The 57,263-nt window shown below is 72.1% G+C and carries 51 protein-coding genes (1 of these 51 only partly in view); 27 read left to right on the top strand and 24 right to left on the bottom strand.

All coding sequences use genetic code 11. The features are described 5' to 3' along the window. Positions 1-107: 107 nt before the first annotated feature. Positions 108-1,220, bottom strand: a complete 1,113-nt coding sequence (locus tag AB0412_RS09265; RefSeq protein ID WP_366401888.1) for a HAMP domain-containing sensor histidine kinase — start codon at positions 1,218-1,220, stop codon at positions 108-110. Between the two features lie 2 nt (positions 1,221-1,222). Then, a complete protein-coding gene (locus AB0412_RS09270; RefSeq protein WP_366401889.1) occupies positions 1,223-1,957 on the bottom strand; it encodes a response regulator transcription factor in 735 nt (244 codons plus the stop codon). 112 nt (positions 1,958-2,069) lie between these two features. Here AB0412_RS09270 and AB0412_RS09275 point away from each other — a divergent pair, with 112 nt between their 5' ends. Genes AB0412_RS09275 through AB0412_RS09285 form a run of 3 tightly spaced genes read left to right on the top strand, consistent with a single transcriptional unit; the run spans position 2,070 to position 4,137 of the window. Continuing rightward, positions 2,070-2,795: a glycosyltransferase family 2 protein gene (locus tag AB0412_RS09275; RefSeq protein WP_366401890.1), complete on the top strand. Its 726-nt coding sequence runs from the start codon at positions 2,070-2,072 to the stop codon at positions 2,793-2,795. Further along, entirely contained in the window at positions 2,792-3,409 is a 618-nt protein-coding gene (locus tag AB0412_RS09280) for a DUF2064 domain-containing protein (RefSeq protein WP_366401891.1), read from the top strand. The genes AB0412_RS09275 and AB0412_RS09280 overlap by 4 nt, the downstream gene beginning before the upstream one ends. Next, on the top strand, positions 3,406-4,137 hold the full coding sequence (locus AB0412_RS09285) for a class I SAM-dependent methyltransferase (protein WP_366401892.1): 732 nt from the start codon (positions 3,406-3,408) through the stop codon (positions 4,135-4,137). Before AB0412_RS09280 ends, AB0412_RS09285 begins: the two co-directional genes overlap by 4 nt. Here the strand turns inward: AB0412_RS09285 and AB0412_RS09290 are convergent, their stop codons facing one another. Both AB0412_RS09290 and AB0412_RS09295 read right to left on the bottom strand, forming a co-directional pair. After that, complete coding sequence (locus tag AB0412_RS09290) at positions 4,138-4,584, bottom strand: hypothetical protein (RefSeq protein ID WP_366401893.1); 447 nt, start codon at positions 4,582-4,584, stop codon at positions 4,138-4,140. 8 nt (positions 4,585-4,592) lie between these two features. Next, a complete protein-coding gene (locus AB0412_RS09295) occupies positions 4,593-5,873 on the bottom strand; it encodes a molybdopterin-dependent oxidoreductase (protein WP_366401894.1) in 1,281 nt (426 codons plus the stop codon). A gap of 113 nt (positions 5,874-5,986) precedes the next feature. Between AB0412_RS09295 and AB0412_RS09300 the strand changes: the two genes are divergently transcribed. Further along, positions 5,987-7,315 carry a hypothetical protein gene (locus AB0412_RS09300; RefSeq protein ID WP_366401895.1) on the top strand — a complete coding sequence of 443 codons (1,329 nt, stop codon included), beginning with the start codon at positions 5,987-5,989 and terminating at the stop codon, positions 7,313-7,315. Between the two features lie 9 nt (positions 7,316-7,324). Here the strand turns inward: AB0412_RS09300 and msrB are convergent, their stop codons facing one another. From msrB to AB0412_RS09320, 4 genes are all read right to left on the bottom strand, one after another. Beyond that, positions 7,325-7,732 carry a peptide-methionine (R)-S-oxide reductase MsrB gene (msrB, locus tag AB0412_RS09305; RefSeq protein ID WP_366401896.1) on the bottom strand — a complete coding sequence of 136 codons (408 nt, stop codon included), beginning with the start codon at positions 7,730-7,732 and terminating at the stop codon, positions 7,325-7,327. A gap of 15 nt (positions 7,733-7,747) precedes the next feature. Then, complete coding sequence (murC, locus tag AB0412_RS09310) at positions 7,748-9,136, bottom strand: UDP-N-acetylmuramate--L-alanine ligase (RefSeq protein WP_366401897.1); 1,389 nt, start codon at positions 9,134-9,136, stop codon at positions 7,748-7,750. Between the two features lie 71 nt (positions 9,137-9,207). Further along, on the bottom strand, positions 9,208-9,681 hold the full coding sequence (locus tag AB0412_RS09315) for an indole-3-glycerol phosphate synthase (protein ID WP_366401898.1): 474 nt from the start codon (positions 9,679-9,681) through the stop codon (positions 9,208-9,210). 443 nt (positions 9,682-10,124) lie between these two features. Beyond that, positions 10,125-11,009: a pyrimidine reductase family protein gene (locus AB0412_RS09320; RefSeq protein ID WP_366401899.1), complete on the bottom strand. Its 885-nt coding sequence runs from the start codon at positions 11,007-11,009 to the stop codon at positions 10,125-10,127. Here AB0412_RS09320 and zapE point away from each other — a divergent pair. The 5 genes from zapE (at position 11,008) to AB0412_RS09345 (ending at position 17,485) form a co-directional block, all read left to right on the top strand. Then, on the top strand, positions 11,008-12,156 hold the full coding sequence (gene zapE, locus AB0412_RS09325) for a cell division protein ZapE (RefSeq protein ID WP_366401900.1): 1,149 nt from the start codon (positions 11,008-11,010) through the stop codon (positions 12,154-12,156). The two genes, AB0412_RS09320 and zapE, sit on opposite strands and share 2 nt — an antisense overlap. A gap of 442 nt (positions 12,157-12,598) precedes the next feature. Beyond that, the gene (locus AB0412_RS09330; protein ID WP_366401901.1) at positions 12,599-13,180 is read left to right on the top strand and encodes a carbonic anhydrase; all 582 of its coding nucleotides are present in this window, start codon (positions 12,599-12,601) and stop codon (positions 13,178-13,180) included. Between the two features lie 8 nt (positions 13,181-13,188). Then, on the top strand, positions 13,189-14,682 hold the full coding sequence (locus AB0412_RS09335; RefSeq protein ID WP_366401902.1) for a SulP family inorganic anion transporter: 1,494 nt from the start codon (positions 13,189-13,191) through the stop codon (positions 14,680-14,682). A 154-nt stretch (positions 14,683-14,836) separates the two neighbouring features. Next, positions 14,837-15,961 carry an SPFH domain-containing protein gene (locus tag AB0412_RS09340; protein WP_366401903.1) on the top strand — a complete coding sequence of 375 codons (1,125 nt, stop codon included), beginning with the start codon at positions 14,837-14,839 and terminating at the stop codon, positions 15,959-15,961. Between the two features lie 174 nt (positions 15,962-16,135). Beyond that, entirely contained in the window at positions 16,136-17,485 is a 1,350-nt protein-coding gene (locus AB0412_RS09345) for a PhoX family protein (protein WP_366401904.1), read from the top strand. A 63-nt stretch (positions 17,486-17,548) separates the two neighbouring features. On the opposite strand, the gene AB0412_RS09350 is transcribed toward AB0412_RS09345, so the two are convergent. Together AB0412_RS09350 and AB0412_RS09355 are read right to left on the bottom strand one after the other, a co-directional pair. Beyond that, entirely contained in the window at positions 17,549-18,034 is a 486-nt protein-coding gene (locus AB0412_RS09350; RefSeq protein WP_366401905.1) for an SRPBCC domain-containing protein, read from the bottom strand. Continuing rightward, positions 18,031-18,420, bottom strand: coding sequence for a metalloregulator ArsR/SmtB family transcription factor (locus AB0412_RS09355; RefSeq protein ID WP_366401906.1), 390 nt, complete (start codon positions 18,418-18,420; stop codon positions 18,031-18,033). The genes AB0412_RS09350 and AB0412_RS09355 overlap by 4 nt, the downstream gene beginning before the upstream one ends. A gap of 98 nt (positions 18,421-18,518) precedes the next feature. Here AB0412_RS09355 and AB0412_RS09360 point away from each other — a divergent pair, with 98 nt between their 5' ends. The 7 genes from AB0412_RS09360 to AB0412_RS09390 all read left to right on the top strand — a co-directional run bounded on the left by AB0412_RS09360 (position 18,519) and on the right by AB0412_RS09390 (position 26,256). Further along, positions 18,519-20,042, top strand: a complete 1,524-nt coding sequence (locus AB0412_RS09360) for an FAD-dependent oxidoreductase (protein ID WP_366401907.1) — start codon at positions 18,519-18,521, stop codon at positions 20,040-20,042. Between the two features lie 91 nt (positions 20,043-20,133). Further along, positions 20,134-20,979: a polysaccharide deacetylase family protein gene (locus AB0412_RS09365; protein WP_366401908.1), complete on the top strand. Its 846-nt coding sequence runs from the start codon at positions 20,134-20,136 to the stop codon at positions 20,977-20,979. A gap of 34 nt (positions 20,980-21,013) precedes the next feature. Beyond that, positions 21,014-21,193 carry a hypothetical protein gene (locus AB0412_RS09370; protein WP_344005903.1) on the top strand — a complete coding sequence of 60 codons (180 nt, stop codon included), beginning with the start codon at positions 21,014-21,016 and terminating at the stop codon, positions 21,191-21,193. A 43-nt stretch (positions 21,194-21,236) separates the two neighbouring features. Continuing rightward, positions 21,237-21,959 (top strand): peptidyl-tRNA hydrolase, encoded by a 723-nt coding sequence (locus AB0412_RS09375; protein ID WP_366401909.1) that lies wholly within the window; start codon positions 21,237-21,239, stop codon positions 21,957-21,959. A 218-nt stretch (positions 21,960-22,177) separates the two neighbouring features. Next, positions 22,178-23,551: a DUF692 domain-containing protein gene (locus AB0412_RS09380; RefSeq protein WP_366401910.1), complete on the top strand. Its 1,374-nt coding sequence runs from the start codon at positions 22,178-22,180 to the stop codon at positions 23,549-23,551. A 109-nt stretch (positions 23,552-23,660) separates the two neighbouring features. Next, positions 23,661-24,458: a TIGR04222 domain-containing membrane protein gene (locus AB0412_RS09385; protein ID WP_366401911.1), complete on the top strand. Its 798-nt coding sequence runs from the start codon at positions 23,661-23,663 to the stop codon at positions 24,456-24,458. Positions 24,459-24,570: 112 nt separating this feature from the next. Continuing rightward, positions 24,571-26,256, top strand: coding sequence for an alpha/beta hydrolase (locus AB0412_RS09390; protein ID WP_366401912.1), 1,686 nt, complete (start codon positions 24,571-24,573; stop codon positions 26,254-26,256). Between the two features lie 98 nt (positions 26,257-26,354). Here the strand turns inward: AB0412_RS09390 and hemQ are convergent, their stop codons facing one another. Both hemQ and hemG read right to left on the bottom strand, forming a co-directional pair. Then, the gene (gene hemQ / locus AB0412_RS09395) at positions 26,355-27,086 is read right to left on the bottom strand and encodes a hydrogen peroxide-dependent heme synthase (protein ID WP_366401913.1); all 732 of its coding nucleotides are present in this window, start codon (positions 27,084-27,086) and stop codon (positions 26,355-26,357) included. A gap of 5 nt (positions 27,087-27,091) precedes the next feature. Further along, positions 27,092-28,603: a protoporphyrinogen oxidase gene (gene hemG / locus AB0412_RS09400; RefSeq protein WP_366401914.1), complete on the bottom strand. Its 1,512-nt coding sequence runs from the start codon at positions 28,601-28,603 to the stop codon at positions 27,092-27,094. Positions 28,604-28,762: 159 nt separating this feature from the next. Between hemG and AB0412_RS09405 the strand changes: the two genes are divergently transcribed. Together AB0412_RS09405 and AB0412_RS09410 are read left to right on the top strand one after the other, a co-directional pair. Beyond that, positions 28,763-29,761 (top strand): DUF4349 domain-containing protein, encoded by a 999-nt coding sequence (locus AB0412_RS09405; RefSeq protein ID WP_366401915.1) that lies wholly within the window; start codon positions 28,763-28,765, stop codon positions 29,759-29,761. Between the two features lie 38 nt (positions 29,762-29,799). Further along, entirely contained in the window at positions 29,800-31,203 is a 1,404-nt protein-coding gene (locus tag AB0412_RS09410) for an FAD-dependent oxidoreductase (protein WP_366401916.1), read from the top strand. Positions 31,204-31,260: 57 nt separating this feature from the next. On the opposite strand, the gene AB0412_RS09415 is transcribed toward AB0412_RS09410, so the two are convergent. After that, the gene (locus tag AB0412_RS09415) at positions 31,261-31,590 is read right to left on the bottom strand and encodes a hypothetical protein (RefSeq protein ID WP_366401917.1); all 330 of its coding nucleotides are present in this window, start codon (positions 31,588-31,590) and stop codon (positions 31,261-31,263) included. A gap of 116 nt (positions 31,591-31,706) precedes the next feature. On the opposite strand from AB0412_RS09415, the gene AB0412_RS09420 reads away from it, so the two are divergent. Beyond that, positions 31,707-32,534: a rhomboid family intramembrane serine protease gene (locus AB0412_RS09420; RefSeq protein ID WP_366401918.1), complete on the top strand. Its 828-nt coding sequence runs from the start codon at positions 31,707-31,709 to the stop codon at positions 32,532-32,534. A 15-nt stretch (positions 32,535-32,549) separates the two neighbouring features. Here the strand turns inward: AB0412_RS09420 and hemE are convergent, their stop codons facing one another. Further along, positions 32,550-33,617 (bottom strand): uroporphyrinogen decarboxylase, encoded by a 1,068-nt coding sequence (hemE, locus tag AB0412_RS09425; RefSeq protein ID WP_366401919.1) that lies wholly within the window; start codon positions 33,615-33,617, stop codon positions 32,550-32,552. 145 nt (positions 33,618-33,762) lie between these two features. Here hemE and AB0412_RS09430 point away from each other — a divergent pair, with 145 nt between their 5' ends. The 3 genes from AB0412_RS09430 to AB0412_RS09440 all read left to right on the top strand — a co-directional run bounded on the left by AB0412_RS09430 (position 33,763) and on the right by AB0412_RS09440 (position 36,791). Further along, the gene (locus AB0412_RS09430; RefSeq protein WP_366401920.1) at positions 33,763-34,437 is read left to right on the top strand and encodes a DUF3000 domain-containing protein; all 675 of its coding nucleotides are present in this window, start codon (positions 33,763-33,765) and stop codon (positions 34,435-34,437) included. 269 nt (positions 34,438-34,706) lie between these two features. Next, entirely contained in the window at positions 34,707-35,369 is a 663-nt protein-coding gene (locus tag AB0412_RS09435; protein ID WP_004923664.1) for a response regulator transcription factor, read from the top strand. A 132-nt stretch (positions 35,370-35,501) separates the two neighbouring features. Continuing rightward, complete coding sequence (locus AB0412_RS09440) at positions 35,502-36,791, top strand: ribonuclease D (protein WP_366401921.1); 1,290 nt, start codon at positions 35,502-35,504, stop codon at positions 36,789-36,791. Between the two features lie 78 nt (positions 36,792-36,869). Here AB0412_RS09440 and AB0412_RS09445 read toward each other — a convergent pair whose 3' ends face one another. Further along, a complete protein-coding gene (locus AB0412_RS09445; RefSeq protein WP_366401922.1) occupies positions 36,870-38,615 on the bottom strand; it encodes an acyl-CoA dehydrogenase family protein in 1,746 nt (581 codons plus the stop codon). A 58-nt stretch (positions 38,616-38,673) separates the two neighbouring features. Further along, entirely contained in the window at positions 38,674-39,231 is a 558-nt protein-coding gene (locus tag AB0412_RS09450; protein WP_366401923.1) for a PadR family transcriptional regulator, read from the bottom strand. A gap of 174 nt (positions 39,232-39,405) precedes the next feature. Here AB0412_RS09450 and AB0412_RS09455 point away from each other — a divergent pair, with 174 nt between their 5' ends. From AB0412_RS09455 to AB0412_RS09470, 4 genes are all read left to right on the top strand, one after another. Continuing rightward, on the top strand, positions 39,406-40,626 hold the full coding sequence (locus tag AB0412_RS09455; protein ID WP_366401924.1) for an acetyl-CoA C-acyltransferase: 1,221 nt from the start codon (positions 39,406-39,408) through the stop codon (positions 40,624-40,626). Next, positions 40,623-42,752 (top strand): 3-hydroxyacyl-CoA dehydrogenase NAD-binding domain-containing protein, encoded by a 2,130-nt coding sequence (locus AB0412_RS09460; protein WP_366401925.1) that lies wholly within the window; start codon positions 40,623-40,625, stop codon positions 42,750-42,752. Before AB0412_RS09455 ends, AB0412_RS09460 begins: the two co-directional genes overlap by 4 nt. Positions 42,753-42,896: 144 nt before the next feature. After that, positions 42,897-44,348 carry a cellulose binding domain-containing protein gene (locus tag AB0412_RS09465; protein WP_366401926.1) on the top strand — a complete coding sequence of 484 codons (1,452 nt, stop codon included), beginning with the start codon at positions 42,897-42,899 and terminating at the stop codon, positions 44,346-44,348. 57 nt (positions 44,349-44,405) lie between these two features. After that, positions 44,406-45,833 (top strand): polysaccharide deacetylase family protein, encoded by a 1,428-nt coding sequence (locus AB0412_RS09470; protein ID WP_366401927.1) that lies wholly within the window; start codon positions 44,406-44,408, stop codon positions 45,831-45,833. A 63-nt stretch (positions 45,834-45,896) separates the two neighbouring features. On the opposite strand, the gene AB0412_RS09475 is transcribed toward AB0412_RS09470, so the two are convergent. The 3 genes from AB0412_RS09475 to AB0412_RS09485 all read right to left on the bottom strand — a co-directional run bounded on the left by AB0412_RS09475 (position 45,897) and on the right by AB0412_RS09485 (position 50,209). Further along, positions 45,897-47,696: a glycosyltransferase gene (locus tag AB0412_RS09475; RefSeq protein ID WP_366401928.1), complete on the bottom strand. Its 1,800-nt coding sequence runs from the start codon at positions 47,694-47,696 to the stop codon at positions 45,897-45,899. Continuing rightward, positions 47,693-48,964, bottom strand: a complete 1,272-nt coding sequence (locus tag AB0412_RS09480) for a nucleotide sugar dehydrogenase (protein WP_366401929.1) — start codon at positions 48,962-48,964, stop codon at positions 47,693-47,695. The genes AB0412_RS09475 and AB0412_RS09480 overlap by 4 nt, the downstream gene beginning before the upstream one ends. Before the next feature lie 228 nt (positions 48,965-49,192). Beyond that, positions 49,193-50,209: a hypothetical protein gene (locus AB0412_RS09485; RefSeq protein ID WP_366401930.1), complete on the bottom strand. Its 1,017-nt coding sequence runs from the start codon at positions 50,207-50,209 to the stop codon at positions 49,193-49,195. Between the two features lie 79 nt (positions 50,210-50,288). Between AB0412_RS09485 and AB0412_RS09490 the strand changes: the two genes are divergently transcribed. Beyond that, positions 50,289-50,663: an NTP pyrophosphohydrolase gene (locus tag AB0412_RS09490; protein WP_366401931.1), complete on the top strand. Its 375-nt coding sequence runs from the start codon at positions 50,289-50,291 to the stop codon at positions 50,661-50,663. Positions 50,664-50,826: 163 nt separating this feature from the next. Here AB0412_RS09490 and AB0412_RS09495 read toward each other — a convergent pair whose 3' ends face one another. The 5 genes from AB0412_RS09495 to AB0412_RS09515 form a co-directional block, all read right to left on the bottom strand. Further along, on the bottom strand, positions 50,827-52,347 hold the full coding sequence (locus AB0412_RS09495; protein WP_366401932.1) for an amino acid permease: 1,521 nt from the start codon (positions 52,345-52,347) through the stop codon (positions 50,827-50,829). A gap of 159 nt (positions 52,348-52,506) precedes the next feature. After that, complete coding sequence (gene dxs / locus AB0412_RS09500; protein ID WP_366401933.1) at positions 52,507-54,438, bottom strand: 1-deoxy-D-xylulose-5-phosphate synthase; 1,932 nt, start codon at positions 54,436-54,438, stop codon at positions 52,507-52,509. A gap of 196 nt (positions 54,439-54,634) precedes the next feature. After that, on the bottom strand, positions 54,635-55,927 hold the full coding sequence (locus tag AB0412_RS09505) for a sugar ABC transporter permease (protein ID WP_366401934.1): 1,293 nt from the start codon (positions 55,925-55,927) through the stop codon (positions 54,635-54,637). Next, positions 55,924-56,715, bottom strand: coding sequence for an ATP-binding cassette domain-containing protein (locus tag AB0412_RS09510; protein WP_260826137.1), 792 nt, complete (start codon positions 56,713-56,715; stop codon positions 55,924-55,926). Before AB0412_RS09510 ends, AB0412_RS09505 begins: the two co-directional genes overlap by 4 nt. Positions 56,716-56,906: 191 nt before the next feature. Then, on the bottom strand, positions 56,907-57,263 hold the final stretch of the coding sequence (locus AB0412_RS09515) for a substrate-binding domain-containing protein (RefSeq protein ID WP_366401967.1). Its footprint extends 744 nt past the window's final position; only the last 357 of its 1,101 coding nucleotides appear in the window; its start codon lies off the right edge, out of view — the gene reads right to left on this strand; it ends in the stop codon at positions 56,907-56,909.

Consider the following 57,263-nt stretch of genomic DNA (forward strand, 5'->3'; position numbering starts at 1 on the left):
GACCGAGCAGCGACTCACCCCGAACGGGCCTCGTGCGGGAGTTCCCGGCGGGGCTCAGCGGCGACCACCTCGACGGGCGTCCTCGACGGGTGTACTCGACGGGGTGCTCAGCCCTCCGGTGCCGGCAGGCGGACCTCGAAGCGGCAGCCGCCGGTGACGTTCTGGACGGTGGCGGTGCCCCGGTGGGCCTCGACGATGCCGCGGACGATGGCGAGGCCGAGGCCCGCGCCGGCCGGCGGGGTGCGGGCGTGGGTGCCGCGCCAGCCGGTATCGAAGACGCGGGGCAGGTCCTCCTCCGGGATGCCGCCGCAGCTGTCCGTCACCGACAGCACCACCCCCTCGGCCGAGCGTTCGGCGGCGACGGCGACGGTGCCGTCGGCGGGCGTCCGGCGGATGGCGTTGACCAGGAGGTTGCCCAGCACCCTGCTCATCTCCCGCCCGTCCACCTCCACGGGCACCGGCTCCACCCGGTCCCCCACGAGCCGTACGCCGTGCTCCCGCGCGAGCGGGTCCGCTCCGGCGAGGGCGTCGCCGACCAGGTCGTACAGCGACATGCGGGAGAGCGAGAGCGTGAGGGTGCCCGCGTGGATGCGGGAGAGCTCGAACAGGTCGCCGACCATGTCGTTGAGGCGTTCCACCTCGGTGCGGATCTGCTTGAGGTAGCGATCGGGCTCGGCGGCGACGCCGTCCTCCAGCGCCTCGGCCATCGCGCGCAGTCCCGCGAGGGGCGTGCGCAGGTCGTGGGAGATCCAGGCGACCAGTTCGCGCCGGGAGGTCTCCAGGGCGCGCTCACGGTTGCGGGACTCGGCGAGTTTCCGGCTGGTGGTCTGCAACTCCCGGCTGAGGGCGGCGAGTTCCGCGGTCGCCGGGCCGTCCGGCGCGGCGAAGTCGCCGCCGTCGCCGAAGGAGCGGGCGGCGCGCGCGAGGTCCCTGCTGCGTGCGACGACCCAGCGGCCCAGCAGCAGCGCCGTCGCCAGGGACACCACGGCGGCCATGGCGACGACCGTCGTGACGACCCTCAGGTCGTGCGCCGACAGGAACATCGCCTGCGCGACGGCCAGCGTGCCCGCGAGCATCGCCGTCACGGCGACGGCGGCGACCACCGCGAGGTGCACGGTCAGGGACCGGCGGCGGACGAGCAGCAGCACGCAGGCGCCGAGCGCACCGGCCGCGGCGGCGCCGAGGAAGGCGAACAGGGCGATGAGGAGGGCGTCGCGCATGCTCACTCCTGTCCGGCGGGAGGTGCGGCGGCGGAGGCGTCGAAGCGGTAGCCGACGCCCCACACCGTCTGGATCAGCCGGGGCCGCGCGGGGTCGTCCTCGATCTTGCCGCGCAGCCGCCGCACATGGACGGTGACCGTGGACAGGTCACCGAAGTCCCAGCCCCACACCTCGCGCATCAGGTCCTCGCGTGCGAAGGCCCGCCCGGGGCTGCGCAGGAAGAACGCGAGGAGGTCGAACTCGCGGACGGTGAGGGCGAGTTCCGCGCCGTTCTTGTGGGCGCGGCGGGCGGCGGGGTCGACCGACAGGCCGGCCGCCCGCAGGACGCCGGCCGGTGACGGCGCCGGACGGGTGCGGCGCAGCACGGACTCCACGCGCAGGACCAGCTCGCGGGGGCTGAACGGCTTGGTGACGTAGTCGTCGGCGCCGACCTCCAGGCCGAGGATGCGGTCGTCCTCGTCACCGCGTGCGGTGAGCATGATCACCGGCACGGGTCCCTGGCCGCGCATCCTGCGGCACACCTCCAGGCCGTCCATGCCGGGCAGCATCAGGTCCAGGACGACGAGGTCGGGCCGGTGCTCGGCGGCCCGCGCGAGCGCGCCGGGGCCGTCACCGGCCCGGTCGACGACGTAGCCCGCACGGTCCAGATAGCCCGAGACGATCTCCGCGACGGTGGGGTCGTCGTCGACGACGAGAACCCGTGCCCCGGCCCGCGCGGCCGGCTGTTGCTGCTCCATGCGGCCAGCCTCGCACCACGCGCGCGAAAACGCCGCAGCCGGTCGCCGACGTCCGTGTTTCGTAAGGAGCCGAAGTCCGGTATGCCCGATTCGTCTTCGTAGGGTGAGAGCCGTGACCACCTCCTTCACCGGCCCCGAGGCGCCCGGCACGGGCGGCGCGGCCTCCGTGGACGTCGTTCTTCCCTGCCTCGACGAGGCCGCGGCGCTGCCGTGGGTGCTCGGACGCATCCCGCCCGGCTGGCGCGCGATCGTCGTGGACAACGGCTCCCTCGACGGCTCGGACCGCATCGCCCGCGCGCTCGGCGCGACGGTCGTCCACGAGGAGCGGCGCGGCTTCGGCGCCGCCTGCCACGCGGGCCTGCTGGCGGCCACGGCCGGCATCGTGTGCTTCTGCGACTGCGACGCCTCGCTGGACCCGGCCGACCTGGTGCCGTTCGTGCGGGAGGTCCGGTCCGGGCGGGCCGACCTGGTGCTCGGCCGGCGCCGGCCGCGGGCGCGCGGTGCCTGGCCGCTGCACGCCCGGGCGGGCAATCTCGCCCTCACCCGGCTGTTGCGCCGCCGTACCGGCCTGCGGCTGCACGACCTCGGTCCGCTGCGCGCCGCACGGCGTGCGGACCTGCTGGGCCTGCGCCTCAGCGACCGGCGCAGCGGCTATCCGCTGCAGATGGTGGTGCGGGCCGCCGACGCCGGCTGGCGTGTCACCGAACACGACGTGCCCTATCTGCCGCGCACCGGTGCGTCGAAGGTGACCGGCACATGGCGCGGCACCGTGCAGGCGGTACGGGACATGAGCCGCGTCCTGCGGGAGGCGCCCGGGCGAGAGGAAGCGGCCCTGTGACGCACGACGTGACGCTGCTCGTCATCGCGAAGGAGCCGCGGCCGGGCCGGGTGAAGACCAGGCTGACCCCGCCCTTCACGCCCGCGGAGGCGGCGGACCTGGCCGAGGCCGCGCTCGCGGACACCCTGGAGACGGTGGCCCGCACGCCCGCCGCACGCCGGGTCCTGGTGCTCGACGGATCGCCGGGCCCCTGGCTGCCGGCCGGCATCGAGGTCGTACCGCAGGGCGCGGGCGGCCTCGACGAACGGCTGGCCGCCGCCTTCGCCGGGTGCGACGGCCCCGCCCTGCTGATCGGCATGGACACGCCGCAGGTCACACCGGAGCTGCTCACCGTCGACTTCGCGGGCTGCGACGCGTACTTCGGCCCGGCCGCGGACGGCGGCTTCTGGGCCCTGGGCCTGGCCGCCCCCGACCCGGCCCTCCTCCGCGGCGTCCCCATGTCGACCCCGCGCACCGGCACCGCCCAGCGCCTGCGGCTGGCCCACCTGCGCGTGCACGAGCTGCCCCGGCTGCGGGACGTGGACACGGCACACGACGCGGCGCTGGTCGCCGCCACCGCCCCCGGCAGCCGCTTCGCCACCCGCCTGACCCGGCTCACGGCGTCCCACCGGTGAGCGGCACACGCGCGGCGGCCACCCCCCGCGTCGGACCGCAGCGGGCGAGTGGTGCGCGAGCGGACGAGACCGTGCGGGCCTGGTCCGCCGACCCGTACGCCGATGCCCTGCGCACCGGCCGGGGGCCGCTGTTCCTGCGGCGGGCGGACGGATGGCTGCTGCCGTTGGACGTCGAGCGCTGGTGTGCGGAGGCCGACGCCGCCGATCTGGAGGTGCTCCGGCGGTGCGAGGGCGCGGTGCTGGATGTGGGCTGCGGGCCGGGGCGGCTGCTCACGGCCCTCGCCGCGCAGGGCCGGCGTGCCCTCGGCATCGACGTCAGCGAAGCGGCCGTCGCCCGCACCGTGCACCGGGGCGGACAGGCCCTGCGCCGCTCCGTGTTCGACCCGCTGCCCGGCACCGGCCGCTGGGGCACCGCCCTGCTCCTGGACGGCAACATCGGCATCGGCGGCGACCCGCGTGCCCTGCTCGAACGGCTGGCCCGGCTCCTGGTGCGGGGCGGTCTGGCGCTCGTCGAGACGGTCGCCTGCCCGGACGTCGACGAGCGTGCCCTGGTCCAGGTCACCGATGCCCGCGGCGCCGCGGGCGCCCCCTTCCCGTGGGCCCGCCTCGGCACCCCCGCCCTGCTGCGGCACGCCCAGGAGGCGGGCTGGCGGGCCGCAGCCCAGTGGTCGAGCGGCGGGCGCTGCTTCGTGGCCCTGCGCACCAGCGGTCCGTCCGGCCCGCGTTGATCAGCCCGAGGCGGACGGTCCGCGACCTCGCGCCCTGCGCACCCGTACGACGAGCAGCAGCGCGGAGCCGCCGAACAGGGCGGCCGTGACGAGCAGCCAGCGGGCGGTGTAGCCGTCCGCCGACAGGGCGGTGACCCCGGCGTATCGCTCCGACACCATGCCGGTGATCAGCGGGAACCACACGAGCAGCAGCAGCCCGGACAGCGCGGCCGGCACCCGCACGTGGTTGACCCATCGGCCTGTGCTCCTCACCAGCGCACGGTCGGCCGCCGCGTACAGCGGCAGCAGCACCAGGTCGTGCAGCACCGCGGCGCCCACGAACCACAGCGCGATCATGAACCAGTCGCCGTCCAGCAGCCGTACGCCCGCATACCCGCACAGGGCGAACGAGCACAGCAGGAGCAGCAGGTGAAGCGGGCTGCCGAGCACGGGCCGCGGAAGGGTCATCGGTGTCCTCACAGGTCCTGGAAGGTCAGCCGGGCCACCCACTTGGTGTTGAGCACACCGGGAGCCGCGGGGACGATGATCCGGGCCGGGTGGCCGTGATCGGGGCTGAGCTCCTCGCCGTTGACGAACAGGGCGAGCAGCGAACGCGGGTCGGCGACCTGGTTGGCGCGCAGCGCCGCCTTGCGGAAGGCGCCCCGGCGTTGCAGCGACTCCACGAACAGGTCGGGCGGCTCCTGCGCGCCGGCCAGGGCCGCGAGGTCGCGCAGCCGCACGCCCCGCCACCACTGGTCGGACGTCGACCAGCCCTCCACGCAGGCGATGGGCAGCGCCGCGCTGTGCAGCGGCAGGGCCAGGAGGTCGGCGCGGGTGAGCCGGAGCGTGCCGGAAGGCCCGGTGACGATCAGCCGCCACGCCTCGTCGCTCGTCTCGGCCGGACGGATCCCGGCGTAGGCGGCCGTCTTGTTGACCTGGAAGCCGTTCGGTCCCGTACCGGGCTCGGGACCGCCGTGCGGGGTGAGGACGGCGGTCTGCCGCAGCGGCCCGTCGAAGCTGCGCCCGGCGGAGGTGACGAACATCAGCAGCGAGCCGGCTCCGACCAGCCCGAGCGCCCCGCGCCGCGAGACGGTCGGCGGGTCCGGATCCGCCGCCACGAGATCACTCGGCTCCACCGTCGCGCCCTGCTCCTTCTCGTCCCCCTCCCGCACGGCCTCTTCCTTCCCCTCGCGCATGGCCCGCAGGTTGCGCAGCACCACCGGCGTCTTCAGCGCCACGTGGGCGACGAACGCGCCGAAGAACACCCAGGCGCCGTAGAAGTGCAGGGCATAGAAGGAGCCGGGGAAGACGTACTCGAGCTGGACGTTGAGGATGCCGGTGGCGAACTGGAACAGCGCGCCGCCGACCAGGAGCAGGAGCGAGAGACGTTCCAGGGCGTGGGTGAGCGAGCGGGCCGGCGGCCACGTGAACAACCGGGGCAGCACGGACCACAGCTTGGCCAGCAGAACCGGGACGAGCGTGAGCCCGAGGGTGACATGGACGCCCTGGGTGAGCCGGTACAGCCACGGCGGGTCGGTCGGCCAGGAGAACAGGTAGAAGCCGAGGAGCCCCTTGTCGGGCGTCTTGTCGTTCACCGGCGCCAGGTCGGGGTTGTACGCGGCGTACGACAGCAGCCCCGTCACGAACAGGACGGTGATGCCGACGAGGAGGACCACGCCCAGCACCGAGGTGAAGCGCGGGCCGCGCAGCGGGCTGCGCCAGCGCAGGGACGGCCGGGGAGGGACGGACCGGGTCATGTACCGACCGTAGGTCCGCACCACGTCGCCGCAGGGCCTGTGGCCCATGACGAAACGCTGACATCCCCGCTCGCCGGCCGCTTCCGCGCCCCCACCCGGCCTAGCGTGACGGCGTGAACCGTGATCTCCGCCGGGACCTGTACGCCGTCGCCGCCGCCGCGTTGCTCGTGGTGGCCGCCGCACTGGTCGGCTGGTCGGTGCAGCGCCGGGACGGCACCCTGCGGGTGAACTGGCCGCCGCTGCTCGCCGACTGGGATCCTCACGTCGGCGTGGGCACACCTGCGGCCGTCCTGGTCGCGGCGGCCGTCGTGATCCACGGCCCCGCCCTCGCGGACCGGTCGGCCTGGCGCACGCTCCTGGCGGGCGTCTGGGCCGCCGCCCTGGCATGGACCTGGTCCCTCGCGCTGATCGACGGCTGGCACCGGGGCATCGCCGAGCAGCTGACCACGCGTCAGGAGTACCTGCGGGTCATCGACCGCTTCGACGACATCCCCGCCGCCCTGCGGGACTTCACCGGGCACATCCTGATCGACACGCCCGACAACTGGCCCGCCCATGTCGCCGGGCACCCTCCCGGCGCGACCGTCACGTTCGTCCTGCTGGACCGGATCGGGCTGGGCGGTGGAGGCTGGGCGGGCGCCTTCTGCATCACGGTCGGCACCACCGCGGCCGTGGCGGTGCTGGTCGCCCTGCGCGTCCTCACCGACGAGTCACTGGCCCGCCGTGCCGCCCCGTTCCTGGTTCTGTCGCCGGCGGCGGTGTGGACGGGCACGTCCGCCGACGGCTACTTCACTGCGGTCGCCGCGTGGGCCGTCGCACTGCTCGCCCTCGCGGTGAGCGGACGCCGCCCGGCGTACACGGGCCTCGGTTCGGGACTGCTGTTCGGGCTGACCGTGTACCTGTCCTACGGGCTGACGCTGTTCGCGGTGATCGGCGCGGCGGTGCTGCTGCTGGGGACGGAGCGGCTGAGGCCCCTGCCGTATCTGGTGGCGGGTTTCCTGGTGGTGCCCGCGGTGTTCGCCGCGCTGGGCTTCGACTGGTGGGAGGCGTACCGCCTGCTGGTCACCCGCTACCACCAGGGGGCGGGCGGGGTGCGCCCGTACGCGTACTGGGTGTGGGCGAACTTCGCCTGCACGGTGCTGATCGCGGGCCCTGCGACGGTGGCGGGACTGCGCAGGTGCGGCGGCCTGCTGACCGGACGACGCGGCCGGCTCACCACCGGCGCGGCGCCCCGCCTCGCCCTCCTCGCGCTCAGCGCCCTTCTCGCCCTGCTGGTCGCGGACCTGTCCGGCATGAGCAAGGCGGAGACGGAACGCATCTGGCTGCCGTTCGTGATCTGGCTGCTGCCCGCGGCCGCGCTGCTGCCCGGCCCGCGCGTCTGGCCGGCCGGGCAGGCGGTGCTCGCCCTGCTCCTCAACCATCTGCTGCGGACCGGGTGGTGAGCGGCCGGTTCAGTCCTTCGCGGGCTGCAGACGCAGGGAGATGCTGTTGATGCAGTACCGCTGGTCGGTGGGCGTCGGATATCCCTCGCCCTCGAAGACATGGCCGAGGTGCGACCCGCACCGGGCGCAGCGGACCTCGGTGCGGACCATGCCGTGGGAGCGGTCCTCCACGAGCTCCACGGCTTCGGAGTCCTTCGGGTCGTAGAAGGACGGCCAGCCGCAGTGCGACTCGAACTTGGTCCGCGAGGTGAACAGCTCGGCGCCGCAGGCGCGGCAGGAGTAGACGCCCTCGGTCTTGGTGTCGGTGTACTCACCGGTGAAGGCGGGCTCCGTGGCCGCCTGGCGCAGTACGGCGTACTCGGCGGGGGACAGCTCCGCGCGCCACTGCTCGTCCGGCTTCTCCACGTCGTACGGCATGAGCCTCAACGCCCCTTACTTCGACAGACGGTCCAGGATCCGCGGGCCGAGGTCGGTGACGTCGCCCGCTCCCATGGTGAGAACGAGATCGCCGGGCCGCGCCATTCCCGCGATCACCGCGGGGACCTCCGCCTTGTCGTGCACGGCGGTGACGTCCGCGCCGGCCGCCCGCGCCGCCTCGATGATCAGCTCGCTGGTGACGCCCGGGATCGGGTCCTCGCGGGCCGGGTAGATGTCGAGCACGACCGAGGCGTCGGCCATCGCCAGCGCCTGACCCATCTCCTGGCCGAGCTCCCGGGTGCGGGAGAACAGGTGCGGCTGGAACACGACGAGGATGCGCGCGTCACCGGCGGCGGCGCGCATGGCCTCCAGGTCGGCGGTCATCTCGGTCGGGTGGTGGGCGTAGGAGTCGACGACCTGGACGCCGGCCGCCTCGCCCTTGAGCTGCAGGCGCCGCTTCACGCCGGTGTAGGCGGCGAGCGCCGGGGCGAGTTCGGCGGCGGGGATGCCGAGCGCGACGCCGGCGGCGAGCGCGGCGACCGCGTTGTGCGCGTAGTGGCGGCCGGGGACGGACACGGTGAAGGTGAGCGGGGCGCCGTCCAGCTCGACGGTCACCTCGCTCCTGAGCCCCTGCGGGACGACCGACAGCACGCGGACATCGGCGTCGGCCGACTCGCCGTACCTCACCGTGCGCACCGAGCCGTCCAGCCGGGCGGTCAGCTCGCGCGCCCCCTCGTGGTCGGCGGAGATCACCAGGGTGCCGCCGGGCACGATCCGCCCGACGAACGTCTCGAAGGACTGGTGGATCTCCTCCATCGAGGCGTAGTTGGCGTGGTGGTCCAGCTCCACGTTGAGGATGATCGCGACCTCGGGCGCGTACTTGTGGAAGCTGCGGTCCGATTCGTCCGCCTCGGCGACGAAGATCTCGCCCTCGCCGTGCTGGGCGTTGGAGCCGGGGGCGTCCAGGTCGCCGCCGATCGCGTAGGACGGCCCGAGCCCCAGCGCCGACAGGGACACCGCCAGCATGGAGGTGGTGGTGGTCTTGCCGTGGGTGCCGGCCACCGCGATCGGGCGCAGGCCGTCCATCAGCGCGGCGAGGGCGTCGGAGCGGTGCACCACCGGGACGCCCAGCTCGGCCGCGCGCACCAGCTCGGGGTTGTCCTCGCGGATCGCCGACGACACCACCACACAGCTGGCGTCGTCGGCGAGGTGCTCGGCGGCGTGCCCGATGTGGACGGTGGCGCCCAGCGCGCGCAGCGCCTCGGCGGTGGCGGAGTCCCTGGCGTCGCTGCCGGCCACCTTGGCGCCGCGCTGGGTGAGGATCTTCGCGATGCCCGACATTCCGGCGCCGCCGATGCCGATGAAGTGCGGTCGGTCCAGGGCGGTGGGAAGGCCGGGTGCCATGCGTGTTCTCCCAGAGGTGCGACGAGCGGGACGACGGTCTTCGCGCCCTCGCGAAAGAGCGCGGCCCCAGCCTATGCCTTGCTGTGCGAGAACAGTTTCAGCACCGGTACCCCCACCTTGTGCCGGGCCCGGGAGGCCCAGTCCCGGTGGAAGAACTCCTCCACGTAGTGCGGATCGGTCAGGACGATCACCTCGTCGGCGTCGACCTCCTCGACGAGGGCCTTCAGCGCGTCCAGGGGGTGGTCCTCGATCAGCCGGCCCTCCGCCTCGTCCCCGGTGGCGCGCAGGGCCTGCAGGGACACCTCCAGGGCCCGCTGTCCCATGCTCTTGGCCTCCTCGCCCTCGGGGGTCTCGCCCTCCCGGACGGCCTCGTCGAGCTCGCCGAGGGCCACGTCGTCGATGGCCCGCAGCAGCCGGTCCGCCTGCTCGCCGCGCGGCTGGAGCAGCACGTGGAAGGAGACCGGCTCGTCGCCGTGCAAGGTCGTGACGAACTCCACGTCGGCCGACGTCAGGGCCTTCTCGATCATCAGTACGCTTGTGAACACCAGGGCGCCCCTTCTCCTTCGAGGGCCGAGGACGGCCCTGCGGAAACCATCCTTCCCCGCATTCGCACGGGTACGGCCGGATCCAGTGTGCCCGCCGCGGGACTAAGCGGAACGAAAGATTCCGCTGATTACCGGACCAGCGGTAACCATCGAACCCGTTTCCGGACACTCCCAGCGGACGCGGCCCGCGTGTAGGGCGTGACCAAGTGCGGGAGCGTTGTGTAGCGCGCGGAGGCGCCACACGTGCCGGGCGGGGGGCGCGGCGACAGGACGGCGCGCCCGGCGCGCGAGGAGCGAGGCCGGTCGGGGTCCCGAGGGCGAGCCGAGGGCGAGCCCGGCCTTGTGCAGCGGCGTCGGCACGGAGGCACGGGGCCGTGAGGCGCGCGCCGCCGCGGTGACACGGGGCCGTGGTGACAGGGCTCGCCGTCCTGGGCGAGCGGACGTCAGCGGCGGGTGTAGCGGGTGAAGAGGAAGCCGTCCTCCTCAAGGATCGACGTCAGGGTGAAGCGCTGCGGCACCGGTACCGAGGGGCCGCCGGCGATGCGCTGGGCGTCACCGGCGGTGAGCATCGGGGAGACGGTCAGGCACAGCTCGTCCAGCACTCCGGCCGCCACGAACTGCCCCAGCAGCCGCGGCCCGCCCTCGGTCAGCAGCCGCGTATGCCCCAGTTCCGCCAGCTCCCGCACCGCCCGCGTGGGATCCACTCCCCCGCCCTCCCCGGCGATCACGACCCGCGCGCCCGCCTTCTCGGCGGCGGCGACCCGGTCCGGCGGGGCGTCCGCACCGGTGAGGACCAGCGTGGGCACCAGCGGGGCGGTGAACAGGGGCAGGGAGAAGTCCAGGTCGAGGCTCGCGCTGACCACCGCGATCGCGGGAGCGGGCCCCTGCCCGGCGGCTTCCCGCGCCGCCGCGAACTCGGCACGCGCACGTGCCGGGCGGTATCCCTCCTGGCGTACGGTCTGGGCGCCCACGACCACGACGTCGGCGAGTGCGCGCAGGGTGCCGAAGATCCGCATGTCGGCCGCGCAGGAGATGGGCTGCGAGCGCCCCTCGTGCTGAGCGGCCCCGTCGAGCGTGGAGACCATGTTGGCCCGCAGCCACGGCACCCGCGCGCCACCCGCCGGCGCGGGATAGGCGTACGCGGCGGCCAGCTCGGCCAGACTCCACTCCCGCCCGTCCACCCCGGAGCCGCCGGCCGAGACGCTGCCCACCCCGGCCCCCGAGCCCTCACCGGGACCGCCCGCTGCACCGCCGCCGGTGCCGCGCGGTCCGTGGGTGTCCTCGGCAGGAGCTGCTGTCTCGTCGGTCACAGGGAAGAGGCGTCGCATGTCGTGCAGTGTTCCACGCCCCGTAGCATGGGGAACCGTGTCGTCCTCCTCCCCGTCCTCCGCCTCCTCCCCCGGTCCCATAGCGGACGCGGCCCCGCTGTCGCTGTGCGCACGCGAGCCGCACGTTCCCGCCGACCGGCTCGTCGCCGAGATGGTGCCGCCGCCGCGGTTCGACGCGGTCCGGTTCGGCACGTACATCCCGGACCCGAACCAGCCGAGCCAGACCGAGGCCGTCCAGGTCCTCGAGGGCTTCGCGGCGGGACTGGACGGTGCACCGGCGGGCGGCTCGGGCAAGCGGCGGCTGTTCGGTTTCGGCAAGGCCCCGAAGAAGGCCCCGGCCGGCCCCCGCGGCGTCTACCTCGACGGCGGGTACGGCGTCGGCAAGACCCACCTGCTCGCCTCCCTGTGGCACGCCACCCCGGCCGAGCCCGCCCTGAAGGCGTTCGGCACCTTCGTGGAGCTGACCAACCTCGTCGGCGCCCTCGGCTTCCAGCAGACGGTGCGGACCCTCTCCGGCCACCGCCTGCTGTGCATCGACGAGTTCGAGCTGGACGACCCCGGCGACACCGTGCTGGTGTCCACCCTGCTCGGCAAGCTCGTCGAGGCCGGTGTCGCGCTCGCCGCCACCTCGAACACCCTGCCGGGCAAGCTGGGAGAGGGCCGCTTCGCCGCGGCCGACTTCCTGCGGGAGATCCAGGGCCTGTCCGCCCACTTCCGCACCCTGCGCATCGACGGCGAGGACTACCGCCACCGCGGCCTGCCCGAGGCGCCGCCGCCGTACTCCGACGAGCTGGTGACCAAGACGGCGCACACCACCGAGGGCGCCACCCTCGACGCCTTCCCGGACCTGCTGGAGCACCTCGCGAGGGTCCACCCCAGCCGCTACGGCGCGCTCACCGACGGCATCCGCGCGGTGTGCCTCACCGGCGTGCGCCCGGTGCCCGACCAGTCGACGGCGCTACGGCTCGTCGTGCTCGCCGACCGGCTCTACGACCGGGAGGTCCCGGTGCTGGCCTCGGGCCTGCCGTTCGACCAGCTCTTCAGCGAGGAGATGCTGAAGGGCGGATACCGCAAGAAGTACTTCCGGGCGATCTCGCGGCTCACCGCCCTGGCCCGCGACGCCGGTCGGCTCGCCGGGAGCGAGTGACCCCGGTCCCCTTACCCGGCCCAACCCCCTGCGCTCAAGGGCCGGTTCACGCCAATCCTCCTTTGGTTTTCAGGCGCTCTGCGCCATGAAACGCGAAGTTAACCCTGCAAAGCGCTTTGCAGGGTTAACGTGTTTCTTGACCAACCGTTTGCCAAGCGTTGGCACGCGCTAGAGGTGTGAACTGCCCTGAGGGGGACGCATGTTCCAAGGTCCGGGGGCCACGGCCGCCCCCTCGGCCCTTACCGCCGCTTTACCTGTGCTTCACCGCCTCTCCTTCCGCGCGCCTTCGCATCCGCGTATACGGCCGGTCAGGTAAAGGCCAAGGATCGTCCCGGAGTCAATGAGTCCCCACGTCCCGGATCCCCGGGTGGCGGGCTCCGCGTTCCCCCCACCTGCCATGCCCGTCCGACGCGCCCCCACGCGCGCCAGGAGGAAACACCAGATGCAGCCCCTCATCGACAACGCCCGCATGTTCGGCCGGCGCCCTGAGGAGTTCGCCCGCCTCGCCGAGGGCCAGTCCCCCGACGTCCTGTTCATCACCTGCTCCGACTCCAGGGTCGTACCGGCCCTGATCACGGGCGCCCGGCCCGGCCAGCTGTTCGAGCTGCGCACCGCGGGCAACATCGTCCCGCCGTACGCCGCCGAGCGCCCCACCGCCGAGGCGGCCACCGTCGAGTACGCCGTGGAGGTGCTCGGCGTCAGCGACATCGTGGTCTGCGGCCACTCCCACTGCGGCGCCATCGGCGCCCTGGTGCGCGGCGAGGACCTGAACGCCGTACCCGCCGTGCGCGACTGGCTGGCGCACGCCGCCGACGAACCGGCGTCGGCCGACGCGGAGGACCCGGCCTGCGCCGACGCCGTACAGCACCACGTCCTGGCGCAGCTGCTGCGGCTGCGCTCCTACCCGTGCGTCGAACGGCGCCTCGCCTCCGGTGAGCTGCGGCTGCACGGCTGGTACTACGAGGTGCACACCGGAGCCGTACGCGAACACCGCGCCGAGACCGACGCGTTCGAGGCGCTGTGAGCGGCGCCGTGAGCACCAGGTTCCCCCACATCCGGCAGGACTTCGCCGCCTCCCTCGTCGTGTTCCTGGTCGCCGTCCCGCTGTGCGTGGGCGTCGCCGTCGCCTCCGGTGTCCCGGCCGAGCTCGGTCTCGTCACCGGCATCGTCGGCGGGATCGTCACCGGCCTCATGCCGGGCAGCAGCCTTCAGGTGTCCGGACCGGCCGCCGGGATGACCGTGCTGGTCTTCGAGGCGGTCGACACCTACGGGCTGCCCGCGCTCGGCGTGATCGTGCTGGCCGCCGGGCTGCTCCAGCTGGCCATGGGCGCGCTCAGGCTCGGACGCTGGTTCCGCGCCATATCGATCTCGGTCGTCGAGGGCATGCTGGCCGGCATCGGTCTGGTGATCATCGCCGGCCAGCTGTACGCGGCGGCCGGGCTCGAGGCGCCCTCCTCCGGCCTCGACAAGATCCTCGGGCTGCCCGGCGCGGTCGTGGACATGCTCGGCGACACCGAGGCGCTGGTCTCGTTCGCCGTCGGCGCGGGCACCGTCGCGGTGATGGTGCTGTGGCGGCGGATGCCGGGCCCCGCCCGGGCGGTGCCCGGTGCGCTCGCCGCGGTCCTGCTGGCGACGGCGGTGACGCTCGCGTTCGCCCTGCCCGTCGCCACGGTCGAGGTGCACGGCCTGCTGGACGCCGTCCAGCCGCCGGGCGCGGACGCCTTCGGTCAGCTGGCGAGCATCGGTCTGATCGGCACGATCGTCGCCTTCGCGCTGATCGCCTCCGCCGAGAGCCTGTTCAGCGCCGCCGCGGTGGACCGGCTGCACGACGGTCCGCGCACCCGCTACAACCAGGAGCTGATGGCGCAGGGCGCGGGCAACACGGTCTGCGGGCTCCTCGGCGCGCTGCCGATGACCGCGGTGATCGTGCGTAGTTCGGCCAATGTCCAGGCGGGCGCCCGGACCAAGGCGTCCCGGGTGCTGCACGGGGTGTGGCTGCTGCTGTTCGCGGCGCTGCTGCCGTGGGCGCTGGCGCTGATCCCGCTGCCCGCGCTGGCGGGCATCCTGGTCCACGCGGGCTGGAAGCTGATCCCGTTCCGGCAGGTCACCGCGCTGTGGCGGGCGCATCGCGGCGAGGCGCTGATCCTCGTGGTCACCGCCGTGTCGATCGTCGTGGTGAACATGTTCGAGGGCGTGCTCATCGGCCTGGCCCTGGCGGTGGTCAAGACCGCCTGGGAGGCCTCGCACGCGAAACTGGAGGTCATAGACAAGGGCGCGGGACCGATCCAGGTGTACCTGTCGGGCAACGCCACCTTCCTGCGGCTGCCGAGAATCCTCGACGCCCTGGAGTCGCTGCCCGAGGACCGCCCGGTCGAGCTGGACCTGTCCGGCGTGCACCACCTCGACCACGCCTGCCGTACGGCGCTGCAGACCTGGGCCGAGCGGCACGGGACGCCCGTGAAGGTGACGGGCGGCGGCGTACGGGCCGTCGCGGCGGACCCCGAGCAGCCGGTGACACCGGCCTGATCCGGCGGTGCTGCCTCCGGTCCGGGGCGGGCGGCATGGCCCCGGACCGGAGGTCGGGCATATCGTTGCAGGAGCGGAGGACGCACAGGACAACGGCATCCGCCGCGGAATCGCCCGAAACGCACGAAGCAGGCCTCTGAACCGGGAGGTCGTCATGCTGGAGGAGCTGCTCACGGCGGCCGTGGCGACCGGGGCCGCGGGAGCCACCTATCTCGCCGCGGCGGCGCGGGTCGTCAAACAGTACGAGCGCGGGGTGGTCTTCCGGCTCGGCCGGCTGCACGGTCCCGCACGCCTGCCCGGATTCACCATGATCGTCCCGTTCGTGGACCGGCTGCACAAGGTCAATCTGCAGATCGTCACGATGCCCGTGCCGGCCCAGGAGGGCATCACGCGCGACAACGTGACGGTGCGGGTCGACGCGGTGGTGTACTTCAAGGTCGTCGACGCGGCGGCGGCGCTGGTCAACGTCGAGGACTACCGCTTCGCGGTGTCGCAGATGGCGCAGACCTCGCTGCGGTCGATCATCGGCAAGAGCGATCTGGACGATCTGCTGTCCGACCGGGAGAAGCTCAACCAGGGTCTGGAGCTGATGATCGACAGCCCGGCGATCGGCTGGGGCGTGCAGATCGACCGCGTGGAGATCAAGGACGTATCCCTGCCGGACACGATGAAGCGGTCGATGGCGCGGCAGGCGGAGGCGGACCGGGAGCGCCGGGCGCGGGTCATCAACGCCGACGCCGAGCTCCAGGCGTCGAAGAAGCTCGCCGAGGCGGCCCAGCAGATGGCGGACACCCCCTCCGCCCTCCAACTGCGGCTGCTGCAGACGGTGGTGGCGGTCGCCGCGGAGAAGAACTCCACGCTGGTGCTGCCCTTCCCGGTCGAGCTGCTGCGCTTCCTGGAACGCGCCGCCCAGCCGGCACCGACCGGGGTCGCGCAGACCGCCGACCGGGGGACGGACGGCCACGCCGGGGAGGGCCGCACCCCGGAAACCGGCGACCGCGCGCCGGAGCCGCAGCTCACGGCCGGCGACCGCACGCCGGAGACCCGGCTCGCCACCGGTGACCGTGCGTCGCAGGCCCAGCGCGCCACCGGTGACCACGCGCCGGAGCCGCGGCCCGCCACCGGCGCTCGCGCGCCGGAGTTCCGCCCCGCGCCCGACGACCGTGCCGTGGAGGCTCTCGACACCGCCGAGAGGCACACCGTGGAAGACCTCCTCGGCCCCGACCACCACCCGGTCGAGAGCAGCCGGGAGAACGACGGCCGCACGCCGCCGCCGTGACACGTGCTACGCGCGTGGTTCCCGCGGCTGACGACAGGTGATAGACACGGCGGGGTCACGGTTCCTGTCCGCCAGCAGGAAGGTTTCCCCATGTCCGAAACCACGTCCACCGGCTCCCCCTCGGCACGACCGACACCACCGACACCACCGTCGGCCGCACCCACACGCCGTCAGATGCTCGCCCGTTCCGGCGCGCTCGGCATCGGCATCGCCTTCACCGGTGCGCTCTCCGAGCTGTTCACCGGCACCGCCGCGGCGCAGGACCTCGGCCACGGCGGCGGCTACGGCCCCCTCGTCCCCGACCCCGACGGGCTGCTCGATCTGCCAAAAGGTTTCCGCTACAGGGTGCTGTCCCGCGAGGGCGACGCACTGCGCTCCGGCGAGGGACCGGTGCCCTCCAACCATGACGGCATGGCCGCCTTCGCGGGCCGTCACGGCCGTGTCCATCTCGTCCGCAACCACGAGAACCGCCACAACGGCGCGGTGCCCGTCCCGGCGATCGAGGGACTGACCTACGACCCGGCGGGCAAGGGCGGCTGCACCGCGCTGACCCTGGACGCCCGCGGCCGGGTGCAGTCCGAGCGGGTCGCGATCGCCGGTACGGCCGTCAACTGCGCGGGCGGGCCCACCCCTTGGGGCACCTGGCTGACCTGCGAGGAGACCGAGGACAAGGCGGGCACCAACGGCTACACCAAGGACCACGGCTTCATCTTCGAGGTCGACGGCGCCGATCCGCGCCGCACGGGTGCCGTACCGCTGACCGCGATGGGCCGCTTCCAGCACGAGGCGATCGCCGTGGACCCCGAGCGGGGTGTCGTCTACGAGACGGAGGACGCCTTCCAGCGGCCGTTCGGCCTGTTCTACCGCTTCCTGCCGAACAAGCCGCTGGGCGGCACCGGTTCGCTGCGCGCGGGCGGGCGGCTGCAGGCGATGCGCGTGCCGGGGGTGCCGGACCTGTCGTCGATCCAGGAGACGGGTGCCCGGTTCGACGGCATCGAGTGGGTGGACGTACCGGACCCGCTGGCCACCGGAACCCCCATCCGGCTCCAGGACTTCGGGCCTAAGGGCATCACCCACGCGCAGAAGCTGGAGGGCTGCTACTGGGGCGGGCGCTCGGTGTACTTCGTGTCGTCCTTCGCCCGCAGCGCGGAGGGCTCGGCGGGCGACCACTACGGGCAGATCTGGCGCTACGACCCCGACCGGCGCCGCCTCACCCTGGTGATCGTCTTCGGCCCGGACACCGACGTCCAGCTGCCCGGCGAGTCACCGGACAACATCTGCCTCGCCCCCAGCGGCGGCCTGATGGTCTGCGAGGACGGCGGGGGCGCGCAGCACGTCTACGGCGTCACCCGGCGCGGCGAGGTCTACGCCCTGGCCCGCAACCGCCAGAACATCGGCACGCCGGAGGAACCGGAGTGGGGCGAGTTCGCCGGCGTCGCCTTCTCCCCCGACGGCCGGACGATGTACGTCAACTGCTACGCCCCGGGGACGACGTTCGCGGTGACGGGCCCCTGGCGCAGCTGAGACCGGCGGGGGCGACGGGACTCCCGTCGCCCCCGGCCGTCCGGCCTCCCGGTCGTGTCCGGTTCAGCCCGCCAGCAGGTCGTCCATCTGCCCGACCGACTGCCGCAGCCCCTCGATCATGCCCATCTCGGCCAGCTGGTCCATCTGCTCCCGGGTGTCGAAGACCGAGCGCAGTTCCATCCGGGTGCCGCCGCCGTGCTCGGTGAGCGTCATCCGTACCGCCGTGGTCGGCATCTCGGGGTTCGGCTTGCCCTCGCTGTCGGAGAAGCCGTCGGTGAACTCCAGGGAGGTCGGCGGCGCCACCGTGGTGATCCGCCACCAGCCGCCGTACTTCTCGCCCTCCGGGCTGGTCATGTAGTACCTGACCTCGCCGCCCGGGGTGAGGTCGTGCTCCTCGAAGGTCGCCGGGTAGCTCGGCGGGCCCCACCAGCGCTCCAGCAGCCGCGGGTCGGCCCACAGCTGCCACACCTTCTCCACCGGGGCGGTGAAGTCGGCGGTCAGGGTGAGGGTCAGGTGGTCGACGTCCTTGTCCACACTGGTGACCGTCATCGGTCCTGTCCTTTCCTCGTGTTGCCGGAGTCCCGGCCGTCCTCCTCGGGCCCGCCCTCGTCCGCGAGCAGACCGGACATCCGGTCCACCCGGGCCCGCCAGGCGTTCTCGAGTTCGTCGAGGGCCTGGCGCGCGCGGCCCACCGCGTCGGGATCGGTACGCACCAACTGCTCCCGTCCGCGTCGCTGTTTGGTGACCAGACCGGCCCGCTCCAGCACCGTGACGTGTTTCTGCACCGCGGCGAAGCTCATCGGGTACGCCTCGGCCAGACGTGACACGGACAGCTCACCCCGCACACAGCGGCGGAGTATGTCGCGACGCGTCGCGTCGGCCAGCGCGTGGAACAGACGGTCCACGCTCTCGTCGGTCAACCCATCTACAACCATTTGGTTGTACGTTAGCCCCGCTCGCCTCCGCACGCAAGGGGAAAGGCGCGGCACGACGCCCGGCCACTGAACTCGGCGGACCGGGGTACTCGGCCTCCATGACGGAGAATCAGCAGGTCAGCGGCTCGTACTGGCTCGAGACGGCACCGGACGGACACCATGGCGCCCTCACCGCGGACACCGACGTCGACGTGGCCGTCATCGGCGCCGGAATCGCCGGGCTGTGCACCGCACGGGAGCTCGCGCGGGCCGGGAGGAGCGTGGCCGTCCTGGAAGCCGGACGGATCGCGGCCGGCGTCACCGGCCACACCACCGCCAAGGTCACCGCGCTGCACACGCTGATCTACGACAAGCTGCGCCGCACCCGCGGCAGCGAGGGCGCACGCCTGTACGCCCGCTCGCAGTCCGAGGCGATCGAGCACACCGCCGGCGTCGTCGAGGAACTCGGCATCGACTGCGAGTGGGAGCGCCGCAGCGCCTGCACCTACGTGCGCGACCCCGCCCGGGCCGATGAACTGCGCGCCGAGGCGGAGGCCGCGCGGGAGGCGGGACTGCCGGCCTCGTTCGTGACGGACACCGGGCTGCCGTTCCCGGTGGCGGGCGCGGTCGAGGTGACCGGTCAGGCGCAGTTCCACCCGCGCAAGTACCTGCTCGCCCTCGCCGGGGACCTGCTGGCCCACGGCGGCAGCATCTTCGAGGACACGACGGTCCTCGGCCTGGAGGAGGGCTCCCCCTGCCGCGTGTCGACGGCGACGGGAGCCACCGTCACCGCCCGGGACGTCGTGGTCGCCACGCACTACCCCGTCTTCGACCGCGCCCTGCTCTTCACCCGGCTCTCCCCGCGCCGCGAACTGGTCGTCGCCGGCCCGATCCCGGCCGACCAGGACCCGGGCGGCATGTTCATCACCCCCGAGGAGAACACCCGCTCGGTGCGGACGGCACCGTACGGCGACGACCCCGCCCGCCGCCTCCTCGTCGTCACCGGGGAACACTTCACGCCGGGGACGGCCGACACCCGCGCCGGCTTCGACCGCCTCGCCGCCTGGGCCCGCGCGCACTTCCCCGACGTGGAGCTCACCCACTACTGGGCCACTCAGGACAACGACCCGACCGACACCGTGCCGCTGGTCGGCCCGCTGCACCAGGGCGCGCGGCACGTCTACGTGGCCACGGGGTTCGCCGGCTGGGGCATGAGCGGCGGCATGATGGCGGGCCTGCTGCTCACCGCGCAGATCACCGGCGAGCGGTGCGAGTGGAGCGAGCTGTACGACCCGCGCCGGCTGCTGCCCGCGGTCCGCGAGGCGCCGTCCTTCCTCAAGCACCAGGCGCAGGTCGCCAAGCACTTCGTCGGCGACCGGCTGCACCCGTCACCGCCCGTGGAGGCGCTGCCCCCGGGCGAGGGGGCCGTGGTGCGCGCCGAGGGCGGCCGGCTCGCCGTCTACCGGGACGACGACGGCACCCTGCACGCGGTCTCGGCCCGCTGCACCCACATGGGCTGCCTGGTCGCCTTCAACGCGGCCGAACGCGCCTGGGAGTGCCCCTGCCACGGCTCCCGCTTCGACACCGACGGCAAGGTGATCCAGGGCCCGGCGACCCGTCCGCTGGAGCGCCGGAAGATCTGAGGGCGGGCCGTGACACCCGGCCGGGTGACATGAGGGGCGGGCACCGGACCAGCTAGGACGCTCCGGACATATCTCCTCATATCTTCATACGGTGATCACACAAGTACGCCGAGCGGTCGCCGTGTGCGCCCTGGCCGCCGCGCTCACCGCCTGCGCCACGGCCGGCCGGCAGCCGGCCCGCCCGGGACCGTCGGCCCCCTCCGCCACCGCACCCTCCCGGCCGCCCACCCTGGCCCCCGGCCCCGCGGGGCTGACCCCGGTCTTCGAGAGCGCCCCCCGCGGCACGGCCAGGACGGTCGCCCTGACCTTCGACGCCGACATGACCGCCGACCAGGGCCCGCGCGCCGCGGCGGGCGAGCGCTTCGACCATCCGCGGCTGATCGCGACGCTGCGGGCGCTGAAGGTTCCGGCCACGGTGTTCATGACGGGCCGCTGGGCCGAGGAGTACCCCGACCAGGCACGCTCCATCGGCCGGGACCCGCTCTTCGAGGTCGCCAACCACTCCTACAGCCACTACGCGTTCACCCCCGACTGCTACGGCCTGCCGACCCTCCCCGAGGACCGGATGCGGGCGGACGTGGAGCGGGCGTACGCCGCGTTCCGCAAGGTCGGGGTGCCGGATCCGATGCCGTACTTCCGCTTCCCCGGCGGCTGTTACGACCGGGAGGCGCTCAAGGCGCTCACCCCGGCCGGGGTGACGGCCGTGCAGTGGGACGTGGTCGGCGGCGACGCGTTCGCCACGGACCCGGACGCGGTAGCGCGGCAGGTGCTGGACGGGGTGCGGCCGGGTTCCGTGGTGGTCCTGCACTGCACCCGCAGCGCGGCCCCCGCGACCGAGCGCGCCGTCCGGCGCATCGTGCCGGAGCTGCGCCGCGAGGGCTACCGGTTCGTGAAGGTCTCCGAACTGATCGCGGCGGCGGGCACAGCGCGAGGCTGATCCGCCCGCGCACGGGCGGACCTACGCTGGACGCATGACCGACAACGACTACTGCCTGATCGACGCGGCCAGGCCCCCGAAGGCCGACGGGCCGCCGTACGCGGAGTGCGTGGTGTGCCGGGAGCCGACGGAGTACCCGGAGTCGTACAAGGGCATCACCTTGTGCCCGGCCTGCGAGTGGGAGGAGGCCCAGCGCACGTCCTGCGGCTGCTGACCGCCCCGCCGTGCGCCGCGGCACGGGTTGGCAGACTGGACGCGTGAGCACTGATCAGACGCCTGCCGCCGACAGCCCCTTCCGCTCCGGGTACGGCGACCGCGACACGGCACCCCAGTACGTCCTGCCCCTGGTCGTCCGCATCGAACGGGCGGCGCCGCCGCCCCGCACGGACGCGCTGGAGACCGCGGCCCGCGCGGTCCTGGTCATGCTGAGCGACGAGCGGTCGGTGGGCGAGGGCGAGTGGGCGCGGGTGATGCGCGACTGGCAGGACGCCCGGATCCGCAAGGTGGTGCGCAGGGCCCGCGGCGCGGAGTGGCGCCGCGCGGAGGCCCTCCCCGGCATCACGGTCACGGGCGGGGCGGCGGAGGTCCGTGTCTTCCCGCCCGTCCCCCTCGACGGGTGGCCCAAGGACCTGGCCCGCCTCCAGGTCTCCGGTACCGACCTCGACGACCCGGAGCCCCCGGCTCCCGCGGCCCCGACCGCTCCGGTCCTCTGGCTCAACCCCTCCCTCGACATGTCCGCGGGCAAGGCCATGGCCCAGGCGGGCCATGCGGCCCAGCTGGCCTGGTGGGACCTGACGGACGCCCACCGCACCGCGTGGCGCGAGGCGGGCTTTCCCCTGGCCGTCCGCACAGCGCCCCCGGACCGCTGGGCCGCCCTGGTCGGCAGCGGCCTCCCCCTGGTCCGCGACGCCGGCTTCACGGAGATCGCCCCGGGCTCCTGCACGGTGGTGGCGGACCATCCGGGGCTGCGCTCCTCCTGAACGCTCCTGCGTGTACGCCATGAGCAGCCGCCGCACGACCGCGCGGGCGACCTGAACGGTCCGGGGGCCGGGCACGTACACCCTGGCACCGGCCGAACCTCAAATGTTGCTCTGAAGGTGTGGGCCGCGGGGTTCGGGCGATGGTCCCGGGGCCATACCTCCGTCACGTCCAAGGGAACGTTCCGGCGGGGGCCGGGGGGCCGGTGGAGGAGGGGACGATGGAGCGACTGGGAACCGGGATCGGATGGCGGCCGGAGATCGCGGACGCCGTGGAGGGCATGCCGGGGATCGACTGGGTCGAGGTCGTGGCCGAGAACGTGTGCCCCGGGCACCTCCCCGAGTCACTGCTGCGGCTGCGCGAGCGCGGGGTGACCGTCGTGCCGCACGGCGTCTCGCTGGGGCTCGGGGGAGCCGAGCGGCCGGACGAGGGGCGGCTCACCGCGCTCGCCGAGCGGGCCGAGGCCCTGGGGGCGCCGCTGGTCACCGAGCACATCGCCTTCGTACGGGCCGGCGGGACGCTCACCGCCTCCCCGCGTCTGGAGGCCGGGCATCTGCTGCCGGTGCCGCGCACCCGCGACGCCCTCGACGTGCTGTGCGAGAACGTCCGCATCGCCCAGGACGCCCTGCCCGTGCCGCTCGCCGTGGAGAACATCGCCGCGCTGATCTCCTGGCCCGGCGAGGAGATGACCGAGGGTCAGTTCCTGTACGAGCTCGCCGACCGCACCGGCGTACGGCTCCTGATCGACGTGGCGAATCTGCACACCAACCACGTCAACCGCGGCGAGGACCCGGCCAAGGCGCTCGCCGAACTCCCCCTGGAGGCCATCGCGTACGTCCATGTCGCGGGCGGCTTCGAGCGCGACGGCGTGTGGCACGACAGCCACGCCCACCCGGTCCCCGGGCCGGTGCTCGACATCCTCACCGACCTCGCCTCCCGCGTGTCGCCTCCGGGTGTGCTTCTGGAGCGGGACGAGAACTTCCCCGAAGCCGCCGAGCTCGAGGCCGAGTTGGAGGCCATCCGGGGCGCGCTGGAGAAGGGCGGGCTGGAGAAGGGCGCACGGGAGACGGACGCACGGGAGACGGACGAGAGGGGCGCGCGGGACGGGACGGTCGTCCAGGGCGGCGCGGCGGGCGCTCGCGAGACGCGCCCGGGGGACGCCGAGGCCGGCTCGCTCGAACCGGCCCGGCAGCGGCTCGCCCTCGCGCAGACCGCGATGCTCTCCGCCCTCGTCGCCGGGACGCCCGTGCCGGAGGGCTTCGACCGGGCGCGGATGGCCGTTCAGGCGCGGGCGCTCGCCGCGAAGCGGGCGGACGTCGTCGCGAAGGTCGCGCCCGAGCTGCCGCGGATCCTCGGCGACGGGTACCGGGCCGCGTTCCTCACGTACGCCCAGGCGCAGCCGATGACCGGGGGCTACCGCCAGGACGCGCTGGACTTCGTCGAGCGGCTGCTGCCGGCCGGGTGGCCACAGGACGCGGACGTGCGGCGGGAACTGCGGGAGTGGTGGCTGGAGCGCTCGGGATCGAAGCCCCGGTCGCGGCGGCCGGCGGTGCGGCTGGCCCGCGCGACGCGGCGGGTGCTGCTGCGGCGTTGAGCGACTCGGCAGCCCCACGGCCAAACGGAACGTCACATACCGACAACGCTCGGTCCGGAATGTGAACAGGGCATGGTGTTCCCGCGACCGTGTCGCTTACAAACAACTCATGTTCTGGGTCCTCCTCCTGCTGCTGGCCTGGGCCGTCGCCGGTGCGGCGTGCACACGGCTGTGCCTGGCCGCGGTCCGCGCCGCGGCCGTCGGTGACACGGGTGCGGGCATCGGCTCCGGCCGTGATCTGACGCTGTACGAGGCCGCGTTCCTGTCCGGCGGCCCCCGCCGGGTCGCCGACGTCACCCTCGTGGCCATGGCGCGACAGCGCCGGCTGCTGCTGGCCCACACCGGGTGGGCGACCGTCGTCGATCCGCGCGGGCGGGACGAGATGGAGCGGTCCGTCATAGGGGCCATCGGGCCCGAGGGGCAGTCCCCCATCGCTCCCGTGCGGGCCGCCGCGGCGACCGCGGACGCGGTGCGCGGGATCGCCGACCGGCTGGTCAGGGCGGGACTCGCGGTGCCGGACGGCGCCGGTACGACGATCGCCGACGCGGTACGGCAGGTGCGGCTCGCCGTGCCGGTGGTGGCCGGGCTCGGGGCGGTGGCGCTGCTGATGCCGGCCCCCGCGGAGATGCCGCGCCATCTGATCGCGATGTGGTTCGCGCTGCCGCTCACATTGACGCTGAGCTGTCTGGCCATGGCGCGGTTCGAGGTCCACCCGTACTCGCGCTGGGCCTCCCCCGCCGGGCAGCGGCTGCTGGGGGCGCTGCCCCGGCACACCGACGGCGCCGCCGACGACCGTACGTATCTCACCTGCGTGGCCGTCCGCGGCATCCGCGCGGTGGGCGAACCGGATCTGCGGGCGGCCTTCGCCCACCGCGAGCGGTATCTCGGCCAGGACGACGGGCGGTAGCGCCGGGGCGTACGGCAGTTCGGGCGGCGACACCCGCGAGCGGTGCTTGCCTTGCCCGATCATCGAACGAAACATCCCTTTTGTCGCCGCTGTGCTCCGAAGGGATACGTCGATGAGAACTGCCGCCGTCCACGCGGCCGCCGGGACCCTGCTGCTCACCACCCTGGCCGCCGCGCCGGCCGGCAGTACCGCCGGCGCTCCCCCGGTGTCCGCCGTTGCTTCGGCGTCCGGCGCTGCTTCGGCCTCCGGCGGGGCCGAGGCGCGGGGCACGGCGGTCGCCGCGGCGCGGGCCGCGTCCGAGGGCATCGAGTTCGGCCGGTGCCCCGACGCCCAGGACCTGCCGGGCAGCATCCGGTGCGGCACCGTCCGGGTCCCGCTGGACTACGCCCGCCCGGACGGCGCGCAGATCCGGCTCACCGTCAGCCGCGTCCGCGCCACCGGCAAGGACCCGGCCAACAGCAAGCGCAAGGTGCCCCGCCAGGGCGCCCTGGTCCACAACCCGGGCGGGCCGGGCGCGAGCGGCATGCACTTCCCGCTGATCGGCCTGCTCCCCCAGTGGAAGCGCATCGCCGCGGCCTACGACCTCGTCGGCTACGCCCCGCGCGGGGTGGGCCGTTCGGCGCCCCTGTCCTGCCAGGACCCCGGAACGTTCCTCGACGGGCCCACGCAGGCGCCCGTCCATCCCTCGGAGGCGTACAAGAAGAAGCGCATCGCGCAGGCCAAGGCGTACGCGCGGGGGTGCGCCGAGCGGGCCGGCGACCGGCTGCGCCACTACACCTCGCTGAACAACGCACGCGACCTGGACGTGCTGCGCGCGGCGCTCGGCGAGCGGCGGCTGACGTTCGTGGGGGCGTCGTACGGCACGTACTTCGGCGCGCTGTACGCCACCCTGTTCCCCGGTCATGTGCGGCGGATGGTGTTCGACTCGGCGGTCGATCCCGACCCGGCGCAGATCTGGTACCGCAACAACCTCGAGCAGTCGGCGGCGTTCGAGGGCCGCTGGGCGGACTTCCGGGAGTGGGCCGCCCGGCACCACGGCGTCTACGGGCTCGGCGACACACCGCTGAAGGTGCAGCGCAGCTACGAGAAGGTGCGCGCCCGGCTCGCCGAGAAGCCGGCGGGCGGGAAGGTGGGGCCGGGCCAGTTGCAGGCGGCGTTGCTGCAGGCCGGTTACTACGACGACTTCTGGCCGCATCGCGCGCACGCCCTGTCGGCGTATCTGAAGGGCGACCCGCAGCCGCTGATCGACCAGGCCGAGCAGCATCCGGAGGCGGCCGTGGAGGAGGAGAACGCGCGCGCGGTCTATCTGGCCGTGGAGTGCAACGACGCGCCCTGGCCGACGGACTGGGCGGTGTGGGACCGGGACAACACGCGGCTGGCGCGCCGGGCACCCTTCGAGACCTGGGACAACGTGTGGACCAATCTGCCCTGCGCCTACTGGAAGGCGCCGCGGCAGCGGCCGCTGGACGTGCGCACCGGCGCCGGTGAGCTGCCGCCGACGCTGATCCTGGCGGCCGAGCGGGACGCGGCGACCCCGTACGGCGGTGCCCTGGAACTGCACCGCCGGCTCGCGGGCTCGGTGCTGGTGACCGAACGGGACGCCGGCACCCACGGCATCGCGGGCGGTCCGAACGCCTGCGTGAACGGGCACATGGAGGCGTACCTGCTCGAGGGCAGGGTCCCGGGCCGCAGCGCGTCCTGCGCGGCACACCCGGAGCCGAGGCCGAGGACCGCGGCCGGGCCGCCCGAGAGGACCTCGCCCGCCGGGAAGGCCGTCCCGGTCCGGCCCGCGCCCTGACCCACGGCCTCATGCGCCCACGCCGGCCGCCTCTCGTCGCACGCGCGCACGCCGGCCGCCCGGATCCGTCAGCGGTCCGCGCGGCCGGCGCCCGCGTGTCAGGCCAGGTCCGCGACCAGCTCGGTGATGTTCTTGCGGCGGCCGGTGAAGAAGGGGATCTCCTCGCGGACGTGCATCCGGGCCTCCGAGCCGCGCAGGTGGCGCATCAGGTCGACGATGCGGTGGAGCTCGTCGGCCTCGAAGGCGAGGATCCACTCGTAGTCGCCGAGGGAGAAGGAGGCGACCGTGTTGGCGCGCACGTCGGGGTAACCGCGGGCCATCTTGCCGTGGTCGGCGAGCATGCGGCGGCGGTCCTCGTCGGGCAGCAGGTACCAGTCGTAGGAGCGCACGAAGGGGTAGACGCTGACGTAGTCGCGGGGCGTCTCGTCGGCGAGGAACGCCGGGATGTGCGAGCGGTTGAACTCGGCCGGCCGGTGCAGCGCCATGTTCGACCAGACCGGCTCCAGCGCGCGGCCCAGCTTCGTGCGGCGGAAGAGGTTGTACGCCTCCTGGAGCTGGTCGGCGGTCTCCGCGTGCCACCAGATCATGAGGTCGGCGTCCGCGCGCAGGCCCGACAGGTCGTAGGTGCCGCGGATCGTGACGTCCTTGGCGGCGAGCTGGTCGAACAGCTCCTGGACCTCTTCGGCGTACCCGCCGCGGTCCTCGGGCAGCACGTCCTTCAGCTTGAAGACGGACCAGAGGGTGTAGCGGATGACCTCGTTGAGGTCCTTGGCCAGCTTGCCCTTGTTGGGGATCCGGTCGGGGGCGGGGGTGGTGGCGTCGTCACTCATGTCCCTTATTCTCCCGCTCCTCCGTGCAGGCTCTGCACCGGGTGGGCGGTGAGCTCCCGCACGGCGCCGAGATCGCCGTGGATCTGGTCGACGGCGGCGTACGCGCTCGCGATGCAGGCGGGGATGCCGACGCCGTCATAGGCCGCGCCGCACACCGCCAGGCCCGGGAGCTTCGCGACGTGGTCGCGGACGCGGGCCACGCGGGCGTGGTGGCCGACGGGGTACTGGGGCAGGCCGTCCTGCCAGCGGGTGACGCGGGCCGCGACCGGGGCGGCGTCCAGGCCGGTGGCCGCCTTCAGGTCGTGCCGCGAGACCTCCACCAGCTCGGCGTCGTCCCGCCCGAGGATCTCCGTCTCGCCGTGCCGGCCCACCGAGGTGCGCAGGACGACGAGGCCGGGGTTCTGCCCGGCGATCCAGCCCCATTTGCCGGAGGCGAAGGTGGCCGCCTTGATGGTGCGGCCGTCGACCGGCGGCACCAGGAACCCGCTGCCCTCCGGGAGACCGGCCTCCGCGCGGCGGTAGGCGAGGGTGATCAGCGCCATGGAGGCGTACTCGACGGCGGCCAGCTCGGCGGCGGCGCCCGGCGCCTCCGCGCGCAGGAGCCGGGCGGCTGCCGCTGCCGGTACGGCGACGACGACCGCGTCGGCGTGCAGCTCGCGCCCACCGGCGATCACACGCCAGGCGGCAGGCGCCTGAGGATCCGGCGGCGCCACCCGGCGCAGCTCCGTCACCGGCGTCCCGGTCAGGATCTCACCGCCGCGCGCCCGGACCGACTCGGCCACCGCGAGGGGCAGGGACCCGACCCCGCCCTCGATGCCCATGAACACCGGGCCTGTCTGCTGCGCGGCTGCCGCCTTCGCCTGGATGTGGCGGACCGCCTCCGTCAGGGACGCGTGGCTCCGGGCGGCCTCGAACAGCTGCGGGACGGCCGAGCGCATCGAGATGCGGTACGCGTCGCCCGCGTACACCCCGCCCAGCAGGGGCTCCACCAGGCGGTCGACCACCTCGCGGCCGACGCGCGCCGCCACGTACTCCCCCACTGCCACGTCGTCGCCCACCTCGGTGCGCGGCAGCTCGGCGTCGCGCCCGATCCGGGCGAGGCCCTCCTCCGAGAGCACACCGGCGAGGGCGGCGGCGGTGCCGGGGACGCCCATGACATGGCCCTTCGGCATGGGGCGCAGGGCGCCGCGGGTCCACAGCGAGGCCGTGGCGGTCGCCGGGGGCTGGAGGCGGTCGGCGAGACCCACCTCGCGGGCGAGGGTCACCGCCTCGGGGCGGCGGGCCAGCATCGACTCGGCGCCGAGGTCGACGCGGGCGCCGGCGATCTCGCCGGGCAGCAGCTTGCCGCCGACCCGCTCCCCGGCCTCCAGCACCGTCACCCGCGCCCCGCGCCCCGACAGCCGGTGCGCGGCGGCCAGTCCCGCGATACCGGCTCCGATGACGACGACGTGCTGCCCCGCGCCGGGGGGTGATCCGGCACCGGTGGGTGACCCGGCGCCGGTGGGTGATCCGTTCATGTCTCCACCTTCTCAGACGCCGCCGACAGTCCCGCCGGGGCCATGTGGCCCCGCCGAGTCCCTACCGTGACCGCATCGGGACCCTTCGGAGCAAACGTCCGGCCGCACTGCCGCGTCGTAGAGGCGTCAGTGGTCACGACGCCGGGGGGACGAACCCGCATGCACACACGACGATCCGTACGACCGGTCCATGCCCTGGCCGGGGTTCTGCTGGCCGCGGCGCTCGCCCTCACCGGGTGCAGCGGCGGCGCCGGTTCCGACTCCGGCGGCGACAGCAAGGCCGCCTCGCAGGCCGACCAGGGGGCCGCACCGGAGGGCGCGAAGCAGGGCGCGTCCGGCGCCGACGGCGCGGGCGGTGCGGCGCGGGCGACCGCGCCCCCGAAGGCCCGCACCACCCACATCATCCGCACCGCCTCGCTGACGGTGCAGGTCAAGGACGCCTCGAAGGCGCTGGCCGAGGCCCGTACCACCACCGAGAACGCGGGCGGCTACGTCGGCAACGAGAGCACCGACCGCGACGCGGAGGGCCACGGGTACACGCGCGTGGTGCTGCGCGTGCCCGCCGAGAAGTACGAGGAGGTCCTCACCGCGCTGGAGGGCGCGGGCAAGCTGCTGCAGCGCGAGGCGAAGGCCGAGGACGTCACCGACCAGGTGGTCGACGTGGAGAGCCGGATCACGTCGCAGCGCGCCAGCGTCGCCCGCATCCGCGAGCTGATGGACCGGGCCACCAAGCTCAGCGACGTGGTGACCCTGGAGGGCGAACTGAGCACCCGCCAGGCCGACCTGGAGGCCCTGCTCGCCCAGCAGAAGTCCCTGAAGGACCGCACGAGCATGGCCACGATCACGCTCTCCCTGTCCGAGAAGCCGGTGAAGAAGGCCGAGAAGGACGACGACCCCGGTTTCCTGGACGCGCTCTCGGGCGGCTGGGACGCGTTCGTGACGATGCTGCGCTGGGTCGTGGTGGCCGTCGGCGCGGTGCTGCCGTTCGCCGTGGTGACGGTCCTGCTGCTCCTGCTGTGGCTGAAGGTCGTGCGGCCCCGGCTGCCGCGCCGCCCGGAGCCGGTGCCCGCGACGACCGCCCTGGGCCCGCTGCCGGCGGCGCGGCCCGCGCCGCAGACGAGGCCCGGCAACGGCGGTGGCGAGACCGAGGGCACCTGATCCCGGCGTGAAATGCCCTGCCCCCGTAGCGTGTTCGCATGAGCATGAGCGATGCGCGGGGTGCGAGGGAACGCCTGGTGGTGATCGGCGGTGACGCCGCGGGGATGTCCGCGGCGTCACAGGCCCGTCGCCTCAAGGGTCCGGACGAGCTGGAGATCGTGGCCTTCGAGCGCGGCCACTTCACCTCCTACTCGGCGTGCGGCATCCCGTACTGGGTGGGCGGTGACGTCCCGGAGCGGGATCAGCTGATCGCCCGCACTCCGGACGAGCACCGCGCGCGGGATATCGATCTGCGCCTGCGCACGGAGGTCGTGGAGATCGACACCGAACGGCAGCGGGTACGCGCGCGCGACGTCGATTCCGGCGCCGAGTCCTGGACGTCGTACGACAAGCTCGTGATCGCGACCGGAGCGCGTCCGGTCCGCCCGGAGCTGCCCGGCGTGGACGCGCCCGGCGTGCACGGGGTTCAGACCCTGGACGACGGGCAGGCCCTGCTGGACACGCTGGCACGCACGCGTGGCAGCCGCGCGGTGGTGGTCGGCGCCGGGTACATCGGCGTGGAGATGGCCGAGGCGATGATCAAGCGCGGCTACGAGGTGACGGTCGTCAACCGCGGCAAGGAGCCGATGGCCACCCTCGACCCCGACATGGGGCGCCTGGTGCACCGGGCGATGGAGGGCATGGGCATCACCATGGTGAACGACGCGGAGGTCACCAAGCTGCTCACCGGCGAGGACGGCAGGGTGAGCGCGGTCGGCACCGAGGACGCCGAGTTCCCCGCGGACGTCGTCGTCCTGGGCATCGGCGTCAGCCCCGAGACGAGCCTCGCCCGCGCGGCAGGCCTCCCTGTCGGCACCCACGGCGGCCTGCTCACCGACCGGTCGATGCGTGTCCGCGGCCACGAGAACATCTGGGCCGGAGGCGACTGCGTCGAGGTGCTGGACCTGGTCTCGGGCCAGGAACGGCACATCCCGCTCGGCACCCACGCCAACAAGCACGGCCAGATCATCGGCGCGAACGCAGCCGGCGGCTACGCCACGTTCCCCGGTGTGGTCGGCACGGCCGTCAGCAAGGTGTGCGACCTGGAGATCGCCCGCACGGGCCTGCGTGAGAAGGACGCGCGCAGGGTCGGCCTGAAGTACGTCACCGCCACGATCGAGTCGACGAGCCGGGCGGGCTACTACCCGAGCGCCTCCCCCATGACGGTGAAGATGCTGGCCGAACGCCGCACGGGCCGCCTCCTGGGCGTCCAGATCGTCGGCAGAGAGGGCGCGGGCAAGAGGGTCGACATCGCAGCGGTGGCCCTGACGGCAGGCATGACGGTCGACCAGATGACCACCCTGGACCTGGGCTACGCCCCACCGTTCTCCCCGGTCTGGGACCCGGTCCTGGTAGCCGCCCGCAAGGCGTCCGCGAAAGTCAGGGCGACTGCAACACCGTGAAGGGGTGCGGGGAACTGCGCGACCAGCGCTGACGAACCCGCACCCGGCAACGCACCCTCACCCCGCCCCGTTGATCCGATCGATCGCCTGCCGAGCCTGCTCAGCCGGCGCCGCCGCCCGCGCCGGCAAGGACGACACAGACGCCGCCGAGGTCACGGCAGGGGGTTGCTCTCCCGCCGGCTTCGCATGCGCAGCAGCCGGCCGAGCCGAGCGCAGGCGATGGCTCACCGCCTCGTCCAGCGTGACCGCCCGCTGCGTCTGCGCGGCCAGCCGCCCCGCCTCCTGCCCCAGCCGGGCCACGTCCTCCCACGGAAGCCGCACCACGAGCGTGAGCTCGGCCTCCCCGTCCGGCAGCGCCTGCACCGCAGGGGTCACTCGGTCGTTCATCGCCTGTTCCTCACGTCGGCCCCGCGGCCCCTTCCCCGCGCCGCGGGCGGTTGACGAGAGATACGCACGGCCGGCCGTCGGTGTTCACCGCCCGCCGTCCGGGCACAAGTCCAGTCGTGGTCATCCCAGTCCATGACGTGAACCCCGCGCGCCGCACCCCCTGGGTGACGTACGCGCTGATCGTCGCGAACGTCGTCGTCTTCGTGTTCCTCACCCCGGGCGTCACCGGCTCCCTCACCGGCGACAGCGGCCTGGCCCAGCTCTGTGATCTGCAGGCGTTCCTGGAGCGCTACGCGGTCGTGCCCCAGGAGCTGATCCACGATCGGATGCCGCGGCTGGTCCCGACGGGCGAGACCGGCGTCGGCCCGCAGGGCCCGGGATGTGTGGTCGCGCCGCCGGGCTACGACAAGTCGCCCGAGCTGAGCGTGCTGACCGCGATGTTCCTGCACGGCGGCTGGCTGCACCTGCTGGGCAACCTGCTGTTCCTGTGGATCTTCGGCAACAACATCGAGGACCGCATGGGCCATCTGCCGTTCGCGCTGTTCTACGCGGTCTGCGGCTACGCGGCGTCGTACGGTTTCGCCGTCCTCAACGCGAACTCGGCCGCCCCCCTGATCGGCGCCTCGGGAGCGATCGCGGGTGTGCTCGGCGCCTATCTGGTGCTGTATCCCACGGCACGCGTGTGGGTCCTCGTCCCGTTCCTGATCTTCCTGCCGCTGCGTCTGCCGGCGTGGATCGTGCTGGGGATGTGGTTCGTGCTCCAGGCGGTGTACTCCTCCGGCGGCGGCGTCTCCGACGCGGGCACGGTGGCGTACGCGGCGCACATCGTCGGTTTCGTCGCCGGAATGCTGATCGCCTGGCCGCTGCGTCCGGGCACTCCCCCGCCGCCGGAACCGCGCGGCCTGCTGTTCGGCAGGCGGGCGCGGCCCCAGCAGCCCTGGTGAGCCGGTGCGGCCCGGTCAGCGCGCGGTCTGCGTGTGGACGTACTCCACGAGGCGGGTCAGCGCGTCCGGGTCGGTGGACGGCATGACGCCGTGGCCGAGGTTGAAGACGTGGCCCTCCAGGCCCGCGGCCGTCTCGAGCACCTCCCGGGTCTTCGCCTCCACGGCCTCGCGTCCGGCGAACAGCACCGTCGGGTCGAGGTTGCCCTGGAGCGCCTTGCCGGGGCCGACGCGGCGGGCGGCCTCGTCGAGCGGGACGCGCCAGTCGACGCCGACGACGTCCGCTCCGGCCTCGCCCATCAGGCCGAGCAGTTCGCCGGTGCCGACGCCGAAGTGGATGCGCGGGACGCCGTAGGACTCGACCGCGCGGAAGACCTTCGCGGAGGCGGGCATGACCGAGCGGCGGTAGTCGGCGGGGGCGAGGGCGCCGGCCCAGGAGTCGAAGAGCTGGACGGCACTGGCGCCGGCCTCGATCTGCACCTCGAGGAAGCCGGCCGTGATGTCGGCGAGGCGGTCGAGCAGGTCGGCCCACAGCTCGGGGTCGCCGTACATCATCGCCTTGGCGTTCTCGTACGTGCGGGACGGGCCGCCCTCGACGAGGTAGCTCGCGAGGGTGAACGGGGCGCCGGCGAAGCCGATCAGCGGGGTGCTGCCGAGCTCGCGGGTGAGCAGGCCGATCGCCTCGGTGACGTAGGAGACGTCCTCGGGGGTGAGGTCGCGCAGCCGGGCCAGGTCGGCGCGGGTGCGCACCGGCTGCTCGACGACCGGGCCGACGCCCGGCTTGATGTCGAGGTCGATGCCGATGGCCTTGAGCGGGACCACGATGTCGCTGAAGTAGATCGCCGCGTCCACGCCGTGCCGGCGCACCGGCTGGAGGGTGATCTCGGTGACCAGATCCGGCCGCATGCAGGAGTCGAGCATGCCGATGCCCTCGCGCACCTTGCGGTACTCCGGCAGTGAGCGCCCGGCCTGCCGCATGAACCACACCGGGGTGTGCGGCACGGGCTCGCGCCTGCACGCCTTGAGGAAGGCGCTGTCGTACGTCGGGTTCTGCTGCTGGCCCGTCGGGCTTCCGTTGGCACTCACCCGGCAAGTCTCGCACGGCCCTCACACGCTCCAGGACCGAAGGGGCACCCGGCTGCACGCGCACGTGGGACACGATCCGGACACCGGTGGGCGGCGCGGGTGTCCCTCCCTGCGCCCGGGCGCGGTTCCGCTTAATCTTCCCCGCATGGCTGCGGCTCAGGGACGACTGTCGGACGGCGCTGGCGGAATGGACGAACCGAAGGACACCGGGGAGGAACTCGGTCAGGGGGGTGCGCCCCCGTTGCCCTTCCGGGCCGCGGTGGACGCGCTACGGGGCGCGCGGCTGCGGCCGCAGATCGAGGTGGAGCCGACCCGTCCGCCGAAGCGGCTCGCGCCGTTCGCGTACGCCCTGGAGGCGGCGGTCGTCGACGGGGACCAGGATCTGGCCGACGGGCGGCTGGTGCTGCTGTACGACCCGGCCGGGCACGACGCCTGGCGGGGCACGTTCCGGCTGGTGACGCTGGTGCGCGCGGAGCTGGAGCCGGAGATGGCGGCGGATCCGCTGCTGCCGGACGTGTGCTGGTCGTGGCTGACCGGTGCGCTGGCCGCGCGGGGGCTGACGTACGGGGAGCCGAGCGGGACGGTGACGCGGGCGAGTTCGCACTACTTCGGGGGGCTGTCGGAGCGCCCTTCGGCCTCGCAGATCGAGATCCGTGCCTCGTGGACGCCCCGGGAGGGGCTCGGCGGGGTGCCGGACACGGCCGCGCACCTGGTGTCCTGGTGCGACCTGCTGGCGCAGGTGGCGGGGCTGCCGCCGGCCGGTCCGGGGGACGCGTCGGTGGTGACGCTGCCGCAGCGGCGGGGGCCGCAGTCGCGCTGAGCTGCCGTACGCGGGACCCCCTGCCGCCGTTCGGGCGGATCACTTTGTCGATACGGCCACTTTCGGAAGCGTTGCGACGCGTACCGAAACCGTTCGATCTTCGAATGATCGACCGTGTGTCCGAATTGCACGAATTGTTACTCACTGAATCGTGATCATTCTCTAAAGGACGCCGGGTTTGCTGCCGAAGACGACTGTGACCTTGAAAGCACGGTTCGTCCCGGCTTCACCCCCACGAGCCGGCCCCGTCCCGCACCCCAGGAGGCCTGGTGTCCGTTCTCCTCGAGCAGCCCGCAAGCCTGGTCGCCTACCGCCCGAACAAGCCGACCGCCATGGTGGTCGTGGCCGACCCGCGTGTCCGCTCCACCGTCACCCGCCACCTGTGGGCGCTCGGTGTGCGCGATGTCATCGAGGCCTCGTCCGTCGCGGAGGCTCGTCCCCGCATCGGCAACCCCCGCGACATCTGCGTCGCCGAAGTCCACCTGCCGGACGGTTCCGGCCTCACCCTGCTGTCCGAGACCCGCGCCGCGGGCTGGCCCAACGGGCTCGCCCTGTCCGCCGCCGACGACATCGGCGCGGTGCGCAACGCGCTGGCCGGCGGAGTGAAGGGTTACGTCGTCACCGGCACCCGCACCAACCTCGGGCTCCCCACCCGGCCCGGCGCCGCCCCCATCGGCGCAGCCGCCGCCCGCCTGCACCGCCGCCCCCCGGGTGCTCCGAGCCACCCGGGCGGCTACCGCGAACTGTCCGGCCGTGAGGTCGAGGTGCTGCGACTGGTGGCGGAGGGCCAGTCGAACAAGGCGATCGGCGTCTCCATGGGCCTGTCCGCGCTGACCGTCAAGAGCCACCTCGCCCGCATCGCCCGCAAGCTCGGCACGGGCGACCGCGCCGGGATGGTGGCCGTCGCCCTGCGCACGGGCATCATCCACTGACCTCCCCCGCCCGGCCGAACCCCCCTCCTGCTGCCGAACCCCCTGCCGACCTGACCGGAATACGACCCTCCCCCGCCCGTCGACGGAACGTTCCGTCGGCGGGCGGCTTCGTGGCCCGGATACTCTTGACAGGTGACCGACGCCCACGACACCGCAGCAGACACATCACTGCGAACCACCGGAGGCGCTCCTCCGGACGACGACGGATCTTCTGCTACGGAGGCGCCGATCCCGTTGCTGGAGCCCCGTGACGGCATTCCGCCCGTGATCGCGGACGAGGCCGCCCTCGCCGAGGTGATCGCCGCCTTCGCCGCCGGCACCGGCCCCGTCGCCGTCGACGCGGAGCGCGCGTCCGGCTATCGCTACGGCCAGCGCGCCTACCTGGTGCAGCTGCGCCGCGAGGGCGCCGGGACCGCGCTGATCGACCCCGTCGCCTGTCCGGACCTGTCCGGTCTGGGCGAGGCGCTGTCCGGGGTCGAGTGGGTGCTGCACGCCGCGACCCAGGACCTGCCCTGTCTGCGCGAGATAGGGATGGTGCCGGCCTACCTCTTCGACACCGAGCTGGCCGGGCGGCTCGCCGGGTTCCCGCGGGTCGGTCTCGGCGCGATGGTGGAGAACGTCCTGGGCTTCGTGCTGGAGAAGGGGCACTCCGCCGTCGACTGGTCCACCCGGCCGCTGCCCGAGCCGTGGCTGCGCTACGCCGCGCTCGACGTGGAGCTGCTGGTCGACCTGCGGGACGCGCTGGAGAAGGAGCTGGACCGGCAGGGCAAGCTGGAGTGGGCCCGGCAGGAGTTCGACGCGATCGCCTCCGCGCCGCCGCCCGAGCCGCGCAAGGACCCCTGGCGGCGCACCTCCGGCATGCACAAGGTGCGCCGGCGCCGGCAGATGGCGGTCGTGCGGGAGCTGTGGCAGACCCGGGACCGTATCGCCCAGCGCCGGGACGTCTCCCCGGGCAAGGTGCTGTCCGACGCGGCCATCGTCGAGGCCGCGCTCGCCATGCCGGCCGACGCCCAGGCGCTGGCCGCGCTGAACGGCTTCGGTCAGCGGGTGGGCCGCCGCCAGCTGGAGCAGTGGCAGGCGGCCGTCGACCGGGCGAGGGCGCTCAGCGAGTCGCGGCTGCCCCAGCCCGGCCAGCCGGTCACCGGTCCCCCGCCGCCGCGCGCCTGGGCCGACAAGGACCCCGCCGCGGCGGCCCGCCTCGCGGCGGCCAAGGCCGGCGTGACCGAGCTCGCCGAGCGCCTGAACATGCCGCAGGAGAACCTGATCACCCCGGACACGGTCCGCAGGGTGTGCTGGGAGCCTCCGGCGGTGGTGAGCCCGGAGTCCGTGGCCACCGCCCTGACGGCGTACGGAGCCCGTGCGTGGCAGGTGGAGCAGGTGACGCCGGTGCTGGTGGAGGCGCTGTCGGTGAAGGTGGGCTAGGCGCGGTTCGGGGGCGCGGGGAAGGAGCCGCATCTCGCGGCTGCCCCGCGCCCCTCGGGGTGTGATGCCGGACCGGAGTCACGGCGCCATCTCGTACGCCCCCGACAAAGCTTCGACACGCTCCCAGACTCGCTGCGAGCGGGCCTCGTCGACCGCCGGGCGGCGGAGCGCGCCGAGGGCCCACTGCTGCTGGGCCTCGGTGGCCGAGTCCTTGCCGTGCAGCTCCACCGCGTGCGCGGAGAAGTCGCGGATCAGGACGGCGAACAGTTCGTCCAGGACGTCCTCGTCGAGGGCGGTCAGACGCGCCTGTTCCAGGATCAGCTGGCCGTGCACCACCAGGGCGAAGAGCTGGCCGACGGCGAGCAGCAGGTCCAGGTCGCGGCTCTGCTCCTCGTCCGGCGCGGCCGTGGTGACGAACTCGCACAGGGCGTCCGCTTGTTCGCGGAAGCGGGCGACGTTCGGCAGATGCGCGTAGGCGTCGTAGGCGGTGCGCCAGTCGTGGAAGCGTACGGAGCCGAGGCCGCGCGCCGGTCCCTGCTGGAAGAGGAACGTGTCGTCGGCCGCGTCGAGGCGGGTGGGCACGGGGGCGTACTCGGCCGGATTCAGCAGGTGGTTGCGCATGAACTTGAGGATCAGCGCGAGATTGACGTGGACCGTGCCCTCCAGCTTCGGCAGTCCCCGGATCTCGACGGCGGCCTGCGCGAAGTAGTTGTCCTTCTCGAAGCCCTTGGCCGCGATGACGTCCCACATCAGGTCGATGACCTTCTCGCCCTCGGTGGTCACCTTCATCTTCGTCATGGGGTTGAAGAGGAGGTAGCGGCGGTCGTCCGGGCCCGCGGAGCGGAAGTAGTCGACGGCGCGGTCGCTGAACAGCTTCATGCCGACGAGCCGGACGTAGGCGTCGGTCAGCTCCCGGCGCACGTGCGGGAAGGCGGTGACGGGACGGCCGTAGAGGATCCGGTTGTGGGCGTGGGTGACCGCCTCGTACATCGCGTGCTCGCAGATGCCGATGGACGCGGTGCACAGGTTGAACTTGCCGACGTTGACGGTGTTGAGCGCGGCGTCGAAGGCGGCGCGGCCGGTGTGCAGGACGTCCTCGGGGCCGACCGGGTAGTCCTCCAGGCGGAACTCGCTGACGAACTTGGAGGAGTCGACGACGTTCTTCACCAGGTGGTACGAGGGATGGCGGCTGTCGGCGGCGAAGAAGACGTAGCCGTCGGGGCCCTCGATGTCGGTGCGCCGGCCGAAGACGGAGACCAGACCGGCCGCGTTGCCGTTGCCGATGTAGTACTTGGAGCCGTTCGCCCGGAAGCCGCCGTTGCCGTCGGGCTCCAGCAGCATGTCGGTGGAGTAGATGTCGGCTCCGTGCGCCTTCTCGGACAGTCCGAAGGCGAACACCTCGCCCTGGTCGAGGAGTTCGGCGGCACGGGTGCGGGCGGCGGTGTTGTCGCTCTGCCAGACCGGGCCGAGGCCGAGGACGGTGACCTGCCAGGCGTACCAGTAGTCGAGGCCGTAGAAGCCGAAGATCTCGTTGAGGGCGGCGATGCGGGCGGTGTCCCAGCGCTTGGCGCCCTGCTCACCGCCCCGCTCGCCGTCCTGCTCACCGGCGGCGGAGGCGGGGGTGAGGAAGGTCGCGAACAGGCGCTCCTTCGCGGCGAAGGCGAGGAAGTCGGCCAGCCAGGCGCGGGAGCGGTAGTCCTCGATCAGCCTGCGCTTGCCGCGGTCCTCGAACCAGTCGACGGTCGCGCGCAGCAGCCGTCGCGTCTCGGGGTCGAAGTGGGCCGGGTCGTAGGTGCGCGGGTTGAACAGCAGCGGGTCCGTCATGGAGTTCGCCTTTCCGGCGTGGCGGGTTGCGGGTGAGGGTGGAGTTCGGCAGGTGGGTTCAGCGGCCGGTGCCGAGCCGGCGCAGCGTGGCGAGTACGTCGTCGAGCCAGGCGAGGGTCATCCGCTCGAAGGCGATGCCGCCGCGCAGCACGACGTGCTGGAGTTCCTGTCCGGCGTCGGGCTCGGCCGGTGCGTCCGGGCCGGTGAAGTCGCGGTGCTCCCCGGCCAGGTAGTGCGCGAGCCGTTCGCTGTGGATCCGGTGGTGGCGTTCGACCTCGCCGATCAGCGCGGCCGGGTCGTCGAAGGCGGCGCCGCGGATCTTCACGGCGAGGTCGTGCCGGATGCTCTCGGGCTCGATCGGCTCGTGCAGCCACTGGGCGAGGGCGTCGCGTCCGGCGGCGGAGACGGAGTACTCCTTCTTGTCCGGGCGGCCCTCCTGGGGCACCTCGCGCACGTCGATCCAGCCGTCGCTCTCCATGCGTTTGAGCACGCGGTAGATCTGCTGGTGGGTGGCGGTCCAGAAGTAGCCGATGGACCGCTCGAAGCGCCGGGACAGCTCATAGCCGGAGCCGGGCTTCTCCAGCAGCGAGACGAGGATCGCGTGGTCGAGGGCCATACACTGATGCTGCTATGCAACTCGTTGCATAGGCAAGGGCACACAGCGCCGTCCCGGTGAAGACCGGTGTGACCTTCGCCGCTCGCCGCCCCAGGGCTGGGCAGCTACGTTACTCATAAGTAGCATGATGCTTAAGCAAGCGCTCAGCATCCCGCACCCTGGAGGAGAGCCATCGTGCCTCGTACCGTCAGGGACGTCGTCTTCGTAGACGGCGTCCGCACCCCGTTCGGCAAGGCGGGCCCGAAGGGCATCTACCACGAGACCCGTGCCGACGACCTCGTCGTCAAGGCGATCCGGGAGCTGCTGCGCCGCAACCCCGGGCTCGACCCGAAGAAGATCGACGAGGTCGCCATCGCCGCGACCACGCAGATCGGTGACCAGGGACTCACCATCGGCCGCACCGCCGGGATCCTCGCCGGTCTGCCGCAGTCCGTCCCGGGCTACTCCATCGACCGCATGTGCGCCGGTGCCCTGACCGCCGTGACCACGGTGGCCGGATCCGTCGCCTTCGGCGCGTACGACGTCGCCATCGCGGGCGGTGTCGAGCACATGGGCCGCCACCCGATGGGCGAGGGCGTGGACCCGAACCCGCGGTTCGTCTCCGAGAAGCTGGTCGACGAGTCGGCGCTGTTCATGGGCATGACGGCGGAGAACCTGCACGACCGGTACCCGCAGATCACCAAGCTGCGCGCCGACGAGTACGCGGTGCGCTCGCAGGAGAAGGCCGCCAAGGCGTACGCCAACGGCAAGATCCAGGCCGACCTGGTGCCGATCTCCGTGCGCCGCACCAACCCCGAGGGCGGCGAGACCGGCTGGGGCCTGGTCACCGCCGACGAGCCGATGCGTCCGGGCACCACCCTGGAGAACCTCCAGGGCCTGAAGACGCCGTTCCGGGTGCACGGCCGGGTCACCGCCGGTAACGCGGCCGGTCTGAACGACGGCGCGACCGCCTCGGTCATCGCCTCCGAGGACTTCGCCCGCGAGAACGGGCTGCCGGTCAAGATGCGCCTGGTCTCCTACGCCTTCGCGGGCGTGGAGCCCGAGGTCATGGGCTACGGCCCGATCCCGGCCACGGAGAAGGCGCTCGCGCAGGCGGGCCTGTCCATCTCCGACATCGGCCTGTTCGAGATCAACGAGGCCTTCGCCGTCCAGGTGCTGGCCTTCCTGGACCACTACGGCATCGCCGACGACGACGAGCGCGTCAACCAGTACGGCGGCGCCATCGCGTTCGGCCACCCGCTGGCCTCCTCCGGCGTCCGCCTGATGACGCAGCTGGCCCGCCAGTTCGAGGAGCAGCCGCACGTCCGCTACGGCCTGACGACCATGTGCGTCGGCTTCGGCATGGGCGCGACGGTCATCTGGGAGAACCCGCACTTCGACGGAGGCAACAAGTGAGCACCACCGCTGAACTCCTCAAGGGCGCGGCCGAGCTGTTCCCCGACGAGGTCGTCACGCAGGCGCACGTACGCCACTTCGACCTCCCCCTGGGTTCGGGCCGTTTCGCCCTGATCACCCTGGACAACGGCCTGGACCACACCAAGCCGACCACCTTCGGCCCCCAGTCGCTGGCGAACCTCGACGCCGCCGTCGACCAGGTGGAGAAGGAGGCCGCGGACGGCGACATCGTCGGCGTCGGCATCACCGGCAAGCCGTTCATCTTCGCCGTCGGCGCCGACCTCAAGGGCGTCGAGCTGCTGAAGCGGCACGAGGACGCGCTCGCCATCGGCAAGGGCGGCCACGACGTCTTCAAGCGGCTGTCGAAGCTCGCCGTGCCGACCTTCGCCTACTACAACGGCGCCGCCATGGGCGGTGGCGTCGAGGTCGGTCTGCACTGCACCTACCGCACGGTGTCCGCGGCCATCCCGGCGTTCTCCCTGCCCGAGGTCTTCCTCGGCCTGGTGCCCGGCTGGGGCGGCTGCACCCTGCTGCCGAACCTGATCGGTGCGGACAAGGCCGTCTCGGTGATCATCGAGAACAGCCTCAACCAGAACAAGCAGCTCAAGGGCAAGCAGGTCCACGAGCTCGGGATCGCCGACGCGATCTTCGAGGGCGCGGACTTCCTGGAGCAGTCGCTGATCTGGACGGCCTCCGTCCTCAAGGGCGAGATCGAGGTCGAGCGCCCGGTGATCGACCGCGGCGAGGCCTGGGACCAGGCCGTCGCCAAGGGCCGCTTCATCGCCGACTCCAAGGTGCACGGCGCCGCCCCGGCCGCCTACCGTGCCCTGGACATCATCGCCGCAGCCAAGAACGGCGACCTCCAGCAGGGCTACGACGCCGAGGACCAGGCGCTCGCCGACCTGATCATGGGCGGTGAACTGCGCGCCGGCATCTACGCGTTCAACCTGGTGCAGAAGCGCGGCAAGCGCCCCGCGGGCGCCCCGGACAAGAACCTGGCCCGCCCGGTCACCAAGGTCGGTGTCGTCGGCGCCGGTCTGATGGCCTCCCAGCTCGCGCTGCTGTTCCTGCGCCGCCTCGAGGTGCCGGTCGTGCTGACCGACATCGACCAGGAGCGCGTCGACAAGGGTGTTGCTTACGTCCACGCCGAGATCGACAAGCTGCTCGGCAAGGGCCGGATCAACCAGGACAAGGCCAATCGCCTCAAGGCCCTGGTGACCGGTGTCCTGGACAAGGCCGAGGGCTTCGCGGACGCCGACTTCATCATCGAAGCCGTCTTCGAGGAGATGGGCGTCAAGCAGAACGTGTTCGCGGAGGTCGAGGCGGTCGCCCCGGCGCACGCGATCCTCGCCACCAACACCTCCTCGCTGTCGGTGACGGAGATGGCGTCGAAGCTGAAGAACCCCGAGCGGGTCGTCGGCTTCCACTTCTTCAACCCGGTCGCGGTGCTGCCGCTCCTCGAGATCGTCCGCGGCGAGAAGACCGACGACGCCTCGCTCGCGACCGCGTTCGCCGTCGCCAAGAAGCTGAAGAAGACCGCGGTCCTGGTCAAGGACGCCCCGGCGTTCGTCGTGAACCGCATCCTGACCCGCTTCATGGGCGAGATCCAGAACGTCATCGACGAGGGCACCCCGGTCGAGGTCGCCGAGAAGGCCGTCGAGCCGCTCGGTCTGCCGATGTCGCCGCTGGTCCTGCTGGAGCTGGTCGGCCCGGCGATCGGTCTGCACGTCTCCGAGACGCTCAACAAGGCGTTCCCGGACCGCTTCACGGTCTCCCCGAACCTCAAGGCGGTCGTCGAGGCGGGCAAGCGCGGCTTCTACGTCTACGACAGCGGCAAGCCGGAGCTGGACCCGGAGGTCGCCGCGCTGCTGAAGCAGGGCGACACCGTCCTCACCGAGGAGCAGGTGCGGGCGCGGGTGCTGGACGCGGTGGCGCAGGAGATCGGGCTCATGCTCGACGAGGGCGTCGTCGCCGAGGCCCAGGACATCGACCTGTGCCTGATCACGGGCGCCGGCTGGCCGTTCCACCTGGGCGGCATCACGCCGTACCTGGACCGCGAGGGTGTCTCCGAGCGGGTCAACGGCAAGCGGTTCCTGGCTCCGGGCGTGGCGAGCGTCCCGGCGTAACCGCCCGTCCCTGACGAGGGGGTGGGCCGCACGGTAACGATCCGTGCGGCCCACCCCCTTTCGCCACACGGGTACCGATAGGATCTCCACACCATCCGACCACTTGTTTACACGCTCGTAGTGTTGTTTTGCTGAGGAGTCCCCGTGGCGTCCACCCGCCGCCGCCCACCCCGACGACGGGTCTGGCCCAAGATACGGCTGCTGCTGATCGTGGCCGTGCTCGCCGGCGCCGCCACGGTGACGTACCCCTACTGGAAGCCCCTGTACAAGGCGGCCAATCCGGATCCGCCCGAGCTCCTCGTGCGCTACCGCACCAGCACCCCGGCCACGTCGGCGGTGGCCAAGCCGTCCCTCGAGGTCTTCAACAAGACCGACAAGCCGCTGCCGCTCAGCGATGTCGCGCTGCGCTACTACTTCACCGCCGACGACTCCGCGTCGTACGCCTTCAACTGCGTGAACGCCGCGTTCGGCTGCTCCCACCTGGCGGGCCGGGTCGTCGAGATGGACAAACCCACCGAAACCGCCGACCGCTACCTGGAGATACGGTTCAGCGAGGCCGCGGGGACACTGAAGCCGGGCGCCAACAGCAAGGGCATCGACGTCCAGCTGTTCCGCACCGACCACAAGAAGCTGAACCAGTCGGACGACCGCTCCTTCGACGCCAAGATGACCAGCTACAAGGAGGCGGAGAAGGTCACCGCCTACAAGCGGGGCGTGCTCGCCTGGGGTGAGGAGCCGGACGGCAGCAAGCCGGCCGAGGACAAGGACAAGGCGAAGGCGGCCACCGCGCCCGACCCCCTGCCGGCCGCCCCCGAGGGCGTGCTGTTCGACAACTTCGACTACCTCGGCGCCAAGGACCCCGCCCTGTTCAAGCACGGCTGGCTGGTGCGCACCAGCAAGGGCGGACCCGGCATCGAGAACACCTGGTCCGCCGACGGCGTGACCTTCCCGAGCGACGAAGAGGCCCTGGAGGCCGGTCAGGTGCTCCAGCTGCGCGCCAGCACCGACGGCACCGAGGCGGGCACCAAGCAGGCGAGCCTCGGCACCGCCGAGAGCAAGTTCCGCGAGGGGACGTACGCGGCCCGTGTCCACTTCAGCGACGGGCCCACCACCGGCGACGAGGGCGACCACGTCAACCAGACCTTCTACACCATCGGCGGCAAGGGCTCGACGTACAGCGAGCTGGACAACGAGTACATGCCCAACGGCGGCTGGGGCCGCCCCGGTCCCAAGCTCGACACGGTGACCTGGTACGACCACAAGACGAACGACCGGGTCTACCAGACCACCAACAAGAGCCTCGACGACTGGCACACCGTGATGATCCGGGTGAAGGACGACGTCGTGTCGTACTGGATCGACGGCAAGAAGCTGTTCGTCAGCAGCGGCAAGTACGCCCCGCGTGCGGGGATGTCGGTGAACTTCAACCACTGGTTCATCGACCTGCCGTTCAAGGGGGACCGGGCCTGGGACATGAAGGTCGACTGGCTTTACTACAACGCGAACGACACCCTGTCGGCGAAGGAAGTCCAGGCCCAGGTCGAGGGCTTCGCCGGCAGCGGTATGAACTACTTCGACATGGTTCGGGGGTCCTGAGTGGGCAAGAGGCGGGCCAGCGCACAGAGTCGTGCCGCTGAAGGTGAGAAGCCGGTGGTGAGCCGGCGTGCCGCACTGCTGATGGGCGGTGCGGGCGGTGTCGCGATGGCGGGCGGAGGCGCCTGGCTGGGCAGTGTCGCAGCCCAGCCCGCGGCGGCCCCGGCGGCGGCCGAGGGTGCCATCGGCGGCCTGACGACGCCGCCGCCGTACGCCCCGTCGGGCCGCAGGCCCAAGAACCGGCGGGCCACCTGGTCCCAGCAGTTCCAGGCGTCGCACGGCTGGAGCGCCGGGGGCGGCGGCACGGCGTCGGCCGAGGCGAACGACAAGACACAGTTCGTGCGGGGCACCCAGTCGGTGCGGGTGACCACCAACGGCACCGGCAAGCAGTCGTACGTCCGCAAGACGGGCATGCCCGCGCTGAACGCGACCGGGAAGATGATCCGGCTGCTGTTCCGCGTCGACGACGTCAGCAACCTGGCAAAGATGGTCTTCTATCTGGGCAGCGGCGGGCTGAAGAACTACTTCGCCTGGACGTTCCACGTCCACTCCAAGACCGCGGCCAACTACGTGCAGTCCGGTGAGTGGGTGACGGTCCACCTCCAGTGGGCCGATGTGAACAGCGCGGCCGGCACCTACGCCCTGTCGGCCGCGGGCAAGCCGTCCACGACGACCGGCTTCACCGACATGTCGTTCGCGGTGTACGACAACGCGGGCGGGCAGGTGACGTACCGGCTGCAGGCCGTGGAGCTGATACCGGACACCACCGACGTGTTCCCCAACGGTGTCGTCTCCATCACCTTCGACGACTCCCACCGGTCGATCCACGACCTGGCCCGTCCGATCATGGACTCCTTCGGCTTCCCCGGCACGGTGTACAACATCGCCGACGCCATCGGCACCGGGAGCTTCCTGTCCGTGGACCAGATGCGGTCCATGCAGAACTTCTCCGGCTGGGAGATGGCCGGGCACTCCTACGCCAACGCGGTGCACACCGCGAGCTATCCCAAGCTGACCGCGGAGGAGGCCGACGAGGACTTCCGCAAGCTGCGGGAGTGGCTGGTGTCCAACGGCTTCACCAGCGAGCACTTCGCCTATCCGCACGGGGCGTTCCAGAAGACCTCGGACGGTGTCCCGGTCGACCTGATCGCCAGCCGGCACTTCACCACCGCCCGGTCGATCATCTCCGAGACGATCGAGTCCTTCGCCCCGGCCAACCCGTACCGGCTGAAGTCGCTGACCGGCATCACCGACGGCACGGGCATCGGCGGCACGCCCCTGTCGAAGCTGACGGGCGAGGGCGGCAAGCTCGACCGGTGCGCGGACAGCGGCGACTGGCTCATCCTGTGCCTGCACAAGATCGTCGACGGGACGCCGAAGACCAGCACCGAGATCGGCACGGCGGGGCTCACCACGCTGATGCAGGAGCTCGAGGACCGGGACATCCCGGTGGTGACGGTCGAGGAGGCGATGGCCTACTACAAGTAGGCCCGCACGCACGACGAAGGGGGCGGCCTCGGGGCCGCCCCCTTCGTCGTGCTCGTACGGTGACTACCAGCCGCCGCCCTGGCCGTTCTGCGGCCAGTTCGGGTCCTGCGGGTAGCCGCCGCGGTTCTGCGGGTGCCGCTGCTGCGGGGCCTGCGGGTGCCGCTGCTGCGGCGGGTAGGGCTGCTGGTACGGCTGCTGCTGGTACGCGCCGCCGGGGTGGCCGCCCTGTCCCTGCCACTGATGGCCGCCGTGACCGGCCGGTGCCTGCGCCGGCGCGGGCGTGCCCCAGCTGACGGGCTGCTGCGGCACGTTCTGGTGGTGCTGCTCGTCGTAGCCGGGCAGCGGCTGCGGCTGGCTGGGGATGTAGGCGGCGCGGGGCCGCGTGCGCAGGGCCACGCCCTCCAGGCGCATGAGCTGGAGGGTCTCGGTGACCTTCTTGTCGGAGTAGGGGTCCTCCTCCTCCCAGATCTCCGTCATGTCGGCCTCGTGGTCACCGCCCACGGACACCTCGACACCGGCCTGGCGGGTGCCCCAGCTGCCCTTGTGCAGGGTGAGCAGGGCGTAGAAGCGCAGCGGGGTCAGCAGGAACAGCTGGATCAGGCCGTACAGCGGGGCCAGCAGGAACATGCCGAACCGCTTGATGAAGCCCATGCCGCGGCGCGGGAAGTCGAGGTAGCGGACGTTGCGCAGATAGCCCATGAGGACCATGAACAGCGCGTAGTCGCCGATGTGGTTGAGGAACCGGGCCGGCTCCATGATCGGCAGGATGACCATGGAGTAGAACATGGCCGTGCCGAACACCAGCCACAGGCCGAGTTCCATGCACGTCAGCCAGAAGGCCGGGCGGTACTTCTTCTGGTGCCGGAACGCCCACAGGGACTCGCGGAAGAACGACTTGTTCCAGCGGACCTGCTGGCGCAGGAAGTGCGGCAGCTTCTCGGGGACGGCGGTGTAGCCGACGGCGGTCTCCTGGAAGACCACCTGGCCTTCCATCAGGCAGTAGTTGGTCATGCGCCGGTCGTCGCCGAAGACGGCCGGCTTGCCGAGGAACTGCTGGTTGAGGAAGTCCGGCAGGTACTTGCGCACCAGCGTGCCGCGGTACGCCGACAGGGCGCCGCAGCAGCACAGCACGGACTTCAGCCGCGAGTAGGCGGCCCGCTCGAAGAGGAAGGAGTTGCCGTAGCGCAGGTCCTGCAGACGGGTGAAGACGTTGCTGTCGTGGTTGAGCGCGAGGACCATGCCGGTAGAGGCCATGATCTTCTCGTCGGCCAGCGGCAGCAGCAGCTCACGGACCGTGTCCCGGGAGAGCACGGTGTCGGAGTCCACGCACAGGAAGATGTCGGAGTACGGCGCCGCCTCGAAGCCGAGGGCGAGGGCCTCACGCTTGCCCTTGTTCTCGGGCTGGATGCTGACGGTGTACTTGACGCCCTTGGCCTCGAACTCGGGGCGCAGCTTCTTCGCCGCCCGGATGCCGCCGGGATCGGCGCTGCAGTCGTCGATGATGTGGATCTCGTTGGGGAGCCGGCTCTGCGCGAGCAGGGAGCGCATGCCCTGCTCGAACATCACCGGGTCCTCGTTGTAGATCGGGATGACCGCGGTGACCCAGCAGTTCTCGAGGTACTCCAGTTCCTCCCGGCCCGCCTTGGCGGGCCGGTAGAACAGGGCGCCGAACATCTTCAGGGCCAGCAGGCCCATGGCACCGATGGAGTACAGGTGCAGCGAGTCGGAGTCGAGCCGGGTGGCGATGACCGCGGCGATGGCGATGAAGAAGAAGTACGACACCTTCAGGTGCCGCCGTTTACGGTGCGCTCGGCGCCCGTCGGAGTCGACGGCTCCGGGTATGTACGTATCCTCAGTCGTCACAGCTTGACCACCCGGGGATGATCGGCGGACTTGCCCCGGGTGTCGAAGAGCTTGCGGGCGCGGTCGGCCAGCAGGCCCAGGTCTATCTCCCGGTGCGGCTGGAGCAGGATGGTCAGGTCCGCGGCCTCGGCGGCGGCCAGGTAGTCCTCTGCGCGCTCGATCTCCGTACCGCCGACGGTCCAGCCCTCGACGCGCGGGTCGAAGTAGACGAGTTCGGCGCCGCGGGCGATCAGGTTCTCGGCGACGGCCATGGCCGGGCTCTCGCGCTGGTCGGAGATGTCCGGCTTGTAGGTGACGCCGAGCAGCAGGACACGGGAGCCGCGCACGGCCTTGCCCTCGTCGTTGAGCAGGTCGGCGGCGCGGTTGACCACGTGCACGGGCATGCGCTGGTTGATCTCCTGCGCCAGCTCCACGAAGCGGAACGGGATGCCCAGCGACCGCACCTTGTACGACAGGTAGTTGGGGTCGATCGGAATGCAGTGCCCGCCGACGCCGGGGCCGGGGTAGAACGGCGCGAAGCCGAACGGCTTGGTGGAGGCGCAGCGGATGGCGTCCCACAGGTCGACGCCGATCTCGCGGCAGAACATCGACATCTCGTTGACGAGGGCGATGTTGACGTGCCGGTAGGTGTTCTCCAGCAGCTTGGCCATCTCGGCCTCGCGGGTGCCCTTGGCCTCGACCACGCGGGCCACGAAACGCTCGTAGAGGGCGCGGGCGGCCTTGGTGCAGTCGGCGGTGACTCCGCCGACGACCTTGGGGGTGTTCTCCAGGCCGAAGGAGGCGTTGCCCGGGTCGATGCGCTCGGGCGAGAAGGCGAGGTGGAAGTCCTTGCCGACCGTGAGGCCGCCGGCCTCCAGACGGGGCCGGACGACCTCGTCGGTGGTGCCGGGGTAGGTCGTGGACTCCAGGACGACGAGCGTGCCGGGCCTGAGGTGGGTGGCGATGTCCTCCACCGCGGCGTGCACGGCACCGAGGTCCGGGGAGCCGTACTCGGTGAGCGGCGTGGGCACGCAGATGACGACCGCGGCGGCGTCGGCGATCACCTCGGGGCGGTCGGACGCGCGGAAGCCCTGCTCGAGCATCGCACCGACCTCGGCGTCGGTGATGTCGTCGACGTGGGAGCGGCCCCCGTTGAGGCCGTCGACCACGCGGCGGCTGCGGTCGAGACCCACCACCTTCAGTCCGGCGGCGGCCGCGGAGCGCGCCAGCGGCAGCCCCACGTAGCCGAGTCCGACAACGACAAGATCCGTCGTGGAGGATCTGCTCACGACACCATTCCCCAACCCCGCTGCACGGCCACGGGCAGGCCGGACGAGGGCAGCATGAGCCGCCCACGTATTTCGAACATGTCCGAGGAGGCTAACAGAACCTTCATATTTTCAGCCCGCTCACATCAAGTGCGGCTTGTCACGCACACACCCGTACAACCCTTGACGCATCTCGTGTGTCTCCCGTCACCCCAGCTGCATTCAGGGATTCCGGGGTGGCGCTCGGGCTCAGACCTCCCGCCACGCCGTGAGGGCGAGGCCCGGTTCGTCCTTGCGGCGGCTGATCAGGAGGGTCCCGGTGGAGGGGGCGGCCGAGGCCGCGACGAGCTGGTCGTTCTCGTCGAGGGTGAGGGACACCCGGGCGTCCGCGGGGAGTTGGGGGCCGGACTCGGTCCACCAGGCGCCGGCGGACTCCTGCTCGGTGGGGTAGGCGGCGAAGGCGACCCGGCCGCTCGCGGACCGCTGGGCGAGGACGGTGCAGTCGTGGCCCTCGATCACACAGCGCACGGCGGAGACGGGGCCGGGGCCGGCCGACGTGAGCAGGGTCACCGGTTTGCCGCCCGGACGCCAGGCGCACAGCTCCCCGCTGTCGTCGGTGTAGTAGAGGGTGGTGTGCTCGGCGGAGGTGGCCAGGGCGGACAACGTGCCCGGCCGGACGGAGACATCGATGCCCTCGGCGCTCGACGGCCGCTTGCCCGGCTCCTCCTGACGCCAGTGCAGAATTCCGCCGCGGCCCGCCGCGTACAGCTCCACACGGCCCGACTCCCCGGTCACGGCCGCGAGTTGGTCCTGGACGTCCTCGCCGCCGAGGTCGGCCCAGGGCGCCCAGCCGCCCTTCTCCTTCTGCGTGAGCAGGCTCACGCCACCGCGCTTGTTGCGCACGAAGAGATGAGCCCGGCCCTGGGCGTCGACGGCGACGGCGGGCGTTCCGGTGCGCGCGCCCTTCTTGTCCGGGTGCCCGACGGGGTTCCAGTCGAGGGCCGCGAGCCGGGGCCGGAAATGGGTGGAATGCACCAGGCCCGACTCCCCGGGAACGGTGGGCCGCCAGGCGACCAGATGCGCATAGCGGTCGCTGCCCTGGCCGACGGCCGCCCCCGCGTGCAGCCGCTGCTCGCCGCCGATCCTCCGGGGCGGCTCCCAGGGGCCGCCGGGGGCGAGTTCCGCACGGCACAGGACGGCGTCGTCCGACGGCAGGTAGACAGTGAGGCGGCCGTCACGGCCGCGGAGAAGCCAGTCGCCGTTCACCGTTTCACCCTATGCAGCGCGGCTCGGCGTACGACGCCGGGGCCCTGCTCGTGGGGGGGTCCGTGGGACCCTGGGCCGCATGAACGACACCGCTGCCCTGCTCGTGATCGTGGACGCCGCGAACGTGGTCGGATCGGTGCCCGACGGCTGGTGGCGCGACCGCCGGGGCGCGGCGGAACGCCTGCGCGACAAGCTGGCGGCACAGGGGCTGCCGGGCCACGAGGGGCCGGTGGAGATCGTCCTGGTGGTCGAGGGCGCGGCACGGGGCGTGGAGCCGGTCCCGGGCGTCCACGTGGAGTCGGCTCCGGGCAGCGGGGACGACCACATGGTCGCTCTGGTGGCCGAGGCGACGGGCACCCGCCCGGTCCTGGTCGTCACGGCCGACCGCGAACTCCGCCGCCGAGTGGCGGCACTGGGTGCCGAGGTCACCGGGCCGCGGACGGTACGGGGCTGATCGAACGCCATCCTGCCGACCCGGTGCCGTTGGTGAACGTCCGGGTGTCGCTCACCCGCGCGTGCGGGGTGCCGCTGCGCCCGCCCGTGCCGCCCCAGCGGCACGACTGCCCGCAGCTACGGCGGACAGAGCACACCGCTCGGAGCGATCGCGGAGGACAGGGTCAAGGCGTGTCGGGACCCGGCCGCATCACCTCGTCCGGCGTCGTCTCCTGCCCCTTCGCCAGGCGGCTGTTGCCCCGGCTGTAGACGAAGTAGACGACGATGCCGATCGCCATCCAGATACCGAACCGCACCCACGTCTCGGCCGGCAGATTCAGCATCAGCCACAGCGACGCGGCCACCGACAGGATCGGCAGGAACGGCACCCACGGCGTCCGGAAGGACCGGTGCAGGTCCGGCCGGGTCCTGCGCAGGATGATCACGCTGATCGCGACGATGACGAAGGCGAACAACGTACCGATGTTCACCAGCGCCGCCAGCTCGTTCAGCGGCGTGAAGCCCGCGAGGACGGCGATGAGGACACCGAGCAGGATGGTCGGACGGTGCGGGGTCTTGAACCGGGGGTGGACCCGGGAGAAGAACCTCGGCAGCAGCCCGTCGCGGCTCATCGCGAAGAAGACGCGGGTCTGACCGAGCAGCAGGATCATGCAGACGGTCGTCAGGCCGACCGCGGCGCCGAAGCTGATGAAGCCCGCGAACCAGGGATGCCCGGTCGCCTTGAAGGCGTCCGCGAGCGGCGCGTCCACCGACAGCTCGCTGTAGTGCTGCATACCGGTGACGACGATCGACACCAGCACGTACAGCACGGTGCAGATGAACAGCGAGCCGAGGATGCCGCGGGGCATGTCCCGCTGCGGGTTCTTGGTCTCCTCGGCGGCGGTCGCCACGATGTCGAAGCCGATGAACGCGAAGAACACGACGGACGCGGCGGTGAAGATACCCATCACGCCGAAGTTCGACGGCGCCCAGCCGAACATCAGCTGGATCAGGGGCGCATCGAGGTTCTGGCCCGCCTCCACCGGCTGCGCCTTGGGGACGAACGGGTCGTAGTTGCTGGCGGTGATGAAGAACGCCCCCGCGATGATCACGACGAGAACGACGGTCACCTTGATGGCGACGACGATCGAGGTGACCCGGGCGGACAGCTTCATGCCGAGGACGAGGATGCCGGTGAGCACCAGCACCAGCACGGCGGCGAGGAGGTCGAAGCCGAATCCGTCGGCGCCCTCCCGGCTGCCCAGCACCGCGGGCATCTCCCAGCCCGCGTTGCTCATGAGCGACTGGATGTAGCCCGACCAGCCGACGGCCACCACCGCCGTACCGAGCGCGAACTCCAGGACCAGGTCCCAGCCGATGATCCACGCGGGCAGCTCACCGAGGGACGCGTACGAGAAGGTGTAGGCGGAGCCCGCCACCGGGACGGTGGAGGCGAACTCGGCGTAGCAGAGCGCGGCGAGCGCGCAGACCACACCGGCCACCACGAAGGCCAGGGCCACCGCGGGCCCGGCGTTGTTCTTGGCGACCGTGCCGGTGAGGACGAAGATGCCGGTGCCGATGATCACACCGACGCCGAAGACCGTCAGATCGAGCGCGGACAGGGATTTCTTGAGCGCGTGCTCCGGCTCCTCGGTATCGAGGATGGACTGCTCGACGTTCTTCGTCCGGAAGAGGGGGCTGGTCACGGATACCTCCCACGCTTGTCGTCCTCGACATGATCGAGAGGGGGCGTAGGTCGTATGCCCCGGTACAGGCACCCTCACGCAGACGGGCCGCCCGCGCCACTCTTCACAGTGGCACGAGCGGCCCATCCGGGCGACGCGGGACGGCGATCCGAGGGAAGGTCAGTCGCGGGCGGGCTCCACGGAGTCGACGGCGTCGGCCGCGGAGCGCTCGTACCTTCCGTCGAGCTTCGCTACCAGGCCGGTGACCTGGCGGGCGATGTCCGGCGCGGTCAGTCCGATCTCGGTGAGCACCTCGGCGCGGGAGGCGTGGTCGAGGAAGCGCGGCGGGATGCCGAAGTCCCGCAGCGGTACGTCCACGCCGGCGTCGCGCAGCGCCTGGGCGATGGCGGAGCCGACACCGCCGACGCGGGAGTTGTCCTCGACGGTGACGACCACGCGGTGCCGCTCGGCGAGCGGGGCCATGGCCTCGTCGACGGGCTTGACCCAGCGCGGGTCGACGACGGTGGTGGAGATGCCCTGCTTGTCGAGCAGCGCGGCGATCTCCAGGCACATCGGGGCGAGCGCGCCGACGGACACCAGCAGCACGTCCGGGGCGCCGGTGCCGGGCTCGCGCAGCACGTCCATGCCGCCGACCCGCCCCACGGCCGGTACGGCGGGCCCGACCGCGCCCTTGGAGAAGCGCACCACGGTCGGCGCGTCGTCCACCTCGACCGCCTCGCGCAGCTGGGCGCGCACCTGGTCGGCGTCCCGCGGAGCCGCGAGCCGCAGGCCGGGGACGACCTGGAGGATCGACATGTCCCACATGCCGTTGTGGGAGGCGCCGTCGGTGCCGGTGATGCCGGCCCGGTCCAGGACGAACGTCACCCCGCACTTGTGCAGCGCCACGTCCATCAGCACCTGGTCGAAGGCGCGGTTGAGGAAGGTGGCGTACACGGCGAAGACGGGGTGCACGCCCGCGTGGGCGAGGCCGGCCGCGGAGACGGCGCCGTGCTGCTCGGCGATGCCGACGTCGTAGACCCGCTCGGGGAACCGCTTGGCGAACTTGTCGAGGCCGACCGGCTGGAGCATGGCCGCGGTGATGGCGACGATGTCCTCGCGCTCCTCGCCGAGCCTGACCATCTCGTCGCCGAAGACGGACGTCCAGTCGGCGCCGGAGGTGGCGATGGGCAGGCCGGTGTCGGGGTGGATCTTGCCGACGGCGTGGAAGCGGTCGGCCTCGTCCTGGAGGGCGGGCTGGTAGCCGCGGCCCTTCTCGGTGAGGCAGTGCACGATCACCGGGCCGCCGAACCGCTTGGCGCGGGCGAGAGCCGACTCCAGGGCCTCGATGTCGTGCCCGTCGATCGGCCCGACGTACTTCAGGCCCAGGTCCTCGAACATGCCCTGCGGGGCGATGAAGTCCTTCAGCCCCTTCTTCGCGCCGTGCAGGGTGTCGTACAGCGGCCGGCCGACGACCGGAGTGCGCTCCAGGAGGTCCTTGGTGCGGGCCAGGAAGCGCTCGTAGCCGTCGGTGGTGCGCAGGGTCGCCAGGTGGTTGGCGAGGCCGCCGATGGTCGGCGCGTAGGAGCGCTCGTTGTCGTTGACGACGATGACGAGGGGGCGGTCCTTGGCGTCGGCGATGTTGTTCAGCGCCTCCCAGGCCATGCCGCCGGTCAGCGCGCCGTCACCGATCACGGCGACGACATGGCTGTCGCGTTTCCTCAGCTGGTTGCCCTTGGCGATGCCGTCGGCCCAGCCGAGGACGGTGGAGGCGTGGCTGTTCTCGATGACGTCGTGCTCGGACTCGGCCTGCGAGGGGTAGCCGGACAGGCCGCCCTTCATCTTCAGCCTGGAGAAGTCCTGCCGCCCGGTGAGCAGCTTGTGCACGTACGACTGGTGCCCGGTGTCCCAGAGCACCTTGTCCTTGGGCGACTCGAAGACCCGGTGCAGGGCGATGGTCAGCTCCACCACACCGAGGTTGGGGCCGAGGTGGCCGCCGGTCTTGGAGACCGCGTCGACGAGGAAGGTCCGGATCTCCTGGGCCAGCTGGTTCAGCTCCTCCAGGCTGAGCCGGTCCAGATCGCGCGGTCCCCTGATGCGGGTCAGCAGCGGCACCCGTGCCTCCTTGCAGTAGAGCTGATCGAGCTGTTGCCGGGCTTGTCGAGTCTAATGTTCCGCCCCGAGGCCCGGACTCCGGGCAGTGCGTCGTACGTCACGCGTTCGGCTGTACCCAGATCGCGCCGCCCCTACGACACGCAAGTGGCCCGGCACCTGAAAGGCACCGGGCCACAGCAGCGCACCGCCTACGGCGCTACGCGCGCCCCGCGGTCTTCTGCGTCTTGCGAGTGACCGCGTCGATGACGACCGTGGCCAGCAGCACACCACCGGTGATCATGTACTGAACCGGCGAGGCGATGCCCTCCAGCGCCAGTCCGTACGTGATCGAGATGATCACCATCACACCGAGCAGCGCGTCCCACGTGCGCCCACGCCCACCGAACAGCGACGTACCACCGATCACGGCCGCGGCGATGACGTTCATCAGGAACTCACCGGTACCCGCGCCCTGGTTCGCCGAGGCGATCTTCGAGGCGACGAACAGACCGCCGATCGCCGCGAACGTACCGGCGATCGCGAACACCGAGATACGGACCAGCTCGACGTTGATACCGGCGCGGCGGGACGCCTCGACGCTGCCGCCGAGCGCGTACACCTTGCGGCCGTACGCCGTGCGGCGCAGCACGAAGTCCGTGATCACCAGCACCGCGAGGAAGATCACCACGGCCAGCGGCAGGCCCTTGTACTGGTTGAAGACGATCGCGACGGCGAACGCCACGATCGCCAGGAGGACGGTCCGCACGATGATCTCGTTCAGCGGCCGGGACGGCACCCCGGCGGCCTCACGGCGGCGGTTGTCGAAGTACGCGGTGAGGAAGTACCCCACGGTCGCGACGATCGCCAGGCCGTACGCGGCGGCCACGTCCGAGAAGTAGTAGCTGGTCAGCTTGACGACCAGCCCGTCGGAGTCGAGATTGATCGTGCCGTTGCTGCCCAGGATCTGCAGCATGAAGCCCTGCCAGAACAGCAGTCCGGCCAGGGTCACGGCGAAGGCGGGCACGCCGATGCGGGCGAAGATGAAGCCGTGGATGGCTCCGGCCGCCGTGCCGGTGAGGACGGCCAGCACCAGGGCCAGCACCTCGTTCATCCCGTTGGTGACGCTCAGCACCGCGAAGGTGGCGCCCGCGACACCGCTGACCGAGCCGACCGACAGGTCGATCTCGCCGAGCAGCAGGACGAAGACGATACCGACGGCGATCATGCCCGTGCCGACCATGGCGATCGACATGTCGGAGAAGTTGCCGGCGGTGAGGAAGTTGGAGTTCAGGCTGGTGAAGATCGCCCAGATGATCAGCAGGCCGACCACGACGGGGAGGGAGCCGAGGTCACCGGCCTTCATCTTCCGCTTGAACTCGGTGACGTAGCCCTTGAGTCCCTGCTCGCGCACGAGCAGCCGCGGGTCGACGACCGTGACCGCTGCGGAGGCCGCCTCGGGGTTCTCCACGGTCTGGCCCTCGGCGGGGGTGGTGGTCTTCTCGGTGCTCATTTCTTGATCTCCCCATTGGTGCGCGCCGCACGACGGGTCACGGCGTTGTCCGTGGCGCCCGTGATGGCGGAGATGATCTCTTCCTGCGAGGTCGACTTGACCTCGAAGACGCCGTTGTTGCGTCCGAGGCGCAGCACGGCGACCTTGTCCGCCACGGCCTTGACGTCGGCCATGTTGTGGCTGATGAGGATGACCGCGTGACCGCGCTCGCGCAGCCGCTCGACCAGGTCGAGGACCTGCGCGGTCTGCTCGACGCCGAGGGCGGCGGTGGGCTCGTCGAGGATCACCAGCTTGGGCTCGCCGAGCATGGACCGGGCGATGGCCACGACCTGGCGCTGACCGCCGGAGAGCGAGGCGATCGGGATACGGACGCTGGGGATGCGGATCGAGAGGGTGTCGAGGAGCTCACGGGAGCGGCGCTCCATCTCCACCTCGTCCAGGACGCCGCGCCTGCGGATCTCCCGGCCGAGGAAGAGGTTGCCGACGACATCGATGTTGTCGCACAGCGCGAGGTCCTGGTACACCGTCGCGATGCCCAGGTTCTGGGCGTCGTGCGGCTTGCCGATCTGGACGGACCTGCCCTCCCACTCGATGACGCCCTCATCGATGGGATGCACGCCGGCGATCGTCTTGACCAGCGTGGACTTTCCGGCACCGTTGTCGCCGACCAGGGCGACCACCTCACCGGCGTGGACCTCAAGCTCTACGTCGGTGAGCGCCTGAACGGCACCGAACCGCTTGGAGACCCCGCGCAACGCCAGCACGGGCGTAGCGGACACGTGAACCATCTCCTTCGCCGCCTGACCCGGCGGGAGGTTGTGCAGAAGTTTTCTGGGGGGTGTTCCGTCCGGCGCCCCGCGTAGCTAGCGGGGCTGGTGTGTGCGGGGCGCCGGCGGAGACTCGTGGCAGCCGGTCCCGTACGGGAGTCCGGGGAGGACTCCCGTACGGTCCGGACCGCGGCTGTGTGCCTCGGTGGGGCTTACTTCAGACCGATCTTGTCGCAGGCGGCCTTGTACTTGCCCGCGCAGATCTCCTGGACGGTGTAGACGCCGTCCTTGATCACGGTGTCCTGGATGTTGTCCTGGGTCAGCGAGACGACCGGGACCAGGACCGACGGGATGCCCTTGTTGGTGGGGCTGTCGACCTTGTCCTTGGCGATCGAGTCGAGCGACTTGCCCTGGGCGAGCGCGACGGCCATCTCCGCGGCGGCGTTGGCCTCCGGGGCGTACGGCTTGTAGACGCTCATGTACTGCTCACCGGTGACGATGCGCTGCACGCCCGCGAGCTCGGCGTCCTGGCCGGTGACCGGGATGTCGTCGATGCCGGCGGCCTTCAG

It is taken from the genome of Streptomyces sp. NPDC052012 (genome assembly GCF_040689265.1).
Taxonomy (GTDB): Bacteria; Actinomycetota; Actinomycetes; order Streptomycetales; family Streptomycetaceae; genus Streptomyces.

Excerpts from the sequence above, each read along its gene's own strand:
- AB0412_RS09345 (WP_366401904.1), top strand. The coding sequence starts at position 16,136 with ATGCTCGCCCGTTCCGGCGCGCTCGGCATCGGCATCGCCTTCACCGGT.
- AB0412_RS09360 (WP_366401907.1), top strand. The coding sequence starts at position 18,519 with ATGACGGAGAATCAGCAGGTCAGCGGCTCGTACTGGCTCGAGACGGCA.
- AB0412_RS09415 (WP_366401917.1), bottom strand. The coding sequence starts at position 31,590 with ATGAACGACCGAGTGACCCCTGCGGTGCAGGCGCTGCCGGACGGGGAG.
- AB0412_RS09290 (WP_366401893.1), bottom strand. The coding sequence starts at position 4,584 with ATGACCCTTCCGCGGCCCGTGCTCGGCAGCCCGCTTCACCTGCTGCTC.
- AB0412_RS09505 (WP_366401934.1), bottom strand. The coding sequence starts at position 55,927 with ATGAGCACCGAGAAGACCACCACCCCCGCCGAGGGCCAGACCGTGGAG.
- AB0412_RS09340 (WP_366401903.1), top strand. The coding sequence starts at position 14,837 with ATGCTGGAGGAGCTGCTCACGGCGGCCGTGGCGACCGGGGCCGCGGGA.
- zapE (WP_366401900.1), top strand. The coding sequence starts at position 11,008 with ATGTCGTGCAGTGTTCCACGCCCCGTAGCATGGGGAACCGTGTCGTCC.
- AB0412_RS09430 (WP_366401920.1), top strand. The coding sequence starts at position 33,763 with ATGGCTGCGGCTCAGGGACGACTGTCGGACGGCGCTGGCGGAATGGAC.
- AB0412_RS09405 (WP_366401915.1), top strand. The coding sequence starts at position 28,763 with ATGCACACACGACGATCCGTACGACCGGTCCATGCCCTGGCCGGGGTT.
- AB0412_RS09385 (WP_366401911.1), top strand. The coding sequence starts at position 23,661 with ATGTTCTGGGTCCTCCTCCTGCTGCTGGCCTGGGCCGTCGCCGGTGCG.
- AB0412_RS09295 (WP_366401894.1), bottom strand. The coding sequence starts at position 5,873 with ATGACCCGGTCCGTCCCTCCCCGGCCGTCCCTGCGCTGGCGCAGCCCG.
- msrB (WP_366401896.1), bottom strand. The coding sequence starts at position 7,732 with ATGCCGTACGACGTGGAGAAGCCGGACGAGCAGTGGCGCGCGGAGCTG.
- AB0412_RS09330 (WP_366401901.1), top strand. The coding sequence starts at position 12,599 with ATGCAGCCCCTCATCGACAACGCCCGCATGTTCGGCCGGCGCCCTGAG.
- AB0412_RS09370 (WP_344005903.1), top strand. The coding sequence starts at position 21,014 with ATGACCGACAACGACTACTGCCTGATCGACGCGGCCAGGCCCCCGAAG.
- hemQ (WP_366401913.1), bottom strand. The coding sequence starts at position 27,086 with ATGAGTGACGACGCCACCACCCCCGCCCCCGACCGGATCCCCAACAAG.
- AB0412_RS09380 (WP_366401910.1), top strand. The coding sequence starts at position 22,178 with ATGGAGCGACTGGGAACCGGGATCGGATGGCGGCCGGAGATCGCGGAC.
- AB0412_RS09265 (WP_366401888.1), bottom strand. The coding sequence starts at position 1,220 with ATGCGCGACGCCCTCCTCATCGCCCTGTTCGCCTTCCTCGGCGCCGCC.
- AB0412_RS09355 (WP_366401906.1), bottom strand. The coding sequence starts at position 18,420 with ATGGTTGTAGATGGGTTGACCGACGAGAGCGTGGACCGTCTGTTCCAC.
- AB0412_RS09490 (WP_366401931.1), top strand. The coding sequence starts at position 50,289 with ATGAACGACACCGCTGCCCTGCTCGTGATCGTGGACGCCGCGAACGTG.
- AB0412_RS09270 (WP_366401889.1), bottom strand. The coding sequence starts at position 1,957 with ATGGAGCAGCAACAGCCGGCCGCGCGGGCCGGGGCACGGGTTCTCGTC.
- AB0412_RS09390 (WP_366401912.1), top strand. The coding sequence starts at position 24,571 with ATGAGAACTGCCGCCGTCCACGCGGCCGCCGGGACCCTGCTGCTCACC.
- AB0412_RS09350 (WP_366401905.1), bottom strand. The coding sequence starts at position 18,034 with ATGACGGTCACCAGTGTGGACAAGGACGTCGACCACCTGACCCTCACC.
- AB0412_RS09320 (WP_366401899.1), bottom strand. The coding sequence starts at position 11,009 with ATGCGACGCCTCTTCCCTGTGACCGACGAGACAGCAGCTCCTGCCGAG.
- hemG (WP_366401914.1), bottom strand. The coding sequence starts at position 28,603 with ATGAACGGATCACCCACCGGCGCCGGGTCACCCACCGGTGCCGGATCA.
- AB0412_RS09450 (WP_366401923.1), bottom strand. The coding sequence starts at position 39,231 with ATGGCCCTCGACCACGCGATCCTCGTCTCGCTGCTGGAGAAGCCCGGC.
- AB0412_RS09410 (WP_366401916.1), top strand. The coding sequence starts at position 29,800 with ATGAGCATGAGCGATGCGCGGGGTGCGAGGGAACGCCTGGTGGTGATC.
- murC (WP_366401897.1), bottom strand. The coding sequence starts at position 9,136 with ATGGCACCCGGCCTTCCCACCGCCCTGGACCGACCGCACTTCATCGGC.
- AB0412_RS09445 (WP_366401922.1), bottom strand. The coding sequence starts at position 38,615 with ATGACGGACCCGCTGCTGTTCAACCCGCGCACCTACGACCCGGCCCAC.
- AB0412_RS09510 (WP_260826137.1), bottom strand. The coding sequence starts at position 56,715 with ATGGTTCACGTGTCCGCTACGCCCGTGCTGGCGTTGCGCGGGGTCTCC.